The 56,524-nt window shown below is 57.7% G+C and carries 53 protein-coding genes and 3 tRNA genes (2 of these 56 cut by a window edge); 31 read left to right on the top strand and 25 right to left on the bottom strand.

The genetic code is table 11. The features are described 5' to 3' along the window. Positions 1-1,885, top strand: partial view of a DNA helicase IV gene (gene helD, locus ET34_RS0105430; protein ID WP_031520132.1) — the 3' portion only. 170 nt of this gene lie to the left of the window's left edge; the window shows 1,885 of its 2,055 coding nt (coding positions 171-2,055); the start codon falls outside the window, past its left edge; it ends in the stop codon at positions 1,883-1,885. 15 nt (positions 1,886-1,900) lie between these two features. Here helD and mgsA read toward each other — a convergent pair whose 3' ends face one another. Further along, a complete protein-coding gene (gene mgsA, locus ET34_RS0105425; RefSeq protein ID WP_031520130.1) occupies positions 1,901-2,359 on the bottom strand; it encodes a methylglyoxal synthase in 459 nt (152 codons plus the stop codon). Between the two features lie 155 nt (positions 2,360-2,514). On the opposite strand from mgsA, the gene ET34_RS0105420 reads away from it, so the two are divergent. After that, positions 2,515-2,928, top strand: coding sequence for a CoA-binding protein (locus ET34_RS0105420; RefSeq protein WP_031520128.1), 414 nt, complete (start codon positions 2,515-2,517; stop codon positions 2,926-2,928). Between the two features lie 28 nt (positions 2,929-2,956). On the opposite strand, the gene hspQ is transcribed toward ET34_RS0105420, so the two are convergent. Further along, complete coding sequence (gene hspQ / locus ET34_RS0105415; protein ID WP_031520126.1) at positions 2,957-3,274, bottom strand: heat shock protein HspQ; 318 nt, start codon at positions 3,272-3,274, stop codon at positions 2,957-2,959. 61 nt (positions 3,275-3,335) lie between these two features. Further along, a complete protein-coding gene (gene rlmI / locus ET34_RS0105410) occupies positions 3,336-4,526 on the bottom strand; it encodes a 23S rRNA (cytosine(1962)-C(5))-methyltransferase RlmI (RefSeq protein ID WP_031520123.1) in 1,191 nt (396 codons plus the stop codon). A gap of 94 nt (positions 4,527-4,620) precedes the next feature. Here rlmI and yccX point away from each other — a divergent pair, with 94 nt between their 5' ends. After that, entirely contained in the window at positions 4,621-4,902 is a 282-nt protein-coding gene (gene yccX / locus ET34_RS0105405; RefSeq protein ID WP_031520121.1) for an acylphosphatase, read from the top strand. Here the strand turns inward: yccX and tusE are convergent. Further along, positions 4,899-5,228 (bottom strand): sulfurtransferase TusE, encoded by a 330-nt coding sequence (gene tusE, locus ET34_RS0105400; RefSeq protein ID WP_031520120.1) that lies wholly within the window; start codon positions 5,226-5,228, stop codon positions 4,899-4,901. The two genes, yccX and tusE, sit on opposite strands and share 4 nt — an antisense overlap. A 137-nt stretch (positions 5,229-5,365) precedes the next feature. After that, positions 5,366-6,025: an FtsH protease modulator YccA gene (gene yccA, locus ET34_RS0105395; RefSeq protein ID WP_031520118.1), complete on the bottom strand. Its 660-nt coding sequence runs from the start codon at positions 6,023-6,025 to the stop codon at positions 5,366-5,368. Between the two features lie 306 nt (positions 6,026-6,331). Between yccA and ET34_RS0105390 the strand changes: the two genes are divergently transcribed. The 4 genes from ET34_RS0105390 (at position 6,332) to ET34_RS0105375 (ending at position 12,222) form a co-directional block, all read left to right on the top strand. After that, the gene (locus ET34_RS0105390) at positions 6,332-7,900 is read left to right on the top strand and encodes an ABC transporter substrate-binding protein (protein ID WP_413783764.1); all 1,569 of its coding nucleotides are present in this window, start codon (positions 6,332-6,334) and stop codon (positions 7,898-7,900) included. A gap of 158 nt (positions 7,901-8,058) precedes the next feature. Further along, positions 8,059-8,146, top strand: a tRNA-Ser gene (locus ET34_RS0105385). A 531-nt stretch (positions 8,147-8,677) separates the two neighbouring features. Beyond that, complete coding sequence (locus ET34_RS22910; protein WP_236633818.1) at positions 8,678-9,178, top strand: hypothetical protein; 501 nt, start codon at positions 8,678-8,680, stop codon at positions 9,176-9,178. 47 nt (positions 9,179-9,225) lie between these two features. Then, positions 9,226-12,222 (top strand): FKBP-type peptidyl-prolyl cis-trans isomerase N-terminal domain-containing protein, encoded by a 2,997-nt coding sequence (locus ET34_RS0105375; RefSeq protein ID WP_031520113.1) that lies wholly within the window; start codon positions 9,226-9,228, stop codon positions 12,220-12,222. A gap of 37 nt (positions 12,223-12,259) precedes the next feature. On the opposite strand, the gene ET34_RS0105370 is transcribed toward ET34_RS0105375, so the two are convergent. Together ET34_RS0105370 and wrbA are read right to left on the bottom strand one after the other, a co-directional pair. After that, positions 12,260-12,487 carry a YccJ family protein gene (locus tag ET34_RS0105370; RefSeq protein WP_031520111.1) on the bottom strand — a complete coding sequence of 76 codons (228 nt, stop codon included), beginning with the start codon at positions 12,485-12,487 and terminating at the stop codon, positions 12,260-12,262. 21 nt (positions 12,488-12,508) lie between these two features. Continuing rightward, positions 12,509-13,105, bottom strand: a complete 597-nt coding sequence (gene wrbA / locus ET34_RS0105365) for an NAD(P)H:quinone oxidoreductase (protein WP_031520109.1) — start codon at positions 13,103-13,105, stop codon at positions 12,509-12,511. A 391-nt stretch (positions 13,106-13,496) separates the two neighbouring features. On the opposite strand from wrbA, the gene ET34_RS0105360 reads away from it, so the two are divergent. Together ET34_RS0105360 and rutR are read left to right on the top strand one after the other, a co-directional pair. After that, complete coding sequence (locus ET34_RS0105360) at positions 13,497-13,670, top strand: con-10 family general stress protein (RefSeq protein WP_031520107.1); 174 nt, start codon at positions 13,497-13,499, stop codon at positions 13,668-13,670. A gap of 231 nt (positions 13,671-13,901) precedes the next feature. Further along, positions 13,902-14,540 (top strand): HTH-type transcriptional regulator RutR, encoded by a 639-nt coding sequence (gene rutR, locus ET34_RS0105355; RefSeq protein ID WP_031520105.1) that lies wholly within the window; start codon positions 13,902-13,904, stop codon positions 14,538-14,540. Here the strand turns inward: rutR and ET34_RS0105350 are convergent, their stop codons facing one another. Both ET34_RS0105350 and putA read right to left on the bottom strand, forming a co-directional pair. Next, positions 14,541-14,939, bottom strand: a complete 399-nt coding sequence (locus tag ET34_RS0105350; RefSeq protein WP_031520103.1) for a lysozyme inhibitor LprI family protein — start codon at positions 14,937-14,939, stop codon at positions 14,541-14,543. A gap of 57 nt (positions 14,940-14,996) precedes the next feature. After that, positions 14,997-18,962 carry a trifunctional transcriptional regulator/proline dehydrogenase/L-glutamate gamma-semialdehyde dehydrogenase gene (gene putA / locus ET34_RS0105345; RefSeq protein WP_031520101.1) on the bottom strand — a complete coding sequence of 1,322 codons (3,966 nt, stop codon included), beginning with the start codon at positions 18,960-18,962 and terminating at the stop codon, positions 14,997-14,999. A gap of 433 nt (positions 18,963-19,395) precedes the next feature. On the opposite strand from putA, the gene putP reads away from it, so the two are divergent. The 3 genes from putP to ET34_RS0105330 all read left to right on the top strand — a co-directional run bounded on the left by putP (position 19,396) and on the right by ET34_RS0105330 (position 22,792). After that, on the top strand, positions 19,396-20,904 hold the full coding sequence (gene putP, locus ET34_RS0105340) for a sodium/proline symporter PutP (RefSeq protein ID WP_031520099.1): 1,509 nt from the start codon (positions 19,396-19,398) through the stop codon (positions 20,902-20,904). Between the two features lie 142 nt (positions 20,905-21,046). Beyond that, a complete protein-coding gene (locus ET34_RS0105335) occupies positions 21,047-22,312 on the top strand; it encodes a glycosyltransferase (RefSeq protein WP_031520097.1) in 1,266 nt (421 codons plus the stop codon). A 57-nt stretch (positions 22,313-22,369) separates the two neighbouring features. Continuing rightward, positions 22,370-22,792: a DUF3574 domain-containing protein gene (locus ET34_RS0105330; protein ID WP_031520095.1), complete on the top strand. Its 423-nt coding sequence runs from the start codon at positions 22,370-22,372 to the stop codon at positions 22,790-22,792. 30 nt (positions 22,793-22,822) lie between these two features. Here ET34_RS0105330 and ET34_RS0105325 read toward each other — a convergent pair whose 3' ends face one another. Beyond that, on the bottom strand, positions 22,823-24,007 hold the full coding sequence (locus ET34_RS0105325; protein ID WP_031520093.1) for a NupC/NupG family nucleoside CNT transporter: 1,185 nt from the start codon (positions 24,005-24,007) through the stop codon (positions 22,823-22,825). Between the two features lie 241 nt (positions 24,008-24,248). Here ET34_RS0105325 and efeU point away from each other — a divergent pair, with 241 nt between their 5' ends. The 4 genes from efeU to phoH all read left to right on the top strand — a co-directional run bounded on the left by efeU (position 24,249) and on the right by phoH (position 28,878). Further along, positions 24,249-25,079, top strand: coding sequence for an iron uptake transporter permease EfeU (gene efeU, locus ET34_RS0105320; RefSeq protein WP_031520091.1), 831 nt, complete (start codon positions 24,249-24,251; stop codon positions 25,077-25,079). A gap of 55 nt (positions 25,080-25,134) precedes the next feature. Further along, positions 25,135-26,256, top strand: a complete 1,122-nt coding sequence (gene efeO, locus ET34_RS0105315; protein ID WP_031520090.1) for an iron uptake system protein EfeO — start codon at positions 25,135-25,137, stop codon at positions 26,254-26,256. 5 nt (positions 26,257-26,261) lie between these two features. Then, positions 26,262-27,548: an iron uptake transporter deferrochelatase/peroxidase subunit gene (gene efeB, locus ET34_RS0105310; RefSeq protein ID WP_031520088.1), complete on the top strand. Its 1,287-nt coding sequence runs from the start codon at positions 26,262-26,264 to the stop codon at positions 27,546-27,548. Positions 27,549-28,089: 541 nt separating this feature from the next. Next, entirely contained in the window at positions 28,090-28,878 is a 789-nt protein-coding gene (phoH, locus tag ET34_RS0105305; RefSeq protein ID WP_035890904.1) for a phosphate starvation-inducible protein PhoH, read from the top strand. 946 nt (positions 28,879-29,824) lie between these two features. On the opposite strand, the gene ET34_RS0105300 is transcribed toward phoH, so the two are convergent. Together ET34_RS0105300 and ET34_RS0105295 are read right to left on the bottom strand one after the other, a co-directional pair. Further along, a tRNA-Ser gene (locus ET34_RS0105300) sits at positions 29,825-29,912 on the bottom strand. A 495-nt stretch (positions 29,913-30,407) separates the two neighbouring features. Further along, positions 30,408-30,495 (bottom strand) — tRNA-Ser (locus ET34_RS0105295). Positions 30,496-30,696: 201 nt separating this feature from the next. On the opposite strand from ET34_RS0105295, the gene ghrA reads away from it, so the two are divergent. The 8 genes from ghrA (at position 30,697) to ET34_RS0105255 (ending at position 38,477) form a co-directional block, all read left to right on the top strand. After that, positions 30,697-31,638 (top strand): glyoxylate/hydroxypyruvate reductase GhrA, encoded by a 942-nt coding sequence (gene ghrA, locus ET34_RS0105290; RefSeq protein WP_031520084.1) that lies wholly within the window; start codon positions 30,697-30,699, stop codon positions 31,636-31,638. Between the two features lie 63 nt (positions 31,639-31,701). Continuing rightward, positions 31,702-32,439, top strand: a complete 738-nt coding sequence (locus ET34_RS0105285) for a phosphatase (RefSeq protein WP_031520082.1) — start codon at positions 31,702-31,704, stop codon at positions 32,437-32,439. A 23-nt stretch (positions 32,440-32,462) separates the two neighbouring features. Beyond that, positions 32,463-33,032 carry a TorD/DmsD family molecular chaperone gene (locus ET34_RS0105280; protein ID WP_031520080.1) on the top strand — a complete coding sequence of 190 codons (570 nt, stop codon included), beginning with the start codon at positions 32,463-32,465 and terminating at the stop codon, positions 33,030-33,032. A 97-nt stretch (positions 33,033-33,129) separates the two neighbouring features. Further along, positions 33,130-33,618 (top strand): DUF1097 domain-containing protein, encoded by a 489-nt coding sequence (locus ET34_RS0105275; protein ID WP_031520078.1) that lies wholly within the window; start codon positions 33,130-33,132, stop codon positions 33,616-33,618. 182 nt (positions 33,619-33,800) lie between these two features. Continuing rightward, positions 33,801-34,094 (top strand): hypothetical protein, encoded by a 294-nt coding sequence (locus tag ET34_RS0105270; protein WP_031520076.1) that lies wholly within the window; start codon positions 33,801-33,803, stop codon positions 34,092-34,094. Between the two features lie 140 nt (positions 34,095-34,234). Continuing rightward, positions 34,235-36,418: a TonB-dependent receptor gene (locus ET34_RS0105265; protein ID WP_051640481.1), complete on the top strand. Its 2,184-nt coding sequence runs from the start codon at positions 34,235-34,237 to the stop codon at positions 36,416-36,418. A gap of 96 nt (positions 36,419-36,514) precedes the next feature. After that, positions 36,515-37,045, top strand: coding sequence for an O-acetyl-ADP-ribose deacetylase (gene ymdB, locus ET34_RS0105260; protein WP_031520072.1), 531 nt, complete (start codon positions 36,515-36,517; stop codon positions 37,043-37,045). Next, positions 36,990-38,477 (top strand): phospholipase D family protein, encoded by a 1,488-nt coding sequence (locus tag ET34_RS0105255; RefSeq protein WP_031520070.1) that lies wholly within the window; start codon positions 36,990-36,992, stop codon positions 38,475-38,477. The genes ymdB and ET34_RS0105255 overlap by 56 nt, the downstream gene beginning before the upstream one ends. Positions 38,478-38,516: 39 nt before the next feature. Here ET34_RS0105255 and mdoC read toward each other — a convergent pair whose 3' ends face one another. Next, entirely contained in the window at positions 38,517-39,674 is a 1,158-nt protein-coding gene (gene mdoC / locus ET34_RS0105250; RefSeq protein WP_031520068.1) for a glucans biosynthesis protein MdoC, read from the bottom strand. Between the two features lie 281 nt (positions 39,675-39,955). On the opposite strand from mdoC, the gene mdoG reads away from it, so the two are divergent. The 3 genes from mdoG (at position 39,956) to ET34_RS0105235 (ending at position 44,334) form a co-directional block, all read left to right on the top strand. Continuing rightward, positions 39,956-41,491 carry a glucans biosynthesis protein MdoG gene (gene mdoG, locus ET34_RS0105245; protein WP_152548358.1) on the top strand — a complete coding sequence of 512 codons (1,536 nt, stop codon included), beginning with the start codon at positions 39,956-39,958 and terminating at the stop codon, positions 41,489-41,491. Next, the gene (mdoH, locus tag ET34_RS0105240) at positions 41,484-44,015 is read left to right on the top strand and encodes a glucans biosynthesis glucosyltransferase MdoH (RefSeq protein WP_031520064.1); all 2,532 of its coding nucleotides are present in this window, start codon (positions 41,484-41,486) and stop codon (positions 44,013-44,015) included. The genes mdoG and mdoH overlap by 8 nt, the downstream gene beginning before the upstream one ends. A gap of 91 nt (positions 44,016-44,106) precedes the next feature. Further along, positions 44,107-44,334 carry a YceK/YidQ family lipoprotein gene (locus tag ET34_RS0105235; RefSeq protein ID WP_031520063.1) on the top strand — a complete coding sequence of 76 codons (228 nt, stop codon included), beginning with the start codon at positions 44,107-44,109 and terminating at the stop codon, positions 44,332-44,334. A gap of 3 nt (positions 44,335-44,337) precedes the next feature. On the opposite strand, the gene ET34_RS0105230 is transcribed toward ET34_RS0105235, so the two are convergent. Together ET34_RS0105230 and ET34_RS0105225 are read right to left on the bottom strand one after the other, a co-directional pair. Beyond that, the gene (locus tag ET34_RS0105230) at positions 44,338-44,712 is read right to left on the bottom strand and encodes a MysB family protein (protein ID WP_031520061.1); all 375 of its coding nucleotides are present in this window, start codon (positions 44,710-44,712) and stop codon (positions 44,338-44,340) included. 164 nt (positions 44,713-44,876) lie between these two features. Next, positions 44,877-45,797: a Kdo(2)-lipid IV(A) acyltransferase gene (locus ET34_RS0105225; protein WP_031520059.1), complete on the bottom strand. Its 921-nt coding sequence runs from the start codon at positions 45,795-45,797 to the stop codon at positions 44,877-44,879. 226 nt (positions 45,798-46,023) lie between these two features. On the opposite strand from ET34_RS0105225, the gene trhO reads away from it, so the two are divergent. Further along, positions 46,024-47,073 carry an oxygen-dependent tRNA uridine(34) hydroxylase TrhO gene (gene trhO, locus ET34_RS0105220; RefSeq protein WP_031520057.1) on the top strand — a complete coding sequence of 350 codons (1,050 nt, stop codon included), beginning with the start codon at positions 46,024-46,026 and terminating at the stop codon, positions 47,071-47,073. A 63-nt stretch (positions 47,074-47,136) separates the two neighbouring features. Here the strand turns inward: trhO and ET34_RS0105215 are convergent, their stop codons facing one another. The 10 genes from ET34_RS0105215 to mdtH all read right to left on the bottom strand — a co-directional run bounded on the left by ET34_RS0105215 (position 47,137) and on the right by mdtH (position 54,935). After that, entirely contained in the window at positions 47,137-47,712 is a 576-nt protein-coding gene (locus tag ET34_RS0105215; protein WP_031520056.1) for a YceI family protein, read from the bottom strand. Between the two features lie 14 nt (positions 47,713-47,726). Beyond that, positions 47,727-48,281 carry a cytochrome b gene (locus ET34_RS0105210; RefSeq protein ID WP_031520055.1) on the bottom strand — a complete coding sequence of 185 codons (555 nt, stop codon included), beginning with the start codon at positions 48,279-48,281 and terminating at the stop codon, positions 47,727-47,729. Between the two features lie 319 nt (positions 48,282-48,600). Continuing rightward, the gene (locus ET34_RS21575) at positions 48,601-48,714 is read right to left on the bottom strand and encodes a DUF2770 family protein (protein ID WP_072001966.1); all 114 of its coding nucleotides are present in this window, start codon (positions 48,712-48,714) and stop codon (positions 48,601-48,603) included. Positions 48,715-48,792: 78 nt separating this feature from the next. Beyond that, entirely contained in the window at positions 48,793-49,908 is a 1,116-nt protein-coding gene (gene solA / locus ET34_RS0105200; RefSeq protein WP_031520054.1) for an N-methyl-L-tryptophan oxidase, read from the bottom strand. A gap of 271 nt (positions 49,909-50,179) precedes the next feature. Beyond that, positions 50,180-50,434, bottom strand: a complete 255-nt coding sequence (bssS, locus tag ET34_RS0105195) for a biofilm formation regulator BssS (RefSeq protein ID WP_029696377.1) — start codon at positions 50,432-50,434, stop codon at positions 50,180-50,182. Between the two features lie 397 nt (positions 50,435-50,831). Next, a complete protein-coding gene (gene dinI / locus ET34_RS0105190; protein WP_031520053.1) occupies positions 50,832-51,077 on the bottom strand; it encodes a DNA damage-inducible protein I in 246 nt (81 codons plus the stop codon). A gap of 81 nt (positions 51,078-51,158) precedes the next feature. Beyond that, positions 51,159-52,205 carry a dihydroorotase gene (gene pyrC / locus ET34_RS0105185; protein WP_031520051.1) on the bottom strand — a complete coding sequence of 349 codons (1,047 nt, stop codon included), beginning with the start codon at positions 52,203-52,205 and terminating at the stop codon, positions 51,159-51,161. A gap of 135 nt (positions 52,206-52,340) precedes the next feature. After that, positions 52,341-52,901, bottom strand: a complete 561-nt coding sequence (locus tag ET34_RS0105180; RefSeq protein WP_031520049.1) for a lipoprotein — start codon at positions 52,899-52,901, stop codon at positions 52,341-52,343. A 114-nt stretch (positions 52,902-53,015) separates the two neighbouring features. After that, positions 53,016-53,663 carry a glutaredoxin 2 gene (gene grxB, locus ET34_RS0105175; RefSeq protein WP_031520047.1) on the bottom strand — a complete coding sequence of 216 codons (648 nt, stop codon included), beginning with the start codon at positions 53,661-53,663 and terminating at the stop codon, positions 53,016-53,018. 63 nt (positions 53,664-53,726) lie between these two features. Further along, positions 53,727-54,935, bottom strand: coding sequence for a multidrug efflux MFS transporter MdtH (gene mdtH, locus ET34_RS0105170; protein ID WP_031520046.1), 1,209 nt, complete (start codon positions 54,933-54,935; stop codon positions 53,727-53,729). A gap of 265 nt (positions 54,936-55,200) precedes the next feature. On the opposite strand from mdtH, the gene rimJ reads away from it, so the two are divergent. The 3 genes in view from rimJ to ET34_RS0105155 are tightly spaced (at most 9 nt apart) and all read left to right on the top strand, a layout consistent with a single transcriptional unit that may run on beyond the window. Next, on the top strand, positions 55,201-55,785 hold the full coding sequence (rimJ, locus tag ET34_RS0105165) for a ribosomal protein S5-alanine N-acetyltransferase (protein ID WP_031520044.1): 585 nt from the start codon (positions 55,201-55,203) through the stop codon (positions 55,783-55,785). Between the two features lie 9 nt (positions 55,786-55,794). After that, entirely contained in the window at positions 55,795-56,442 is a 648-nt protein-coding gene (locus ET34_RS0105160; RefSeq protein ID WP_031520042.1) for a DUF480 domain-containing protein, read from the top strand. A gap of 3 nt (positions 56,443-56,445) precedes the next feature. Then, on the top strand, positions 56,446-56,524 hold the 5' end (the start) of the coding sequence (locus ET34_RS0105155; RefSeq protein ID WP_031520041.1) for a Gfo/Idh/MocA family protein. 845 nt of this gene lie beyond the right edge of the window; 79 of the gene's 924 nt are visible here — the first part of the coding sequence; its start codon is at positions 56,446-56,448; its stop codon lies off the right edge, out of view.

The following is a 56,524-nucleotide window of genomic DNA, read 5'->3' as shown; positions in this document are numbered from 1 at the left end:
GGAATTCGTGCTGCCGGATGAGAAAGTTGTGCGTTTGCATGGCACCGAGTGGACTGATACCCAGCGCTTTTATCAGCAGCTTTCTGCGTTGTGGAACAGCTGGAGCCAGGAGATGCGCGACATCGCTGCCCGGGTGCTGAACGAAGCGCTGGAGGGCATCGACCAGCTGGTCGGCAAAGAGCAGTGGCTCAGACGACGTGATATTGAGGGAATAGCCCAGCGCATTCAGGCGGCTTGCGCAGCCTTGCCGCTGCCTCAGGCGCGACTGAACGAATTCGACAACACCCGTGAACCCTGGCAGAAATGCCAGGCGTGGCTCAGCGACAGTGAGCAACGACGCGCTGCGCATAATCAGGAATATACCGCTGCGATGCTGGCGCGCTACGACGACTTTTTCACCAGCGTAGAGAGTTCCCCGCTCAATCCGGCGCAGGCCAGGGCAGTGGTGAATGGCGAAGATGCGTTGCTGGTGCTCGCGGGTGCCGGGAGCGGCAAAACGTCGGTGCTGGTGGCCCGCGCGGGCTGGCTGCTGCTGCGCCAGCACGCCAACGCTGAACAGATCCTGCTGCTGGCATTTGGCCGCAAGGCCGCTCAGGAGATGGATGAGCGCATCGCTTCACGACTGCACACCAGCGACATCACCGCGCGCACCTTCCACTCGCTGGCGCTCTATATCATCAGCCAGGGAAGCCGTAAAGCGCCGACCCTGACGGCGCTGGAAAACGACACTGCAGCCCGCCACGCGCTGCTGATCGAGGCGTGGCAGACGCAGTGTCGCGAGAAGAAGGCGCAGCTTAAGGGCTGGCGTCAGTGGCTGGAAGAGGAACTGGAATGGACGTTGCCGGAAGGCGAATTCTGGCAGGATGCGGGGGTTATCAAGCGCCTTGCTCCGCGGCTCGATCGCTGGCTTGGTCTGATGCGTACCCACGGCGGAGCGCAGGCGCAGATGATTGCCGATGCGCCGGAGGCGGTGCGCGATCTGTTTGGCAAACGGGTCAAATTAATGGCTCCGCTGCTCAAGGCCTGGAAGACTGCGCTGAAAGCTGAAAACGCGGTCGATTTTGCCGGATTGATTCATCAGGCGATCAACGTGCTGGACAAGGGGCGTTTCGTCAGTCCCTGGAAACATATTCTGGTGGATGAGTTTCAGGATATCTCGCCCCAGCGTGCCGCGCTGCTTGCCGCGCTGCGTCGCCAGAATGCGCACACCACGCTGTTCGCGGTAGGCGATGACTGGCAGGCTATCTACCGCTTCAGCGGGGCGCAGCTCTCACTGACCACGGCATTCAGCCACCATTTTGGCGAGGGGGACCAGACGGCGCTGGATACCACGTACCGTTTCAACAGCCGCATCGGCGAGATCGCCAACCGCTTCATTCAGCAAAACCCTCATCAGCTGACGAAGCCGCTCAACAGCCTGACCGCAGGAGACAAAAAAGCCGTTACGCTGCTGGGGGAAGACCAGCTTGAGCCCCTGCTCGACAAGCTGAGCGGCTATGCAAAACCCGATGAGCGGATTCTGGTGATGGCCCGTTACCACCACCTGCGCCCGGCGGCGCTGGAAAAGGCGGCCACCCGCTGGCCGAAGCTGAATATCGACTTTATGACCATCCACGCCAGCAAAGGCCAGCAGGCGGACTACGCCATTATCCTCGGGCTGAGTGAGGGCAGGGATGGTTTCCCGGCCCCGGCGCGAGAGTCAATTATGGAGCAGGCGCTGCTGCCGGAGACAGAAGATTTTCCCGATGCCGAGGAGCGGCGTTTGCTGTACGTGGCGCTGACGCGCGCCAGGCAGAAGGTGTGGTTACTGTTCGATAAAGCGCAGCCGTCGTCGTTTGTCGATATTCTCAAACGGCTTGATGTTCCCGTCGCCCGCAAACCCTGAGGGCGACGGCGGCGGCTACTTCAGACGCTCTGACAAATAGCGCTGATAGTCGGGGATGCCAATCTCAATGCTCTGGCTAAACTGCGCAGATTCGATGATCAGGTCGGCAGTGGAAACGTTGGTCGCCACGGGAATATTCCACACGGTTGCCAGGCGCAGCAGGGCTTTTACATCCGGGTCGTGCGGCACGGCGTTAAGCGGGTCCCAGAAGAAGATCAGCACATCGATTTTACCTTCGGCAATCAGCGCGCCAACCTGCTGATCGCCCCCCATCGGGCCGCTCAGCATCGCGTTGACGTTCAGATCGCAGTTGCGCTGGATCAGGTTGCCGGTGGTGCCGGTAGCATAGAGCGTGTGGCGGGAAAGTATCTCATGATGACGCTCGACCCACTTCATCAGCAGCGCTTTACAGTGATCGTGGGCGACCAGCGCAATGTGTTTACGGGGTTCCAGCGTCCGGGTTGTCAGTTCCATATTTTTTCCCTGAATGATTTGATGCAGACAGATTACTGAAAGTAATTATTGCTGCAAGCCGTAACGGGAAAAAACGCGAGGCGCAGTCAGTCACACAACGTGGTGCACCGCGAGGCTATGTCATACACTTTATGAATTATTCGCCGGAGGTCGTTATGAAAGAGACTGATATTGCAGAGATACTCAAATCGACGCGCACCATTGCGCTGGTGGGTGCCAGTGACAAGCCCGACCGCCCGAGTTACCGGGTGATGTCCTATCTGCTTGACCAGGGGTACCACGTAATCCCGGTGTCGCCAAAGGTGGCGGGTAAAACCCTGCTCGGGCAGCAGGGCTACGGCACGCTGGCTGAGGTGCCGGAGAAAGTGGACATGGTTGACGTATTCCGCAATTCAGAAGCGGCCTGGGGCGTGGCGCAGGAAGCGATTGCTATCGGGGCGAAAACCCTGTGGCTACAGCTTGGCGTGATAAACGATCAGGCGGCGGTGCTGGCGCGGGATGCGGGGCTGAAGGTGGTGATGGATAAATGCCCGGCGATTGAAATTCCACGGCTGGGCCTGAGCCGCTAATAAAAAACCCGGCGTCAGCCGGGTTTTTTTAGTTACGCAGGCGCGGAGCCTGTAACTGTTGACGTATGGTGCGAGCGAGTTCATCGAGTGAAGGCTGTTCAGGGTGTTCATCCTGAGGCTCACCGCTCAGTTGCGCTTCTGCCAGGTACGTGTGGACGGGTTCGCCGTCATCGTCTTCCATCACCACGTGATACCAGGGCGCAGCACGCAGATCGGCGTTGACTGCCAGATCGTCCTCTTCTGGCTCATCCAGGGAGTACTCGGGGTCGATATCGACCACGACGCCCAGATAACCCAACAGCGAGTGACGAACCTGTTGGCCGATACCGAATTTGCTGGCATTCATAGTCACCTCCCGGGAAAAATTGCACTGCAAAAGATATGCGGGCAATTTTTCTCATTTCAAGTTACATGACGCGACAGGCAAACCCTTTCAGATAGAGTCCTTCCGGGTAGGGCGCGATCACCGGGTGATCCGCAGCCTGACGGAACTGCTCTATAAATTGTACATCACGACCGGCATCTACAGCGGCGTCAGCGATGATTTTCTGGAATAAATCGGTGGTCATCAGGCCAGAGCAGGAGTAGGTCATCAGCACGCCGCCCGGGTTAAGCAACTGAATCGCGAGCATATTGATGTCTTTGTAACCGCGGCAGGCACCCATCAGCTGATTCTTGTTTTCGACAAATTTAGGCGGGTCCATGACGATCACATCAAAGGTTTCGCCCTGGTCGCGGTATTTGCGCAGCAGCTTAAACACGTCGTCACGCACGAAATCGGCTTTACTGAGATCCAGCTGGTTCAGCTCCACGTTTTTACGCGCGATATCCAGCGCTTCCTGAGACGTATCGACGCTCACCACCTGGCGGCAACCGCCCATCAGGGCCGAAACGGCGAAACCGCCGGTATAGGAGAAGCAGTTCAGCACGCGCTTATCCTGCACGTAGCGACGAGTCGCGAAACGGCTGTCGCGCTGATCGAGATAGTAGCCGGTTTTGTGGCCGCCCTTGATATCCACCAGCAGCTTCATGCCGTGCTCTTCAATAGGCAGCAGGTCTGGCGGCAGCTCGCCGCTTACCGGCCCCTGCGTCAGCTCCAGCCCCTCTTTTTTACGCACCGCTACGTCTGAGCGGTCATAGATGGCGCATTCAGGGTAAAGCGAACCCAGCGCACTCAGCAGCGCCGGACGCTGGTATTCAGCCCCCGCAGAGAGCAGTTGTAGCACGAGGAAGTTACCGAAGCGGTCAATGGTGATGCCCGGCAGGCCGTCGGATTCCCCGGCAATCAGACGGTAGCTGTCCAGCCCGTCTTTTTCCGCCAGCCAGTCGCGCCACTGCTGAGCCTGCTGCAGACGGCGGGTAAAGAAGGCGATATCAATGGTTTCGTTTTTGTCGAAGGTCCAGACGCGCGCCCGGATCTGTGACGACGGCGAGTATGCGCCGCGTGCCAGCCACTTGCCCTGATGGTCGACAATATCCACGGTTTCCCCGAGACCCGCTTTGCCTTCCAGACGGGCGACGGCACCAGAAAACACCCACGGGTGGCGGCGCAGTAACGACTTCTCGCGCCCTTTGGCTAACACTAAACGTACACTCATAATTTGCTATGCTGCTCTTAATCGAAAATGGGCGCCATTCTCCCGACTTCAGCCGGGAAATGCAACGCGGCCTCACCAGCAGGAGAAAAACGAGATGACTACAGTATGTACCATAGCCTGGGTTCATGGCCGCGTGCAGGGCGTGGGGTTTCGCTACAGCACACAGCATGAGGCGAAACGCCTCGGATTAACCGGTTATGCAAAAAATCTGGATGATGGCAGCGTGGAAGTGCTGATCTGCGGTGAACAGGACAAGGTTGAAGAACTTATCGCCTGGCTGAAAGCGGGCGGGCCGCGCAGCGCGCAGGTTGACCGCGTACTTACCGAGCCACGCCAGGCGTCAGAAGCCGGGCGCGACTTCGGGATCCGCTATTAAATACACTTCACCGGTTTCGGCAGGCCGGCAATTTTGGTGGCCTGTTTGGCCGGGCCTTTCGGAAACAGGCGATAGAGATAGCGGCTGTTGCCTTTTTCTTCACCAAATTTTTGCGCCATGGCCTTCACCAGCATGCGAATCGCCGGCGAGGTGTTGAACTCCTGATAGAAGTTACGCACAAAGCGCACCACCTCCCAGTGTTCCGGCGTCAGGGTAATTGCCTCATTCCCGGCGATGACCTCCGCCAGGCCTTCGCTCCACGCGTTAAAGTCCTTGAGATAGCCTTCGCCATCGGTTTCAAAGGTGTTGCCTTCAAACGTTAACATACGCACTCATCTGAATAGTAAAACTGGCGGCAGTGTAACAAAAGCGTGGGGGAGAGCCAAAAGCGGTAAAAAAACAGGCACTGGCTGACGAGCAGCGGCAGTGCCTGTTTTACTTTCGGGCGCGCAACCCGGAAGGGTTAATCGCGGCTTGCGAAGCCCAGAATGCTCAGCAGGCTGACGAAGATGTTGTAGATGGATACGTACAGGCTTACCGTGGCGCGAATGTAGTTGGTTTCCCCGCCGTGGATGATGTTGCTGGTCTCAAACAGGATTGCGCCGGTAGAGATCAGGATAAACACCGCACTGATGGCCAGATGAAGCGCCGGCAGCTGCAGGAAAATATTTGCCACCATACCGACCAGCACCACCACGATACCCGCCATCAGCATACCGCCAAGGAAGGACATGTCCTTACGGGTAGTCAGTACGTAGGCCGAGCAGGAGAAGAACACCAGCGCCGTACCGCCCAGCGCCAGGGCAATCACATCACCCATGCCAGCCGAGAGATAAGTGTTCAGCATCGGCCCGAGGATGTAACCCAGGAAACCGGTGAAAGCAAAGGCGGCGATGATACCGGTCGGTTTATTGGCCAGACGGTAAGTCAGGAACATCAGGCCGTACATACCCACCAGCGTAATAATCAGGCCAGGAGAAGGCAGCGCCAGCAGGGTGCTTGCGGTCGCCGTCAGGGCGGAAAATGCCAGCGTCAGGCTGAGCAGAAAATAGGTATTGCGCAGAACTTTATGGGTGCTCAGCAGCGATGCGCTGTCGCGTGAGGAAGTAATTAAGCGATCCATATCGTCACTCTCTCATTACAGGTGTAGTTAGTCTGTGAGGATACGGGCGGGACGGGAAGGGTAAAAGGGGGTTTACCCATCTTTACTCAGTGACTTAGTGAAAATATTCCGGGGTGAAACTGTTTATTCCTGCGGTTTTGAGTTTTTTCATCGAATATCAGATCAACATCTTATATGCCCATGAAATGCATTGCTTTTGGTTAGTTAGCGGTCTAAGAAATGAGAGACACTACAACACAACTATAAAGGCAATCTATGAAAGGAAAACGGAGTGCAGGCGTCGTGTCGGTTCTGGCGCTGGGCGTCATGGCCATCAACGTTCAGGCGGCAGAAGTGCCGGCGGGCACAAAACTTGCGCAGAAGCAGGAGCTGGTACGCAATAACGGCAGTGAACCGGCGACGCTCGACCCGCATAAAGTGGAGAGCGACGTCGAGTTCAACATCATCACTGATACCTTCGACGGGCTCATTGCCGTGCGTAAAGACGGCACCATCGAACCACGTCTCGCTGAGCGCTGGGAAAATAAAGACGGCACGGTGTGGGTGTTCCATCTGCGTCCGGGGGTTACCTGGTCTGACGGCGAACCCATCACCGCGGAAGACGTTGTGTGGAGCTGGCGTCGCCTCGTCACCCCGGACATTGCCTCACCCTACGCCAGCTATCCGGGCAGTATGCATATTGTTAACGCGGCTGACATTGCCGAAGGCAAGAAATCACCCGATACGCTGGGCGTCAAAGCGCTGGACGACAACACTGTTGAAGTGACCCTGACCCAGCCGACCGCCGCGTTTCTGAATATGCTGGCGCACCCGTCGATGGTGCCGGTGGATAAAACCGCGGTAGAACGCTTCGGCGATCGCTGGACGCGTCCGGAACATTTTGTGGGCAGCGGCGCTTATCGCGTGGTGGACTGGAAAGTGAATGAACGTGTCGTGGGTGAGCGCAACACGCGCTACTGGGACAATGCGCATACGGTGATTAATAAAGTGACCTGGCTGGCGGTCACCTCTCAGACCGCAGACGTGAATCGTTATAAAGCGGGTGAGATTGATATTACCTACAGCGTGCCGCTGAACCAGTACGCCCAGCTGAAGAAGTCTCTGGGCAGCGAAGTGCATACCGATCCGCAGCTCGCCACCTATTACTACGAGTTCAATACCACCAAAGCGCCGTTCAACGATCCCCGGGTGCGTCGCGCGCTGAATATGGGCCTTGATAAAGACATCATCGCTGAAAAAGTGCTGGGGCAGGGGCAGCGTCCGGCATGGCTGATAAGCCAGCCTGAAATTGGCGGTATCACGCTGAAAAATCCTGACTACGCCAGCTGGCCGCGGGATAAACGTCTCGCTGAGGCGAAACGCCTGCTGAACGAGGCCGGTTTTAATGAGTCACACCCGCTGAAGTTTAATCTGCTCTACAACACCATGGAATCTCATCAGCGTATCGCCATTGCTGCCAGCTCAATGTGGAAGAAGAATCTTGGCGTGGAGGCCGTGCTGCAAAATCAGGAGTGGAAAACCATGCTGGACACCATGCACACCGGTAACTTTGATGCGGTGCGCTACGCGTGGATTGCCGATTACGATGACGCCTCGACATTCCTGAACAACTTCCGCACCGGCAACAGCGAAAATACCTCGCTTTACGCTAATCCGGCTTACGACGAGACGCTGTTGAATGCGGCGAAAGCGACGGACAGCGCGACGCGCGGCAAATATTATCAGCAGGCAGAGGATATCCTCAGTACTGATGTGCCCGCGATACCGGTCTACCATTATGTGCGTTCCCAACTGGTGAAGCCGTATGTTGGCGGCTTTGCTCCGGATGCGATGGGGCGCTTTGCAACCAAAGACCTGTACATCAAAGCGCATTAACCGGATGACGGCGGGTGAAAGGCCCGCCGAATCTGTTGTTAAACTGAGCATATTGTTTCAATTTCAGCCGATTAACTGTGATTTGACTGTTTTTAAAGCGATTGAACATATTCGGGCTTTACAGGCAGGCACGGGATGTTTATAGTTCGCGTCATTCCGGAAGTGTGGCCGAGCGGTTGAAGGCACCGGTCTTGAAAACCGGCGACCCGAAAGGGTTCCAGAGTTCGAATCTCTGCGCTTCCGCCAGATGCGGAAAAGGGCCTGACATTATGTCAGGCCCTTTTTCTTTTCTGCTTTCCCTCTCCGTTTTATTGTCTGCTCATTACCCTCTGTTTCTTATAATGAAAAATTAAGTTTATTTTCATTCTGAGGAGTAGATCACAGCAAATTATTAAAAATTAATTTCTCACTCGACAGCATTGTTAATTATTACTTATCAAATAATAGATATTTAACTGTGAAGCGATGTATTCTGGCTGCCGGGAATACCAATATCCGCCTGCGCCATAATTTCCAGGCCGGAGAAAATGTAAAACAAATCTGATAGTTTACTATTTTAATAATATCGGCATTGTTTTTGCCAGGGCGCCAGGTTATCTTTTGCCTTCAGTAACTACCTGAATGTTATATGTTTGTATTAGTATAACCAGAAGCACCACATTTCAACGAGTTAGCTGGCTTTAATTAAATCTGATGTTGGTTTTCAGTCACAAATGCGCTATCGCATTTGTGACTGTTGCGTCTATTGCAAATAGGGTCGAAGGGAACATTTTAACGATGAAAATAAAAATGCTTGCGATGGTACTGGCGTTAGCTGCGACCGGGTGCGCACATACTGGCAGTTCCACGTCATCGGCATCCCGTCAGTCAACGCCGAAACCTGCGGTAACCCATGCCTCTTCCAGCACCACACCCGCCCGTACCGCTTCTGCCACGTCTTCTCCGCTTCCACAACCAGCACTGGCTGGTAGTGAAAGCACCGTAACTGCAGGAAGTGCGCAGGTCGATCCGGCGACTAAAGCCCGTCTGAGCAGCTGTCTGGTTGAAGCAAAGCAGCTGGCGAAATTGCGTAACGGCGCATATCGCGCCTCCGTTGATGAACTCTATCGTAATCTGCGGGCCACGAAGTCATACGCCAGCATCGCCGGTGAGCTCTCAACATCTACTACAGACCTGATGACGCCGCTTTATCAGTATCGCGTGAATGACAGCTGCAACACGATTTCGCAGCTGCTGTTAAAAGAGCTGAAGAAAGGCGCCATGATCAGCGCAAACTAAACACTACTTTGTAATTAAAAGGCCAGGATGGTCGGGCAGGAGCAGGGATGAAAATCTTAAGTTGGCATATCCGCATGATAATCGTGGGCGCGCTTGTCGTGCCTGCATTTCCGTTCGGCCAGGCGATTGCAGCCCAGGCGGACAACGCCTTCCTCTCGACTGTGCAGGGGCTTGATATTGAGCAAGTCAAGCCGCTGCCAGCTGTCCCCACACGCTCGTCCTCATCTACTGCGCCTGGTGCGAAGCAGGAGCTACAGCGGCTGCGTAATCAAAATAATGGGCTCAAAAAGCAAGTCGCCGGGCTGGAAAATCAGGTCGCCGAATTAAGCCAGCGTGATGGTGCCGATGCAGCGGCTGAACGCGAGGCGCTACAACATGAGATCGATACGCTGCAGCGAAAAATCAAACAACGCGAGCAGTCCGCCGTCCCGCCGCAAAAAGCCGGTGCTGATAAGGCGTTGCAGCAGCTACAGATTGAGAACCGAACGCTGCAGGCCCGTCTGGATGCGTTAATGCTGCAGCGTACCGATGCTGCTGGCTTACAGCAAAAACTGAGCGCGCTACAAAAAGAGAATCAGCAGATGGCCGCAGATCTGGCGTCCGCGAAACGCGGTGGCGCAACGGTCAAATCGCAGGAAACTACTCTGCGGGCATCTTTAGCTGCTGCAAAGGCTGATAACGAGGCGCTGCGCAAAAAAATCGCCGAGTTTGAATCGAACGCAACCACAGGAAAACGGCAGGATGACGCGCGCCGCCGCGAGCTGGAAAAGGCGCTGGCAACTGAGCAGGCAAATAACAAAGCGCTTAGTGCTCAGTTAATCCAGGCACAGAAAACATCAGGTTCACGGGCGGATGCTGTTGAGCGTATGGAAGCCCGGCACAGTGAGCTTGAGGAGTCGTTGAGGGAAGCACAGGAGGAAAACTACTCCCTCAATGATAAATTGACAGCGCTTCAGGCAAAACTTCAGAGCGAGCACACCGGGGCACAACAGTTAAACGGCCGCCGCGACGAGCTCGAGAAATCTCTGGCCGCAGCGCAAAACACTATCAAAACCCTGACCGCAAAACTGAAAGAGAGCGAGGCCCAGCTCAGCGCCGGGAGCAGCAGCGCGCAGCAGCTGGCGAAGCAGCGCGACGAGATGGAGCAGGCGCTCGCTGCGGCGCAGCAGGACATCAAAACCCTGACCGCAAAACTCAAAGAGAGCGATGCGCAGCTCAGCGCCGGGAGCAGCAGCGCGCAGCAGCTGGCTAAGCAGCGCGATGAGATGGAACAGCAGCTCGCTGCGGCGCAGCAGGACATCAAAACCCTGACCGCAAAACTCAAAGAGAGCGAATCCCAGCTCAGTGCCGGGAACAGCAGCGCGCAGCAGCTGATTAAGCAGCGCGACGAGATGGAACAGCAGCTCGCTGCGGCGCAGCAGGACATCAAAACCCTGACCGCAAAACTTAAAGAGAGCGATGCCCAGCTCAGCGCCGGGAGCAGCAGCGCGCAGCAGCTGGCTAAGCAGCGCGACGAGATGGAGCAGCAGCTCGCCGCGGCGCAGCAGGACATCAAAACCCTGACCGCAAAACTCAAAGAGAGCGAATCCCAGCTCAGCGCCGGGAGCAGCAGTGCGCAGCAGCTGGCGAAGCAGCGCGACGAGATGGAGCAGCAGCTCGCTGCAGCGCAAAACACTATCAAAACCCTGACCGCGAAGCTGAAAGAGAGCGAATCCCAGCTCAGCACCGGAAGCAGCAGCGCGCAGCAGCTGGCTAAGCAGCGCGACGAGATGGAACAGCAGCTCGCTGCGGCGCAGCAGGACATCAAAACCCTGACCGCAAAACTCAAAGAGAGCGAATCCCAGCTCAGCGCCGGGAGCAGCAGCGCGCAGCAGCTGGCGAAGCAGCGCGACGAGATGGAGCAGGCGCTCGCTGCGGCGCAGCAGGACATCAAAACCCTGACCGCAAAACTCAAAGAGAGCGAATCCCAGCTCAGCGCCGGAAGCAGCAGCGCGCAGCAGCTGGCTAAGCAGCGCGACGAGATGGAACAGCAGCTCGCTGCGGCGCAGCAGGACATCAAAACCCTGACCGCGAAGCTGAAAGAGAGCGAATCGCAGCTCAGCGCCGGGAGCAGCAGTGCGCAGCAGCTGGCGAAACAGCGCGACGAGATGGAACAGCAGCTCGCTGCGGCGCAGCAGGACATCAAAACCCTGACCGCAAAACTCAAAGAGAGCGAATCGCAGCTCAGCGCCGGGAGCAGCAGTGCGCAGCAGCTGGCGGCGCTGCAGCAACAGTTGGATGAGCGTACTAAACAGAACGCAGATCTGCAGGCACAAGCTGTTGCAAAGGATAACGAACGTGCGGCCAGCCTGAAAGCCAGTCAGGACGAAGCAACGGCGCTGAAGGCCGAGCTGGCTGCGTTGAAAACAAAACCAGAAGAGGTCAACCAGCCACAAAAAGCTGCGCCGGCCAGCATTAACACACCACTGCAGCGTCATTCGTATGCGGCGGGGATCATTCTCTCAGAAGGCATTGAAAAGTCGCTTAAGCTACAAAAAGCCCTTGGACTTGAAGTAGATAAAACCGCACTACTGGCCGGGGTGAATGACAGCATCACTGGCACCAGCCAGATGAACGCAAAGCAGCTGGATGAAAACTACGAGGCGCTGGCAGAAAAAATGTCGGCAAAAGAGAAAGCGGCTTACGATCGCGGCTACGCTACGCTGCAGTCCACGCTGGCGGGAAAAAACGTGCTCAAACAAAACCGCACTATGTTCTTTGTGGAGAAGAAAAAGGGCGGAAGGGCAGTTAAACAGGATGACAAACTAAAAGTAACGCTTACCCAGGCCTGGCTTGATGGCCGAACCGTGGCACCGCAGAAAACTTTCCCGGTGGTGTTCAACGATTCAGTACCTTACATGCTCAAACAGGCAATCGAGATGGCAAAAAAAGGCGGAATAATCGAGGTCTACAGTTTTGCCTCGGACATGTATCCGGCAGATATGCTGCCTGACAGCCTGGTCGGCTTTGACCTGCTGAAATATACCATCAGCGTCGCAAAATAAAAAAAGCGGGGATTAGCCCCGCTTTTTTTTCACACCGTCAAACGTTTTTACGTTCGATGGTCTGCTCGCCCCAGAACAGCGAGTCCTTATCGGTTTTCTTAAAGGCTTCGATCAGCACTTCATCGCTGCCTTCTTCCCAGATTTTCTCCGCCAGGACTTCATCGTAATCCGCCAGCTCGAAAATCGCTTCTGCGATCTCAGGGGATGTATTGCGAAGCGTCGCCCATTCACCGACGCGATGTGCTTTCGACTCTTGTGTTGGCATAGTTATCTCCTGTGATTTCAGTTAGCCCTTAAGTTTTACCGTCAGATCCGCAACGTACTCACCCTGATAGCGGGCAATGGCCAGCTCTTCCTGGCTCGGCTGACGAGAACCGTCCCCGCCAGCGATAGTGGTGGCACCGTAGGGGGTGCCACCGCGGACCTGTGAAATATCAAACAGCTCTTTAGTGCCGTATCCGATCGGCACAATTACCATCCCGTGATGTGCAAGGGTAGTCCATGTTGACGTGATGGTGAGTTCTTCCCCGCCGCCGGTGCCGGTAGAGCTGAAGACGCTGGCAATTTTTCCATGCAGCGCACCGGACGCCCACAGGCCACCGGTCTGGTCGAGGAAGGTACGCATCTGGCCCGACATATTGCCGAAACGGGTTGGCGTGCCGAAGATGATGGCATCGTAATCAGCCAGCTCCTGCGGCGTTGCTACCGGAATGTTTTGGGCTTTGCCGCCGGATTTAGTGAACAGGTCTTCCGGCATGGTTTCCGGAACGCGCTTGATGGTCACTTCCGCACCCGTAACCTTTTCCGCGCCTTCTGCTACCGCACGCGCCATCGTCTCGACGTGTCCGTACATGGAATAATAAAGCACCAGAATCTTCGCCATCAGCTCTCTCCTGCGTTGCATTAAGGGGGCAGCAGTGCGCTGCGCTCATTTAAAGATATGACGTTCCGCCAGGAGTGCCAAAAAAATGGCTGAATAATTGAAATAATTAGGGTTTATCTGGCTACCGTCTGGTTGTTGCACTCAGAAACATTTTCCTGACGCCGTAATTTAATAATGATAAGAATCGCTTATGAATCGTGACGCGGAAAAATCAACGAATCGGGCAATTTGATGTTGCAGAATATTAACGCCGACTGGCGGATTACGTGGGTTGCGCCAGGATTAGTTCACGTGGCGGCGATAATGCATCACCTGCCGTCATGAGGTGAAAGAATCCTCTTTTACTGAATGCAATATGATGACTAATGTTTCACACAACCGGAGGTACGAAATGGCAAACCATCGTGGTGGTTCAGGTAATTTCGCTGAAGATCGTGACAGAGCATCAGAAGCAGGCCGTAAAGGTGGCCAGCAGAGCGGCGGTAACTTTAAAAATGACCCGCAACGCGCCTCAGAAGCTGGGAAAAAAGGGGGCAAAAGTAGCCACGGCGGGCGCAGCAGCTAGCGTGCGTTGACCAGGTGAAATCAGGCATCGTGGAGCAATACTGATACGATGCCACGTCCCAGCCGCCGGGTTATCCCGGCGGTTTTTGTTTGTCTCCCGCTTAATTGTTTTTCTTTTCTGATTATCCCCCTGATGATTCGCTCAACTTCCGCCACGTTTAATAATGGATAAGCCGTCGTCTCACCGTCTGGCTTTTGCTATGCTTTTCGAAACACATCAGGGAGTCAGCGCATGTCATCAGGCGCAAAAAAAGCAGGCAGTAAGCGCGGCGCGGCGACGGCTGCAAAAAAAGGGGCTATTCTCGACGCAGCGCTGGCGCTGTTTTCCCAGTTTGGCCTGCACGGCACCAGCCTTGAACGGGTCGCAGAAGGCGCGGGCATTTCGAAAACCAATCTCCTCTACTACTACCCCTCAAAAGAGGCGCTGTACGTCGCCGTCCTCAAACAAATTCTTGATATCTGGCTGGCACCGCTAAAAGCGTTTCGCAGCGATCTGCAGCCGCTGGCGGCTATCGGGGAATACATCCGGCTGAAGCTGGAGGTATCTCGCGATTACCCGCAGGCGTCACGGCTGTTCTGCCTTGAGATGCTGCAGGGTGCGCCGCTGCTGATGGCTGAGCTGACCGGCGATCTGAAAGCGCTGATAGATGAGAAAACCGCGATCATCGACGGCTGGGTAACGCGCGGCCAACTGGGGCCGGTGGACGCCCACGCGCTGATCTTCATGATCTGGGCGACGACGCAGCACTACGCTGATTTCGCCACCCAGGTGGAGGCCGTGAGCGGGGTAACGTTGCAGGATGAGGCGTTTTTCAGCCGGACGGTTGCCAACGTCCAGCGCATGATCATCGAAGGGATCCGCGTGCGCTGATCACCCCTGCGGCGGCAGCGGGCAGCTTAAATCGCCTTCTTCGCACTGCATCAGCGAGTCAAGAAACGCGTTCCGCTCGTTGGTTTTGTCCGCCAGACACTGGCTGTGGATCATCGGCTGTACGCTGCCGCCTTCCACGCCCGAGCTGATAAAGGTGCAGTCCGCGTCGCGCACTTTCAGCCAGGCGTTTTGCGCCTGCTTCAGCATCTCGCGCTGCTCTTCGCTGGCGCGCGCCATCACTTTCTTGTACGTCGCGTTCAGGGTTTTATCCGCCTGCTGATACTCGCCAGCAGCGCACTGGTTCAGCTCCAGTTGAGTGGATGCATTTTCGCAGTCATCAGCCAGCGCCGTACCGCTGATTAACAGACCCGTCAGCAAAAGAGGGGCGATCGTTTTCATTGTGCATCTCCATAAAAAAAGGCTCCGTTGCAGGAGCCTTGTCAGAGTAGCGAAGCCTTACCCGATTGTCATCAGGCTCGCGTTACCGCCGGCGGCGGCGGTGTTCACGCTCAGGGAACGCTCCAGGTAGAGGCGCTCCAGCAGCAGGTTGGTTTCGCCGCGGGCGAAGCCCTGTACCGAGACGATTGCCCCCTCGCGGGCCGCGACCTGCTCGCACAGGGTGCGCAGCTGATCGGAATCGCCGTGATAGATGACAGCGTCAAACGGCATATTCAGCAGGCTATCCGGACGGGCATGACTGATGCGCGCGCTGACCGCAGGCGGCAGCTGCTTCGCCAGCTGGCGATGCAGATCGTCCTCCGGCCACAGCACCATGCTGCCGACTGCACAGCAGGCGGCGAGCTGAACCAGCGCATCCTCTTCGTTGTCAGCAAGGCAAAGTACGCGCTCGCGCGGCAGCAGAATAAAGGTGTTGCGCTCCCCGGTGGGGCCGGGCAGTACGCGCTGGGTACCGGCCTGCGCCAGTTCGCCAAAGCGTGTGCACAGGGCCTTCAGCGCCGGGCGATCCGCCGCCCAGTTCACCAGCGCCTCCAGCGGCTGCTGGAGCGCGGCTTTCACCTGCGCGTCAACGCTGCGCTGGCTGTCGTGACGGCTCAGCGTGGTTTGCAGCGCATCGTCCGGGCGGCTGGCCAGCAGGCGATAGAGATAGAGCGGCCCGCCGGCTTTGGGTCCGGTACCGGATAGCCCTTCGCCGCCGAACGGCTGCACGCCCACCACGGCACCGACCATGTTGCGGTTCACGTAGAGGTTGCCGACGTGTGCAGACCCGGTCACCTGAGCGATGGTTTCGTCGATGCGGGTATGCACCCCCAGCGTCAGGCCATAGCCCGCCGCGTTGATCTGCTTCATCAGGCTCTCAAGCTGGTTACGGGAGTAGCGCACCACGTGCAGCACCGGCCCGAACACCTCTTTTTTCAGCTCGTCAAAGCTTTCCAGCTCAATCAGGGTTGGCGGCACAAAAGTGCCGGTCTGCCACTCTTTGGCATCCGCGCTGTTTTCGCGTACCGCCTGGAACACGGTACGGCCTTTGGCGCGCATCGCCTGAATATGACGCTCAATGTTGGTTTTGGCCTCGGCATCGATCACCGGCCCGATATCGGTGGTGATGCGGCCCGGATTGCCCATGCGGCACTCCGCCATTGCCCCGCGCAGCATCGTCAGGGTGTGGTCGGCGATCTCCTCCTGCAGGCAGAGCACGCGTAGTGCCGAGCAGCGCTGACCGGCGCTGTCGAACGCCGAGGACACAACATCCACCACCACCTGTTCGGTGAGCGCCGAGGAGTCAACGATCATGGCGTTCATCCCGCCGGTTTCGGCGATAAGCGGTGTCGGACGCCCCTGCGGATCGAGACGGGTCGCGATGTTGCGCTGCAGCAGGGTGGCTACATCGGTGGAGCCGGTGAACATTACCGCCCGCACGCGCTCATCTCCGGTCAACGCTGCGCCAACGGTCTCGCCGCGGCCCGGCAGCAGCTGAACTACCCCCGGCGGCACACCGGCTTCCAGCAGGATCGCTACGCCCTGCGCGGCAATGAGCGGCGTCTGCTCTGCGGGCTTCGCCAGTACGCTGTTACCTGCCGCCAGTGCGGCGGCAATCTGGCCGGTGAAGATAGCCAGCGGGAAGTTCCACGGGCTGATACAGACTACCGGGCCGAGCGGACGGTGGGTCTCGTTATCAAAATCTTCACGCACCTGGGCGGCGTAGTAGTGCAGGAAGTCCACCGCTTCGCGTACTTCGGCGATGGCGTTGCTGAAGGTTTTTCCGGCTTCGCGTACCAGAATGCCGATCAGCGTCTGCAGCTGGTCTTCCATCAGCACCGCGGCGCGCTCCAGGATGGCAGCACGCTCCTGCGGCGGCGTCGCAAACCAGATTGGCGCGCTGTTCACGGCGTTATCCAGCGCCAGGCTCACTTCTTCCGCGCTGGTTTCACGGGTGTAACCCACAATGTCGCCCGGCTCTGCCGGGTTAATCACCGGGGTCATCTCCGCGTCTGCCACCGGCGCTTCCAGCATCGGTTTCGCTTCCCATTTCTGCGCCGCGCTGCTCAGCAGGGCAGAGGAGAGCGAGGCCAGACGGTGTTCGTTCGCCAGATCCAGCCCGGCGGAGTTGACGCGCTCGCTGCCGTACAGGTCACGCGGCAGCGGAATTTTCGGATGGGGAACTCCGGCCTGGCCCTCCTGGGCCGCCAGTTTTTCCACCGCCTGCACCGGGTCAGCCACCAGCTCATCCAGCGGCAGGGTGGCGTCGGCGATGCGGTTCACAAACGAGGTGTTGGCCCCGTTCTCCAGCAGACGGCGTACCAGGTAGGCCAGCAGCGTCTCGTGGGTGCCCACCGGGGCATAGATGCGGCACGGACGGTTAAGCTTGCCTTCAGCCACTTTACCTACCACCTGCTCGTACAGCGGTTCGCCCATGCCGTGCAGGCACTGGAACTCATACTGACCCGGATAGTAGTTCTGCCCGGCGAGGTTATAGATAGCGGACAGGGTGTGGGCATTGTGGGTCGCGAACTGCGGATAGATAAGGTTCGGCACCGCCAGCAGTTTTTTCGCACAGGCCAGATAGGAGATATCGGTGTAGACCTTGCGGGTGTAGACCGGATAGCCCTCAAGGCCTTCCATCTGGGCGCGTTTGATCTCGCTGTCCCAGTAGGCGCCTTTCACCAGACGGATCATCAGGCGGCGACGGCTGCGGGTCGCGAGATCGATCAGGTAATCAATCACGAACGGGCAGCGCTTCATGTAGGCCTGGATAACGAACCCGATGCCATTCCAGCCCGCCAGCTCCGGCTCGAAGCAGAGTTTCTCCAGCAGATCGAGAGAGATCTCCAGCCGGTCGGCCTCTTCGGCGTCGATGTTGATACCGATATCATACTGGCGCGCCAGCAGGGTCAGGGATTTCAGGCGCGGGTACAGCTCCTCCATCACGCGATCGTACTGGGCGCGGCTGTAGCGCGGGTGCAGCGCCGACAGCTTGATGGAGATGCCAGGCCCTTCATAGATGCCGCGTCCGTTGGAGGCTTTGCCGATGGCGTGGATCGCCTGCTGATACGATACCAGATAGGCCTGGGCATCGGCTGCGGTGAGCGCCGCTTCGCCCAGCATATCGTAAGAGTAGCGGAAACCTTTGTCTTCCAGCTTGCGGGCGTTAGCCAGCGCTTCGGCGATGGTCTCCCCGGTAACGAACTGCTCGCCCATCAGACGCATCGCCATATCCACGCCTTTGCGGATCAGCGGTTCGCCGCTCTTGCCGATGATGCGGTTCAGGGAGCGCGACAGGCTGGCTTCGTTGTGGGTAGACACCAGGCGCCCGGTAAACAGCAGCCCCCAGGTGGCAGCGTTAACGAACAGCGAGGCGCTGCGCCCGATATGGGACTGCCAGTTGCCGGTGCTGATTTTGTCGCGGATCAGGGCGTCGCGGGTGGCCTTATCAGGAATACGCAGCAGGGCTTCCGCCAGACACATCAGCGCCACGCCTTCCTGGGAAGAGAGCGAGAACTCCTGCAGCAGGCTCTGCACCATCCCGGCACGGCCAGTGGCGGTTTTCTGGCTGCGCAGCTTATCGGCAAGATTCCAGGCGAGCTTATGGGTTTTTTCCGCTACGTCCTGCGGCAGGCGGGCCTGCTCCAGCAGCATGGAGACGGCATCGGTTTCCGGACGACGCCAGGCGGCGGTAATGGCAGCGCGGGTTACCGACTGCGGCAGAATTTGCTCGGCAAAATCGAGGAACGGTTGGTGCGGCTCGTCGGGCAGCGCGGACTGCGCATCTTCCGCTTCTGCGCCTGCGCCTGCCTGCAGGGCAGGCAGTTCCGGCACGCCGTCGTTACTTTCAAGTCGTTCAAGATAATTGAAAATCGCCTGCTTGATCAGCCAGTGCGGCGTGCGATCGATTTTTGATGCCGCCGCTTTAATACGTTCGCGCGTCGCGTCATCCAGCTTAACACCCATTGTCGTGGTGCCCATGCCTGTAGCTCCTGTTTCTTATGCTCTTCAACCCCGAAGAGACTGGGATAGCAGGCAATATCTATCATGTTGCAACTTTGTGCAACCTGCGGAAGTGTGATGTCGCCAGCAAGCTGAAAAATGAATGGATTGTTAACGGATTAACTGATTTTTTACCCATGTGAAAATCGAGCTCATGTCAGATTTCACGGGCTGCTTAACACTTTCCGTCGGTGCAACCGGAAAAATTGTGAGCGGGTACAACCTATATGAAAGTTGTATAGGGTAGGGGATGTAATTGTTGTAAACGTTGTGTTAAATCGATTGTGATTGAAAAACGCATCCGGCAGGATACTGCCCCCACAGATTACAACGACAACGACACCACTCTGTTCCGCAGAGGGAAAACCGGTTCCGGCAGCGGGATCGGATAATAAAAACCTGGAGAACGTCCATGACCGCAAGCACACCGATGATGGTGACTTTTCTTGTTTATATCTTTGGCATGATCCTGATTGGCTTTATCGCATGGCGATCAACCAAAAACTTTGATGATTATATTTTAGGCGGTCGTAGCCTGGGACCATTCGTTACGGCGCTCTCTGCTGGCGCGTCTGATATGAGCGGCTGGCTGTTGATGGGCCTGCCGGGTGCCATTTTTATCTCCGGGATCTCCGAAAGCTGGATTGCCATCGGCCTGACTCTCGGGGCGTGGATCAACTGGAAGCTGGTGGCCGGGCGTCTGCGCGTGCACACCGAAGCCAACAATAACGCCCTGACGCTGCCGGACTACTTCACCGGCCGCTTTGAGGACAAAAGCCGCCTGCTGCGTATTATCTCGGCGCTGGTGATCCTGTTGTTCTTCACCATCTACTGTGCCTCCGGCATTGTGGCGGGTGCGCGCCTGTTCGAAAGCACCTTTGGCATGAGCTACGAAACCGCGCTGTGGGCCGGGGCGGCAGCCACCATTATCTATACTTTCATCGGCGGCTTCCTTGCGGTGAGCTGGACCGACACCGTGCAGGCCAGCCTGATGATTTTCGCGCTGATCCTGACGCCGGTGATCGTAGTATTAACCGTCGGCGGTTTCGGCGATTCGCTGGAAGTGATCAAGCAGAAGAGCATTGAAAACGTCGATATGCTCAAAGGGCTTAACTTCGTGGCTATCGTCTCGCTGCTGGGCTGGGGGCTGGGCTACTTCGGTCAGCCGCATATCCTTGCACGCTTTATGGCGGCCGACTCGCATCACACTATCGTCAGCGCGCGCCGCATCAGCATGGCCTGGATGATCCTCTGCCTCGCCGGCGCGGTCGCAGTGGGCTTCTTCGGTATTGCGTACTTCTCCACCCATCCTGAGCTGGCCGGTGCGGTGAACCAGAACAGCGAGCGTGTGTTTATCGAGCTGGCGCAGATCCTGTTCAACCCGTGGATCGCCGGTATCCTGCTGTCGGCAATTCTGGCGGCGGTGATGTCCACCCTGAGCTGTCAGCTGCTGGTGTGCTCCAGCGCTATCACGGAAGACCTGTATAAAGCCTTCCTGCGTAAGGGTGCCAGCCAGCGCGAGCTGGTCTGGGTGGGTCGTATCATGGTGCTGGTGGTGGCGCTGGTGGCAATTGCCCTGGCGGCGAACCCGGAAAACCGCGTGCTGGGTCTGGTGAGCTACGCCTGGGCCGGTTTCGGCGCGGCCTTTGGTCCGGTAGTGCTGTTCTCGGTGATGTGGTCGCGCATGACGCGCAACGGCGCGCTGGCCGGCATGGTAATCGGTGCCGTCACGGTGATCGTCTGGAAACACTTCGAGCTGCTTGGCCTGTATGAAATCATTCCGGGCTTCCTGTTTGCCAGCATCGGTATCGTGGTGGTGAGCCTGATGGGTAAAGCCCCGTCAACTTCCATGACCGCACGCTTCGCGGAAGCCGACGCGCACTACCACAGCGCACCGGTCTCTAAGACGCTGACGCGCTAAGCGTTTCTGTTTCACTAAAGGCCCGGCGATCCTCGTCGGGCCTTTTTACCTTCCGCACCCCGAAAAGCCAGATCGCGACTATCCTGCTTAATAGAGAACGCGCCCGGACGCTACCGGTGACCGCGACAGTGTTAAGGATGATATGAGTCACTACGCCATCGTTGTTCCCCCTCTGTTCAGCCATATCCGCACCCTGGAAGTGCTGGCCGCAGCCTTAAGCCAGCGCGGGCATCGCCTGACGTTTATCCTGCCGGAAGACGCCGTCACGCCGGGCCTGCACAACATTCACGCCTGCCCGTCGCTGCCCGCGGCGATCCTTGCGGCGCAGCGCCATATGCAAAACCCGGCCAGGCGCGCCATCTGGCGCATTGCCCGTACAATGGCGGCGCTCACGGAGGCGCTGTGTCGCGAGCTGCCCGCGCTGCTGCGGACCCTGAAAGTAGACGGCGTGATTGTCGATCAGATGGAGCCGGCGGGCAGCCTGGTGAGTGAGAGCCTCGGCCTGCCGTTTGTCTCCGTGGCCTGCGCGCTACCCATCAACCGCGAGCCGCATCTCCCGCTGTCGGTGATGCCGTTTGCCTACGCCGAAGATGAGCGGGCGCAGCGGCTGTATCGCGGCAGCGAGCGGGTCTACGACCTGATTATGCGCCCGCTCTACAGGGCTATTCGCGCCCAGAGCCTGCGCCTTGGCCTCACGCCGCGCGATCGTCCCGACCAGTGCCTTTCGCCGCTGGCGCAGATCGCCCAGTGGTCGCGCAGCCTGGATTTTCCGCGCCATGCGCTGCCGGAGTGCTTCCATTACATCGGTGCCATGAAGCAACCGGAAAAACCCGGCGCGCCAGCACGCGCCGTACGGGAGCAGGGCGATGCCCCGCTGGGTTACGCGTCACTCGGTACCCTGCAGGAGCACCCTTACAGGCTGCTGCGCAAGATGGCCGCCGCCTGCCGCCGCGCCGGGGTGCAGGTGATGGTTACCCACTGCGATCGCCTGTCTGAGGACGAAGTGGCGTCGCTGTATCACCACGGCGCAACCTGGGTGGAGTCGTTTATCGACCAGCCGAAATTTATTCGCCGTGCCGATGTGGTGGTCAGCCACGCCGGGCTCAATACCGTGCTGGAAACCGTGGCGGCGGCACGCCCGCTGCTCCTGCTGCCGGTGGCGTTCGATCAGCCGGCTATCGCGGCGCGTATCGTGCATCACGGGCTGGGCCTGCGGGTATCGCGCTTTGCCTCATCCCGTACCCTTGCCAGGCACATCACCGCTCTGCTGAACGATGGCCGCTTTCGCTGTCGGCTTGAGGTCGCCTGCCAGCAGGTCTCAGAGGGCGGCGGCGCGACGCGTGGAGCGGCTATCATTGAGCAGGCGCTGGCGAGCAAGCGCCCGGTATTGCGCGACACAGACTATTGAAAAACTGAGCAATTCAGTGTGTTATCGTTGGACAAACAACAACGAGGATAACCGCAGATGATACGCAACACCGGAATGGCCCTTGCGCTGGCGATGCTGCTGGCCGGATGTGCCACCGTCACCCCTGAGAAAAATGGGCCGCTGCGCTGTGCGGCGGATAATGAGAGGGTGCAGACCACGCTCTATTTTGGCCTGAATCGTCCGGCAGGGGCGGGTATTACGGCGCAGGAGTGGCAGCAGTTTGTCGATGGCGAGGTCACACCGCGTTTTCGTGATGGCCTGACGGTATTTGATGCTCGTGGGCAGTGGCTGGGGAACGATGGCAAGGTGGCGCGCGAACCGAGTAAGGCGCTGATGTTGATCCACGGGGATGATGCGCAGAGTGAAGCCGGGATTGAGGCGCTGCGGGGGATCTATAAGTCGCGCTTCGCGCAGGAGTCGGTGATGCGCGTTGACCAGCCGGTGTGCGTACAATTCTGATGAAAACGGCGGGTTTCCCCGCCGTGTTATTTACAGCACCAGTCCGGCAAACGCAGCTGAAAGCAGGCTTACCAGCGTCGCGCCATACACCAGGCGCAGACCGAAGCGGGAGACCACGTTGCCCTGTTGCTCGCTAAGACCTTTGATTGCCCCGGCCACAATGCCAATTGAGGCGAAGTTGGCGAACGATACCAGGAACACCGAGAGAATGCCCAGCCCGCGCGACGTCATCTCGCCGGCGATCTTCTGCAGTTCAATCATGGCGACAAACTCGTTGGCAACCAGCTTGGTGGCCATGATGCTGCCTGCCTGAAGCGCATCGTCCAGCGGAATGCCGATAAGCCACGCCAGCGGATAGAAGACGTAACCGAGGATCGCCTGGAAGCTGATACCAAATACCGCAGAGAACAGCGCATTCACCGCGCTGATTAAAGCAATAAAGCCAATCAGCATCGCCAGAATAATCATCGCCACTTTAAAGCCGGCAAGAATATACTCACCCAGCATCTCGAAGAAACTTTGGGATTCGTGCAGTTTTTCCAGCTTAATCTCCGGCTCGGCATCCGGGCGCGTCGGGTTGATAATCGACAAAATAATAAAGGTGCTGAACATATTCAGTACCAGCGCCGCGACCACATATTTCGCATCCAGCATCGTCATATACGCGCCGACAATGGAGAGCGATACCGTGGACATCGCCGTCGCCGCCATGGTAAACAGGCGACGCGAGGAGAGGTCGGCCAGTACCCCTTTGTAAGCTATGAAGTTTTCCGACTGACCGAGGATCAGCGAGCTGACGGCATTGAACGACTCCAGCTTGCCCATGCCATTCACTTTCGACAGCGCCGAGCCGATAAGACGAATGAAAATCGGCAGAATGCGCCAATGCTGCAGAATACCAATCAGCGCGGAAATAAAGATAATCGGGCACAGAACGCCCAGGAAAATAAACGCCAGGCCTTTCTCACTCATGCCGCCAAACACGAATCCGGTGCCTTCTGCCGCATATTTCAGCAGCGCTTCGAAGAAGCCGGAGATGTATTTGATAACAAACAGGCCGCTTTCGGCGTGCAGGAAGAAATACGCCAGCGCGGCCTCAATCACAATCAGCTGCAGAATAAAGCGCACGCGAATTTTGCGGCGGTCAAAACTGGCAAGCCAGGCAAGGGCAAGGATCGCCGCCAGCGCCAGCAGGAAATGAAGAAAAGTCATCATGTTAAGCATATCGCAGAGAAACGGGGGCGCTATTTAGCCATAACTGTGCCGCTGCGTAAACGATTGCTTATGCATAAGTTGGTTCGCCACATAATGATTAGCCTGATAACGCCTTACATCTTGTCATCATTCAGCGTGAAATTCGCTTGTCTTTCTTCTGGCCGTAATGATAATCACTATCAGTTGATCTTTACCTAACTTTGCAGCAATTGACCTTGCTTCACATTTAAGGATGCGCGGAATGTTTGTTCCTTTTCTCATTATGTTGCGTGAAGGGCTGGAAGCGGCGCTGATCGTCAGCCTGATTGCCAGCTATCTCAAGCGCACCCAGCGCGGGCAGTGGATGGGCGCAATCTGGGTTGGGGTGCTGCTTGCCGCCGGATTGTGCCTCGGCCTCGGGATCCTCATCAATGAAACCACCGGCGAGTTCCCGCAAAAAGAGCAGGAGCTGTTTGAAGGCCTGGTCGCGCTGGTGGCGGTAGTGATGCTGACCTGGATGGTGTTCTGGATGCGTAAGGTGGCGCGTAACGTTAAGGGCGAGCTGGAGCAGGCGGTGGATAACGCGCTGGCACGCCGGGGGAATCATGGCTGGGCGCTGGTGCTGATGGTGTTTTTCGCCGTAGCGCGCGAGGGGCTGGAGTCGGTGTTTTTCCTGCTGGCGGCGTTTCAGCAGGACGTCGGGATCTGGCCGCCAGTGGGCGCGCTGTTGGGCCTGGCCTGCGCTGCGATACTCGGCTTCCTGATTTACTGGGGCGGCATCCGGCTCAACCTCGGCCAGTTCTTCAGGTGGACCAGTCTGTTTATCCTGCTGGTGGCCGCCGGACTTGCCGCCGGGGCCGTCCGGGCCTTCCATGAAGCGGGATTATGGAACCACTTCCAGACTATCGCCTTTGATATGAGCGGCGTGCTCTCCACCCATACGCTGTTCGGCACGCTGCTTGAAGGCATTTTCGGCTATCAGGAGAGCCCGACGGTCAGCGAAGTGGCGGTCTGGTTTATCTATCTGATTCCGACGCTAACGCTGTTCCTGCTGCCCGCAGGGAAACCGGCATACCGGCAGAACGCGCGTTGATACCTGGCGCCGTTTTGCTCATATAGTTACAACATACTTATGAATGGGAAGGATTATGATCGACAACTTTACCCTTCGCGCCCTGACGCTGGCGCTGTTGTTGCCAGGCAGCCTGGCAGTGCAGGCTGCAGAAACCCCGAAGGTCAGTGTGACCGTGACCGATAAACAGTGTGAGCCGATGTCGCTGACCGTCAACGCCGGTAAAACCCAGTTCATCATTAAAAACCAGAGCCAGAAAGCGCTGGAGTGGGAGATCCTCAAGGGCGTAATGGTGGTGGAAGAGCGCGAAAACATCGCGCCCGGCTTCACCCAGAAGATGACCGCCAACCTGCAGCCGGGTGAATACGAGATGACCTGCGGGCTGCTCAGCAATCCGAAAGGGAAACTGGTGGTGAAAGCGGCGGGCGCTGACGCCACGGCGGGGCAGAGCGATCTGCTGGCGCTTACCCAGCCAATCACCGACTACAAAACCTGGGTCAGCAGCGAAACGGCAGCGCTGGTAACCGGAACCAAAGCTTTCACCGAAGCGATCAAAGCGGGCGAGCTGGAAAAAGCTAAAGCGCTGTATGCCCCGACCCGCCAGCACTATGAGCGTATCGAACCCATCGCGGAGCTGTTCTCCGACCTCGATGGCAGCATTGACGCCCGCGAAGATGACTACGAGCAAAAGGCCGCCGACCCGAAATTCACCGGCTTCCACCGCCTGGAAAAAGCCCTGTTCGGGGATAACACCACCCAGGGCATGACCGATTACGCCGGCAGGCTTTATACCGATGTTGTCGATCTGCGAAAACGCATCAACGAACTGGCGTTTCCGCCGTCAAAAGTGGTGGGCGGTGCAGCCGGCCTGATTGAAGAAGTTGCGGCCAGCAAAATCAGCGGCGAAGAGGATCGTTACAGCCACACCGACCTGTGGGATTTCCAGGCCAACGTTGACGGCGCACAGAAAATTGTCAGCCTGCTGCGTCCGCAGTTGCAGAAAGCCGACCCGGCGCTACTGGCGAAAGTGGAGGGCAATTTCGTCAAAGTGGACGCGATCCTGAAAAAATACCGTACCGCGGACGGCTTCGAAACCTACGACAAGCTGACCGATGCGGACCGTAACGCGCTGAAAGGGCCGATTACCGCACTGGCGGAAGATCTCTCTCTGCTGCGCGGCGTGCTGGGTCTGGATTAACAGTAATGCAGGGGAAGAAACATAACCCGGGCGTGAGCGAACCCTCGCGCCGTCAACTGCTGAAAGGGCTGGGTGCGCTGGGCGGCGCTTTTGCCGTCACGGGGGGATGCCCGGCCGCCCACGGCACGGTGCCTGCCACCTCGCCCGGCACGCTTGCGCCGGATGCGCGTCAGCAGCGCCAGCCATTTTATGGTCCGCATCAGGCCGGGATCCTGACCCCGCAGCAGGCGGCGATGATGCTGGTGGCCTTTGATGTGCTGGCCACCAGCCGGGAGGATCTCGAACGGCTGTTGCGCTTGCTGACCCGGCGCATCGCCTTCCTTACCGAAGGCGGCCCGGCACCGGCAACGCCCAATCCACGACTGCCGCCGGCGGATTCCGGTATTCTTGGGGCAACGATCGCCCCGGACAACCTCACCGTTACGGTATCGTTCGGGGCGTCGCTGTTTGATGCGCGCTTTGGTCTTGCGGCACATAAGCCGGTGAAGCTGCAAAAAATGACGCGTTTTCCCAACGATTCGCTGGATGCGGCGCTGTGTCATGGCGATCTGCTGCTGCAGATCTGCGCCAACACCCAGGATACGGTAATTCATGCCCTGCGCGACATTATCAAGCAGACCCCGGATCTGCTCAGCGTACGCTGGAGGCGGGAAGGATTTATCCCGGATCACGCCGCGCGCAGCCGTGGCAAAGAGACCCCGATCAATCTGCTTGGCTTTAAGGATGGCACTGCCAACCCGGACAGCAAAGACAGCGCGCTGATGAAGCAGATCGTCTGGGTCAGCCCTGACCAGCCCGAACCGGCCTGGACCCGGGGCGGAAGCTATCAGGCGGTGCGTATCATTCAGTTCCACGTCGAATTCTGGGACCGAACGCCGCTCAAAGAGCAGCAGACGATTTTTGGTCGCGACAAGCTGACCGGTGCGCCGCTCGGGATGGCGCGCGAGCACGACGAGCCGGACTATGCTGCCGATCCTGACGGCGAGGTGATTGCCCTGGATGCGCACATCCGGCTGGCTAATCCGCGCACCCCGCAGACGCGCGCCAGTCTGATGATGCGCCGCGGCTACAGTTACTCGCTGGGCGTCACCGCCTCCGGGCAGCTCGATATGGGGCTGTTGTTTGTCTGCTATCAGCACGATCTGGAGAAGGGATTTCTGGCGGTGCAGCAGCGGCTCAACGGCGAGGCGCTGGAGGAGTACATCAAACCCATCGGCGGCGGCTATTTCTTTGCCCTGCCGGGCGTCGCGACGGCAGACGGCTGGCTGGGTGAAGCGCTGCTCAATGCCTGATGACTCGCCCGTAAGGGCGGGTCATTTCCCGGCATAAATCATTCACTGACAATATTGATGCTTTTTGAGGCATCAATATTTTCTATGCCAGTGCCTTGATATATTTCTGTAATATTTCTCTGTCATAACGAGAAGCACCTGGCGGAACCGGCGCTCGTTATCATTTAGTAAAAATGATGTTGTAATTTTGATAACGTTTGCTGTAATTACTCCATAAGACGCTGTTTCCCCGACTGTGGCTGTATCACGATGGAGATTGCGAATGGTAGCGTCCTCATACGGACAACGTAGTAACCGAAACCGCACCATCCGGCATGGAGGAGCACCCTCCGGCAGCGCTATCTTCGCCCCTCAATATTCGCATCACACCGCAAAAACCCTTTTAACCGACATGGCGGATGCCGCGTCCGGCGGCATTGTCATGTCTTATCAACCGGCAGTAACTGGCTTACAAGGAAGCCAAACCTCAAATGTTCGTGCGCATAAGCGCGTCGCGCAGGGCGACGCGTACGATGTAAACCAACTTATCAAGGTGCCATCCATGGGAAGACAGAAAGCAGTGATCAAAGCTCGCCGTGAAGCCAAACGTGTGCTGAGACGGGATTCACGCAGTCACAAACAGCGTGAAGAGGAATCGGTCACATCGCTTGTGCAGATGAGCGGAGTTGAATCAATTGGCATGGCGCGTGACAGTCGTGATAGCTCACCGATTGTCGCGCGTACCGACGCTCAGGCGCACTATCTCAAGGCAATAGAGACCAAACAGCTGATTTTTGCTACCGGCGAAGCAGGGTGCGGTAAGACCTGGATCGCTGCGGCAAAAGCCGCTGAGGCCCTGATACATAAGGACGTTGACAGGATTATCGTTACCCGTCCGGTCCTGCAAGCTGACGAAGATCTCGGCTTCTTGCCCGGTGACATTTCGGAGAAGTTCGCGCCCTATTTCCGCCCGGTCTATGACGTACTGGTGCGACGACTGGGTGCCTCCTTCATGCAGTACTGCCTGCGTCCGGAGATTGGTAAGGTAGAAATTGCGCCGTTCGCCTATATGCGCGGACGTACATTTGAAAATGCCGTGGTGATTCTGGACGAGGCCCAGAACGTGACGGCTGCGCAGATGAAGATGTTCCTGACACGCCTCGGGGAGAACGTGACCGTTATCGTCAACGGTGATATCACCCAGTGCGATCTGCCGTCGGGCGTGAAGTCCGGTCTGAGCGACGCCATGGCACGTTTTGAAGAGGATGACCTGATAAGCGTTGTGACCTTCAGCAAAGAAGACTGCGTGCGCTCGGCGCTCTGCCAGCGGACCTTAAGCGCTTATAGTTGATTTACCTGCGTTCTGTGAAACCCGGTGCGCTTATCCGCATCGGGTTTTTTTATGGGTACGGACAGGGATATTCGTGAGGGGGGTAAGCGCAGCGCACCCACCAGAGTTAAACAGTGCGGCAGGAACTCGTAGGGTGGGTAAGCAACGCGCACCCACCATGCGGGCAGCACGGATGTTGAATGCAAAAAAAAGCCTGAACGTGAGTTCAGGCTTTCTCTTCAAATATGGCGGTGAGGGGGGGATTGACTCGCTGCGCTCGCCCTGCGGGCGACATGACCGCAAGCGGTCCTGTCGTCCAGGCGGCAAACCGCCTGTCGAACCCCGTCGGGGCTTCTCATCCGCCCCCTCGCGGTGCACCATGCAAAAAAAAGCCTGAACGTCAGTTCAGGCTTTCTCTTCAAATATGGCGGTGAGGGGGGGATTGACTCGCTGCGCTCGCCCTGCGGGCGACATGACCGCAAGCGGTCCTGTCGTCCAGGCGGTAAACCGCCTGTCGAACCCCGTCGGGGCTTCTCATCCGCCCCCTCACGGTGCTACATGTAAAAAAAAGCCCGCATATAAATGCGAGCTCTTCTTTAAATATGGCGGTGAGGGGGGGATTGACTCGCTGCGCTCGCCCTGAGGGCAATCCATCTCGCAGGCTCGATGGCTTGTCCAACTGGCTGCGCCAGTTGTCGAACCCCGTCGGGGGTTCTCATCCGCCCCCTCACGGTGCACCATGCAAAAAAAAGCCTGAACGTGAGTTCAGGCTTTCTCTTCAAATATGGCGGTGAGGGGGGGATTGACTCGCTGCGCTCGCCCTGAGGGCAATCCATCTCGCAGGCTCGATGGCTTGTCCAACTGGCTGCGCCAGTTGTCGAACCCCGTCGGGGGTTCTTATCCGCCCCCTCACGGTGCACCATGCAAAAAAAAGCCTGAACGTGAGTTCAGGCTTTCTCTTCAAATATGGCGGTGAGGGGGGGATTCGAACCCCCGATACGTTGCCGTATACACACTTTCCAGGCGTGCTCCTTCAGCCACTCGGACACCTCACCATATTGTCTTGCTGCCCGATACCTCAGGGGGCAACGGGGCGCTACTATAGGGAGTCGACCGAAAAGGGTCAAGCAGATTTTTTCCTTTCCTTATCGTTCGGTTAAGGGTTGTACGTTTCGCTACGCAATTTGTGATTGGATGCAATCCGGAACCCGCTGCGGCGGGTGCGCGTCGCTTACCCGCCCTACGAAGCTAAGGGCGAATGGGAATTTTGTAGGGTGGGTAAGCACAGCGCACCCGCCATAAGCGGTGGTTCAGATGGGAATTTGTAGGGTGGGTAAGCGCAGCGCACCCACCATGCAGGCACCACGGATGTTGACAGGATCGGGGGGATTGACTCGCTGCGCTCGCCCTGCGGGCGACATGACCGCAAGCGGTCCTGTCGTCCAGGCGGTAAACCGCCTGTCGAACCCCGTCGGGGGTTCTCATCCACCCCTCACGGTGCACCATGCAAAAAAAAGCCTGAACGTCAGTTCAGGCTTTCTCTTCAAATATGGCGGTGAGGGGGGGATTCGAACCCCCGATACGTTGCCGTATACACACTTTCCAGGCGTGCTCCTTCAGCCACTCGGACACCTCACCATATTGTCATCCCGCTGACGGGACGGGCGCTAATGTAGGGAAAAGCACGCGGGGCGTCAACGTTCTTTTAACGCCTGCTGGCGCGTTTAGCTAAACTTCACGCAACTTGCTTTATAAATCAGCAAATCGCCGCTTTTTCTTTCTGATGAAAGGCTTGCATCAGGTGACAATTCGCGTAACGCTGGCGAAAAAGGAGACGCAATGAATATCATTTTCTATCACCCGACATTTGATAACGCATACTGGCTGTCCCACTTGCAACACCACCTTCCCGAGGCAAACATCCGAATCTGGCACCCCGGCGATAGCGATCCGGCGGATTACGCGCTGGTGTGGCACCCGCCGGTCGAGATGCTCGCCGGACGTGAGTCGCTGAAGGCCATCTTTGCCCTCGGGGCCGGCGTGGATTCCATCCTCAGCCGCCTGAAAACGCATCCCGACCTGCTGCCGCGTAACGTGCCGCTCTACCGCCTCGAAGATACCGGTATGGCGCGCCAGATGCAGGAGTACGCCGTAAGCCAGGTGCTGCACTGGTTCCGCCGCTTTGACGATTACCATCTGCAAAAGCAGCAGGCGCAGTGGCAGCCGCTGGATGATTATCAGCCTGAGCAGTTCACCATTGGCATCATGGGGGCCGGCGTGCTCGGCAATAACGTGGCGCAAAGCCTGCAGGCGTGGGGCTTCCCGGTGCGCTGCTGGAGCCGCAGCCGCAAATCCTGGCCGGGCATTGAGAGCTTCGCCGGGCCGGACGAGCTGGGCGCTTTCCTGCACGGCACGCGCGTGCTGATAAACCTGCTGCCGAGCACCCCGGAAACTGAAAATATTATTAACCGTACCCTGCTGGAGCAGCTGGCGGATGACGCTTATCTGCTGAACCTGGCGCGCGGCGTGCACGTCGTGGATGAGGATCTGCTGGCGGCGCTGGAATCAGGTAAGCTGAAAGGCGCCATGCTCGATGTATTCCGCCGCGAGCCGCTGCCGCCGGAGAGTGACCTGTGGCGGCATCCGCGCGTGGCTATCACACCCCATATCGCCGCGGTAACGCGTCCGCTTGAAGCCATTGCCTGTATTGCAAAAACTATCGGCGCGCTGGAGCGGGGTGAGGCCACCACCGGGCAGGTGGATCTGACGCGCGGCTACTGACCGCCGCTAAAAATGCAGGTCAATACCTGTTATTCTTGCGGTAAATCACAGAAGGAGCGTCTTATGTATCCTGTTGACCTGCATATGCACACCGTTGCCAGCACCCACGCCTACAGCAATCTGCACGACTATATTGCTGCCGCGAAGCAAAAAGGCATCCGGCTGTTCGCCATTACCGATCACGGCCCGGATATGGCGGATGCCCCGCACCACTGGCACTTCATTAATATGCGAATCTGGCCGCGCGTAGTGGATGGCGTCGGTATCCTGCGCGGTATCGAAGCCAATATCAAAAATACCGCCGGGGAGATCGACTGCACCGGGCCGATGCTCGACTCGCTCGATCTGATCGTGGCGGGTTTTCACGAGCCGGTATTCCCGCCGCAGGATCAGGCCACTCATACCGAAGCGATGATCGCGACGATGGCCAGCGGGAACGTGCATATCATCAGCCACCCGGGTAACCCGAAGTTCCCGGTGGATATTCCCGCCATCGCCGCGGCGGCAGCCAAATACGACGTGGCGCTGGAGATCAACAACTCCTCCTTTATTCATTCGCGTAAAGGCAGCGGACCAAACTGCCGCGCCATTGCCGCTGCGGTACGCGACGCCGGAGGCCGTGTCGCGCTTGGCTCTGATTCCCACACTGCCTTTACCCTCGGCGATTTTGACGAGGCGCTGAAGGTGCTGCGCGAAGTGGATTTCCCGGAAGATCGTATTCTTAACGTCTCGCCGCGCCGCCTGCTGGGCTTCCTGGAGTCTCGCGGCATGACGCCGATTCCCGAACTGAACGATATTTAACGTCACACCTTACTGGAACATTTATGAACGAGTTTTCGATGATTTGCCGCGTGCTTGGCTCCCTCTACTATCGCCAGCCGCAGGATCCGCTGCTGGCTCCACTGCTGGCGGCGATCCGCGAAGGCAAGCTGGCCCAGAGCTGGCCGCTGGAGCAGGACGCGCTGCTGGAACGTCTGCAAAACAGCGTGGACGACAGCAACGTGGCGGCGGATTATGCGGCGCTGTTCGTCGGCGATGACTGCCGCGTGTCACCGTTCCGCTCTGCGTGGCTGGACGACGCCCCGGAAAGCGAGGTGAAAGCCTTCCTTACCGAGCGCGGCATGCCAATGGGCAGCACCCCGGCCGACCACTTTGGTTTTCTGCTGCTGGCCGCGTCCTGGCTGGAAGATAACGCCGGTGAAGACGAAAGCGAGGTGCTGGAAACCCTGTTTGCTGAATTCCTGCTGCCCTGGTGCGGCACGTTTCTCGGCAAGGTTGAAGCCCATGCCACCACGCCATACTGGCGTACGCTGGCGCTGCTCACCCGCGAAGCGCTGGGCGCAATGTGGGACGAGCTGGAAGAAGAAGGCGAGCAGCCTGAGTCACAGGAGTGACATTAATCACGTTTATTATGTAACGCACTGTGCGTTATTAAAAATTATGTGACGCCAATCACATTTCATTGCGCGGCGATCGCTATGATACGCCGCTATGAAAACGCCTCTCTCCCTTGCTTTCACCACCGGCCTGCTCTCTGCCCTCTGGGCGTGGCTCGCCGTGGCGCTCAGCCTGCCATCCTGGGCGGGCTTCCTCGGCTGCACCGCTTTTTTCGCCTGTCCGCATCCGGGGCGAAAAGGGCTGCTTATCGCCTTCGCCACCGTCACCAGCGGCGTGGTATGGGCGCAGGTTATTATCCATGCGGGTGCGCTGGTGACAGCGCAGTGGTCAGGTTATGCCCTTACCGGCGTTATCGCGTTCGTGATGTGTATACAGGCCCAGCGCAGGCTGCTGGCCTTTATTCCCGGTACCTTTATCGGTGCCTGCGCGACCTTTGCCGGGCAGGGCGACTGGCACAGCGTGCTGCCGGCGCTGTGGCTGGGTGTGGCGTTTGGCGCGGCGATGAATTTCAGCGGACGCTGGCTGGCGCGGCCGCGCAAGGCAGCCGATGTAAAGCCCGATGCCAAAAGCCTGGCGGACTAGCGCCAGCGAGGCCTTCAACAAAACATTTACCACATAAATGAATGACCGGCCCGGAGTGTGAGCCACGCAGGGTTCTGAGAAATTATCCTGATCTGACACAGCAAAACCCAGCGGCTGTGCCAGAGTAAAATGACCGGACCCGTTATCGCTTTCATGGATGAGCTAACTCGCTGGAGTCATTCATGAAATCTATAATTTCAGCCCTGATTTTTTCTTTTATTACGACCGCTGCCCATGCCGGAAGTGGCACCATCCATTTTCGCGGCAGTATCGTTGAACCCCCGTGCGACGTCCGACCGGTTGACAATAGGCGACTGAACGTCAGCTGCTTTCATCGTGGGAAAGTGGTTACTCGCCAGGTAGCCCTGAACCGGCTTAATGACTACGCAGCGGCCAGCGATGCCAGCGTCGCCTTCAATGTGCGCTGGCTTAATCCCCAGCGCACGCGCGCTATTGTGGACATTAACTACAACTGATCCTCAGGATTGTCTGAGCCCTGAAAAGGTGGTTCAGTTTTTTTTCTGAATACGATTAATCCTTGCAAAATATTACTGGCTAATGATAATCACGATCAAAATGATAATCGTTCTTGTTAATTACTTTTGCAGGGAAATGTATGATTTCACTACCTCTCAACCGGCCCGGCGCACGTCCGCGCCTGCTGGCGCTGGCTGTCAGCCTCGCCGTCGCCCCCGCCTGGGCGGCGGAAACCAAACCTGACGACACCATTACCGTTACCGCTTCACCTGACGCCGCGTTTCGCGCCGGGGGGGATGAGCTGGTTCCGGCGTATCTCGACGGGCAGGTGGCTAACGGGGGGCGTTTAGGCGGCCTCGGTGAACAGGACGCGAAAAACGTGCCGTTCAACGTCATCGGGTATACCGCGAAAATGATCGAAGATACCCAGGCCAACACCCTGAGCGACGTTCTGCGTTACGATGCCGGGGTACAGCCGGTGCGCAGCTACGGTAACTTTGGCGAGTCGTACCGCATCCGTGGGTTCCTGCTGGATGGCGATGATATCTCCTTTGGTGGGCTGTACGGCGTGCTACCGCGTCAGATTGTCAGCTCGCAGCTCGCAGAGCGCATAGAAGTTATCAAAGGGTCTAACGCCTTCCTGAATGGCGTCACCCCGGGCGGTTCAGGGGTGGGTGGTGCAATCAATATCGAACCAAAGCGGGCTGGCAGCGTACCGCTTAACCGCGTGACGGTGGATTACGCCCAGCGTGGGCAGGTGGGGGGAGCGATTGATTCTGGTCGTCGCTTCGGCGAGAACGATCGATTCGGCGTGCGTGTGAATTTGCTTCATCGTGAAGGTGAAAGCATGGTGCACGAGCAAAAGGAACGCATCAGCCTGGCAAGTATCGGGTTGGATTACAAAGGCGACAGCTTCCGTTCTTCTCTGGATGTCGGATGGCAGAAAATAACCAGTAGCTACGGTCGTATCAGCGTCGGTCTGGGTCAGGCGACGCAGGCACCCGAGGTGCCGGAAAACCGCACCAACTACAGCCAGCCGTGGGTGAATACCAATATGTCCAGCCGTTTTGCGGCGCTGCGCGGCGAGTATGACTTTGCACCAGACTGGACGTGGTATGCGGGGCTGGGCGGTGCAAACACTGATGAACGTGGGATCTCGGGTTCCGCCACTCTGCTCAATAATGAGGGAGATTCCCAGATCCGCCGCATGGATAGCCACTATATCGCGGACAGCGTCTCAGGCATGACCGGGGTGCGGGGCAAATTCGAGACCGGTTTTGTTGGTCACAGCATCAACCTCGGTTATTCCGGGGTATACCGTAAAGCTGGCTCCTCCTACACCATGTCGGCTTTTGTTCCGGGTTCTAATATCTATAACCCGAGCGTGCTTGCCTATCCGTCGGAGGATGCATTCAGCGGCGGGAATATGGGCGACCCGCACTACACCAGTCGTACCCGATCAACGGGCACCTCCCTTTCAGATACGCTCTCAATGTTTGACGATCGCCTGTTGATCACCGCCGGGCTACGCCGCCAGAAGGTGGAGATCCACAACTACGACTATCAGGGTGTTGAGAAGCCAGCTGATACCTTCAGCGCGACGAAAGTCACGCCGGTATACGGTGTAGTGGTGAAGCCGTGGGATAACATTTCGCTCTACGCGAACCATATCGAAGCGCTGCAACCGGGGCCGACCGCGTCCAGCAAAGCGACCAACGCCGGACAGGTAATGGGTGCGATTCGCACTAAGCAAAATGAAGTCGGCGTGAAGCTGGATTACGGCCGTATCGGCGGCAGCCTGGCGCTGTTTGAGATTGAAAAGCCGGTCGGCATGATGGACAGCAATAACTACTACGGTATCTACGGTGAACAGCGAAACCGCGGTATGGAGCTGAACGTCTTCGGCGAGCCGGTGTATGGCGTGCGCCTGATGGGTAGCGCGCAGTGGCTGGCTCCGGAATTAACGAAAACTCAGGGCGGCGCAAACGACGGCAATGATGCGCCCGGCGTACCGCGCTATCAGCTGCGGCTGGGCGGCGAATGGGACGTCCCGGCGCTGGAAAATCTGACGCTTAACGCTGCGGTGCTGCGTAACGGCTCTCAGTACGCTAATGCCAGCAACAGCGTCAAGCTGGATGCCTGGACCCGGCTGGATCTCGGGGCGCGCTACAGCATGAAGGTTAATGAGCAGACCCTGACCTGGCGCGCCACGGTGGAGAACGTTACCGATGAGAAATACTGGGCCTCGGTGGACGATTCAGGGACCTATCTCACCCAGGGCGATCCGCGTACCCTCAAACTCTCCATGTCGGTTGATTTCTGACCCTTCACGCGCCCGGTTAACGCCGGGCGCGTTGTTTCCACCGCTTCCCTTGCCGGTAATCTACACTCAATAGCAGACCCTATTGAGGACGTTGTTATGCAATCGCGAATTGAGATTTTGCAGGGAGATATCACGACGGTGGAAGTGGACGTGATTGTTAACGCCGCTAACCCGTCTTTACTGGGCGGCGGCGGTGTCGATGGGGCTATCCATCGCGCAGCCGGACCGGCACTGCTGGCCGCCTGCAAGAAAGTGCGTCAGGAACAGGGCGAGTGCGCGCCCGGCCATGCGGTGATCACCGAGGCGGGAGAGCTACCCGCGAAAGCGGTGATCCATACCGTCGGCCCGGTGTGGCGCGGCGGCGAGATGCAGGAGGAACAGCTGCTGCAGGATGCTTACCGCAATAGTCTGCAACTGGTCAGCGATAACAACTATCGCAGCGTGGCCTTTCCCGCCATCAGCACCGGCATTTACGGCTATCCCCGTGCCGCGGCGGCGCTGATTGCCTTCAACACGGTTTCAGACTATCTGACAACGCATCCGCTACCGGAGCAGGTATACTTTGTCTGCTATGACGACGAAAACACCAGCCTTTACCAGCGCTTACTTGCCCAGCTTGCCCTCTGACACCGCGCACAATACGCGTCTCGGGCGGGCCATCGCCCCTACGCGACGTGCGCACCCTGATCTGTGCGGCCTGCACCCGCTGGCCGACAGCCTCGATGCGTTTGCGTCGCGCTATCTGCTGGCCGGCATGGCGGAGCAGACCCTGGATGTGCAGTATTACATCTGGGAGGACGATATGTCCGGGCGGCTGCTGTTTCAGGCGCTGCTGGAGGCGGCGCAGCGCGGCGTTCGCGTCCGGTTGCTGCTGGATGACAACAACACCATCGGCATGGATGACGCTCTGCGCGCGCTGAACGCGCATCCCAATATCGACGTGCGGTTGTTCAATCCGTTCTCGTTTCGCACCCTGCGTGCGCTGGGCTATCTCACCGACTTTGCCCGCCTTAACCGGCGTATGCACAATAAGAGCTTTACCGTGGATGGCGAAGTGACGATAGTCGGCGGGCGCAATGTGGGGGATGCCTACTTTGGCGCCGGCGAGCAGCCGTTGTTTTCCGATCTCGACGTGCTGGCCATTGGTCCGGTGGTGGAAGACGTGTCGAAAGATTTTGAGCGCTACTGGAACAGCCGCTGCGTCTCAACGCTGCAGGATGTACTGCAGCTTGACGAGGCGGATATCGACCGACGCGTCAAATTGCCGGAAGCCTGGGAAGCTGACCCGGTTACCCAACGCTACCTTGAGCGGCTTGAAACCTCCACCTTCGCAACGCATCTCGAAGCCGGCACCCTGAGCCTGGTGTGGGCGCCGACGCGGCTGCTAAGCGACGATCCGCGTAAGGGCATGGGTAAAGCGCGCAGCCATACGCTGCTGCCCCAGCGTATGCTGACCAGCATCGGCCAGCCGCAGGAGGAGATCGATATTATCTCGTCCTATTTTGTGCCGACCCGGGCCGGAGTAGCCTGGCTGCTGGGACTGGTGCGCAAAGGCGTGCGGGTCGCTATCCTCACCAATTCGCTGGCGGCGAACGATGTGGCGGTGGTGCACGCCGGATATGCGCGCTGGCGCAAAAAGCTGTTGCGCCACGGCGTGGAGCTTTACGAGCTGAAGCCGCAGCATCCGCCCGGCGCGCTGCCGCACGATCGTGGGCTGACCGGTAACTCCGGCTCCAGCCTGCATGCCAAAACCTTCAGCGTCGATCGCCATAAGGTGTTTATCGGCTCGTTCAATTTCGATCCGCGCTCGGCGATGCTCAATACCGAGATGGGCTTTGTGATTGAGAGCGAAGAGCTGGCCGGAAAAATCCACACCCGTTTTACCCGCAGCCAGCGCGAAGCGGCCTGGGCGCTGCGTCTCGATAAGTGGGGACGTATCAACTGGGTCGAAGATCGGGACGGGCAGGAGGTGGTGTGGAAAAAGGAGCCGAAGACCCGACTCTGGCAGCGCATTCTGGTGCGTCTCGCCCACCGGCTGCCGGTGGAGTGGCTGCTGTGAGACTACGCTCTCCTTTATAAGCAAGGAGAGCGTAGACGGTTACCCGGCGGACGGCGCGGGGGCAGGGCGCTTCTGCGGCTTGCCCGAAAACAGAAAGCGCAGCAGCGGAACCCGCAAATGCAGTTCATACAGCACGATCGCCAGCCCGACCACAAACACCAGCCCGCACAGGAAACCAAGCGTATTCGACGCAATATGCGGCGTGATGTACGCCCCGAAGAACAGCGTCAGCGGGTGGTGCACCAGATAGATAAACAGTGAGGCGTTAACGAAATAAGTCACGCGCGGCGAGTGTGAGTTGAGCAGGCGATAGCCCAGGGCAAACACCACGTTGACCATGCAGATGCCCATCACCATAGTAATGACGCTCTCGGTTTCATACATCCAGGCATCGCCGCTGCCGTAGCGCTGGTTGAGCAGATAGGCGATAAACGCCAGCAGCGCACCCACCGCGTATGTCGGCGAAAGCGTCAGGAACTTCGCTTTCAGCGCCGGATACTTAAACACCAGCGCGCCCAGCAGGAAGAATGGCAGATAGAACAGGGTCTGCATCACGGTGAAGTTAAACAGCCCGTCGCGCAGAACCGGTTCCCAGCCGAGCAGCAGGGCGCGGCGAAACGCACCGTACAGCACGCCTGCCAGCGCAAACAACGCGATAAATTTCAGCGGCGTCAGCGAGGCGTAAAAACCGGCGCGCGGCGAGCGCACGCTATTGCGCATTTTCTGGAAGATAAACAGGCTGACGGTGGTCAGGATCACCAGCACCAGCAGGAACCAGAGGTGCGAGGTGAGTTCCCATACCAGGGTGTTGTATTTGTCATACAGCGAGAGCGCCTGCCAGTCCGCGGTTTTACCTTTTACGTACTGCAGCATAATAAACTGCGGCAGCGTCAGTAGCGGGATGGCGGTGAGCATGGGTATGCCGACGCGCTCAACGCGCACCTTCCACCATTTCTTACGCGTATAGCGCAGAAACAGCATGTAAGAGAAATAACCCGAAATAACGAAAAACACCTGCATCCTGAAGGCGTGAATAAAATCGTTAAATAAGGTAAGCCACCAGGTTGGCGTGGCGCTGTTCACATGCCAGACGTGGCTCGAATAGATGAGAGAAATGTGAAACGGAATCCCCAGCAGCATTAACCATGCGCGAATCGAGTCGAGGAAATATTCGCGCTGGGCGGGTGTGTCAGTCATATAACTCCGGATATTCTCGGACTAATCGTCTTATCCCTTAGACAGTTTCTGTCTACATTCGGTGGCAACCCTACACAAACGAGCGCACACTGTCTCCAGGACAAAGTCGTAAAGTGAAATTCATTCGCTTTCATTTGCTTAATCTGCTTATTCCCTGAGCCAGTGCGGTGAACAAAGCGGGGATTGTGTTGTCGGAAAGCGGAAGTTTCCATTAAAATGGATTGGATTGATTTAAGCACACAAAGGGGGAAGTGCTTAGTTATATGAAACATAAAACACAGATGTTGAAAATGCGCTGGCTGGGCGCCGCAGTGATGATGTCCCTTTATACCACTTCGGTTTGGGCCTTCACTATCGATGATGTCGCAAAACAGGCAAAATCTCTGGCAGATAAGGGCTATGAAGCGCCGAAAAGCAACCTGCCTGCCGTATTCCGCGACATGAAATATGCGGACTACCAGCAGATCCAGTTTAATCACGATAAAGCGTACTGGAACGCCCTCAAAACCCCATTCAAGCTTGAATTCTACCATCAGGGCATGTACTTCGACACGCCGGTCAAAATCAATGAAGTGACCAGCACCACGGTTAACCGTATCAAATACAGCCCGGACTACTTCAATTTTGGTAACGTCCAGCATGATAAAGACACCGTAAAAGATCTCGGCTTCGCCGGCTTTAAGGTGCTTTATCCCATCAACAGCAAAGATAAGAACGACGAAATTCTGAGCATGCTCGGCGCGAGCTATTTCCGCGTTATCGGCGGCGGCCAGGTGTATGGCCTCTCGGCGCGTGGGCTGGCTATCGATACCGCTCTGCCGTCTGGCGAAGAGTTCCCCCGTTTCCGCGAGTACTGGATTGAGCGTCCGAAACCTGCTGATAAACGTCTGACTATCTATGCGCTGCTTGATTCGCCGCGCGCTACCGGTGCCTATCGCTTCGTGATCACCCCGGGACGTGATACCACCGTTGACGTGCAGTCAAAAGTCTATCTGCGCGATAAAGTCGGCAAACTGGGCGTGGCGCCGCTGACGAGTATGTTCCTGTTCGGGCCAAACCAGCCGTCGCCGACCACCAATTTCCGCCCGGAGCTACATGACTCCAACGGGCTGTCGATTCACGCCGGTAACGGCGAGTGGATCTGGCGTCCGCTGAACAACCCGAAACACCTGGCGGTGAGCACCTTCGCGACCGAAAACCCGCAGGGCTTTGGCCTGCTGCAGCGCGGCCGTGAGTTTGCGCGCTTTGAAGATCTGGATGACCGCTACGACAAACGTCCGAGCGCGTGGATCACGCCGCAGGGTCAGTGGGGCAAAGGGAAAGTCGAGCTGGTGGAAATTCCGACCAACGACGAAACCAACGATAACATCGTGGCCTACTGGACACCGGATCAGCTGCCTGAAGCCGGCAAGGAGATGAACTTCAAGTACACCATCACCTTTAGCCGCGATGAAGATAAACTCCACGCTGCCGATAATGCGTATGTGACGCAGACCCGCCGCTCTACCGGTGATATCAAGCAGTCGAACCTGATCCGTCAGCCGGACGGCACCATCGCCTTTGTGGTGGACTTCGCCGGCGCGGCCATGAAAAAGCTGCCGGAAAACACCCCGGTTACCGCCCAGACCAGCATTGGCGACAATGGCGAAATCGTTGAAAACAGCGTGCGCTATAACCCGGTCACCAAAGGCTGGCGTCTGATGCTGCGCGTAAAACTGAAAGATCCGAAGCAGACCACCGAAATGCGTGCTGCTCTGGTGAACGGCGAGCAGCCACTGAGTGAAACCTGGAGCTACCAGCTACCTGCCAATGAATAAGAAAACTGAGTATATCGAGGCGCTGTCGCTTCCGGCTGAGCAGAAGGTGATTGTAGCGGCTGCGGACGATCTCCGCGCCGTTCATCAGGCGCTCAGCAGCGAAGGGCAGACATTTTCTCGTGAAGATGATTCTCCACTCGGGTCGGTAAAGACCCGCCTTGAGCATAACTGGCCCGACGCCACCCGCGGCGAGCAGCTCATCGTTGATGAGGAGGGGCGCACGCAGATTCAGGCGATGCCGAAGGCGACGCGTTCGTCGATGTTCCCGGACCCGTGGCGCACCAACCCGGTGGGCCGTTTCTGGGATCGTCTGCGCGGTCGCGATGTACCGCCGCGCTATCTGCGTCTCTCCAAAGAGGAGCAAAAAGCGGAGCAGAAATGGCGTATCGTCGGCACCATCCGTCGCTACATCCTGCTGCTGCTGACGCTCTCTCAGACCGTGGTCGCGACCTGGTACATGAAAACCATTCTGCCGTACCAGGGCTGGGCGCTGATTAACCCGTCCGACATGCTGGACCAGGATCTGCTGGTCTCCTTCATGCAGCTGCTGCCGTATATCCTGCAAAGCGGCATCCTGATCCTGTTCGCCATCCTGTTCTGCTGGGTGTCGGCGGGCTTCTGGACCGCACTGATGGGTTTCCTGCAGCTGCTCATCGGTAAGGATAAGTACAGTATCTCTGCCTCGACGGTGGGCGATGAGCCGATCGATCCGGCGCACCGTACTGCGCTTATCATGCCGATCTGTAATGAAGATGTGGATCGCGTGTTTGCCGGTCTGCGCGCCACCTGGGAGTCGGTAAAAGCCACTGGCCAGCAGGCGCATTTCGACGTCTACATTCTCAGCGACAGCTATAACCCGGACATCTGCGTTGCCGAGCAGAAAGCCTGGATGGAGCTTATCGCTGAAGTGCAGGGTGAAGGGCAGATCTTCTACCGTCGCCGCCGCCGTCGCGTGAAGCGTAAAAGCGGTAACATCGATGACTTCTGCCGTCGCTGGGGCAATCAGTACAGCTACATGGTAGTGCTGGACGCCGACTCGGTGATGACCGGTGACTGCCTGACCGGGCTGGTGCGTCTGATGGAAGCGAACCCGAACGCCGGGATCATCCAGTCGTCGCCGAAAGCCTCTGGTATGGATACGCTCTATGCGCGCTGCCAGCAGTTCGCCACCCGCGTCTACGGCCCGCTGTTTACCGCCGGCCTGCACTTCTGGCAGTTGGGTGAGTCGCACTACTGGGGCCATAACGCCATTATCCGCGTGAAGCCGTTTATCGAGCACTGCGCGCTGGCACCGCTGCCGGGTGAAGGGTCATTTGCTGGCTCTATTCTGTCGCACGACTTCGTGGAAGCGGCGCTGATGCGTCGCGCTGGCTGGGGCGTGTGGATCGCCTACGATCTGCCGGGTTCCTATGAGGAGCTGCCGCCGAACCTGCTGGACGAGCTGAAGCGCGACCGCCGCTGGTGTCATGGCAACCTGATGAACTTCCGCCTGTTCCTGGTAAAAGGTATGCACCCGGTGCACCGCGCGGTGTTCCTGACCGGTGTGATGTCCTACCTCTCAGCACCGCTGTGGTTCCTGTTCCTGGCGCTCTCTACGGCCTTGCAGGTGGTGCATGCCCTGACCGAGCCGCAGTACTTCCTGCAGCCACGGCAGCTGTTCCCGGTATGGCCGCAGTGGCGTCCGGAGCTGGCCATTGCGCTGTTCGCCTCAACGATGGTGCTGCTGTTCCTGCCGAAGCTGCTGAGCGTGGTACTGATCTGGTTCAAAGGCTCGAAAGAGTACGGCGGTTTCCTGCGCGTTACGCTCTCGCTGCTGCTTGAGGTGCTGTTCTCAGTGCTGCTGGCACCGGTGCGTATGCTGTTCCACACCGTGTTCGTGGTCAGCGCGTTCCTCGGCTGGGAAGTGGTCTGGAACTCGCCGCAGCGTGATGACGACTCCACGCCGTGGATCGAAGCCTTCAAACGCCACGGTTCGCAGATGCTGCTGGGTCTGGTCTGGGCGGTCGGTATGGCATGGCTCGACCTGCGCTTCCTGTTCTGGCTGGCACCGATCGTGTTCTCGCTAATCCTCTCCCCGTTCGTGTCGGTGATTTCCAGCCGCGCTACTGTTGGCCTGCGCACGAAACGCTGGAAGCTGTTCCTGATCCCGGAAGAGTACAACCCGCCGCAGGTGCTGGTGGATACTGACCGTTATCTGGAGATGAATCGCGCTCGCGCCCTGGAAGACGGCTTTATGCATGCGGTGTTTAACCCGGCATTCAACGCTCTGGCAATCGGTATGGCGACCGCACGTCACCGCGCCAGCCAGGTGCTGGAAATTGCCCGCGATCGTCACGTTGAGCAGGCGCTGAACGAGACGCCGGAAAAGCTGAATCGCGACCGTCGCCTGGTGCTGCTGAGCGACCCGGTAACCCTGGCGCGTCTGCACTATCGCGTCTGGTCTGCGCCGGAGCGCTACTCCTCGTGGGTCAGCCACTACGATACGCTGCAGATGAATCCGCACGCGCTGCGCCACACGCGCTAGCCGCGGTACACAACACCATACCGGCCTTCGGGCCGGTATTTTTTTGGTTTTTTAACGCGTGGTTATACTCAGAAGAAAGGGGAGGTGCGGTATGAAAGCAGTGGCGATGGTGTTAATTGCCTGCCTGCTCTCGGGATGCGGCAGCATTATCAGCCGGACCATTCCCGGGCAGGGCAAGGGCAACCAGTATTACCCGGGCGTGCAGTGGGACGTGCGCGATTCCGCCTGGCGCTATGTAACGATCCTCGATCTGCCGTTTTCACTGGTGTTCGATACGCTACTGTTGCCGGTGGATATCGCGCACGGCCCTTACGAGTAGCCCTTAGCGCTCGTCCCACTCGTCAGCGGCGGCCTTGCCCTCTTCGGTATCAAGGGGAGGCTCAAGCTGAAATTCGCCTTCATCCCACTCGTGCAGCGTGTTCTCTTCCAGCCACTCCTGACGCAGCTCAATCTCGTCAAAGTCGCCGTCAAAGACGCTCTGCGCCGCTTCACCGCTCAGCAGCGACAGACACTCACCGTCATCCCCCTCTTCGGCGAAAAACTCGGCCTGCCACATGATGTCGCCATCCTGTAATACATACTTCTGGACGTTGAACTGTTCAATACTGGCATCCTCTTCTTCAATGCCAGGATTGTTAGCGAGAAACTCTTCGCGCGCCGCGTCGATAGCTTCTTCTAAGGTGGCATACATGGTCATAGGTTTCTCCCTGATTACAGACGTGTGTTTTCAGGAAAGGATAGCTGAAGATTCGAAACAGCAAGGAGCGGGGATAAAAAATCTTACGATGTTTGTCGCGGCCCGCAGTCGGACGGGGGAATGAGCATAATAAAACGCCCCCTGAGCAGGCAGGGGGCGGGCGATCAGTAGCGGGAGGGCACGCCTTCCGGACGCGTTTTGAAGCGGCGATGCAGCCACATGTACTGGTCCGGGGCCATCATCACGCAGCGCTCCACCACCTTGTTCATCCAGGCGGCGGTGGTTTCGGCATCGTCCAGCGGCGGATCGAACTCTGGCTCCATGAGGATCATTTCATAGCCGGTGCCATCCGCCTTACGCCGCGGCACAAACGGCAGGATCGCCGCCCCGGAGGTTTTCGCCAGCATCCAGGTGCCGGTGGTGGTGGCCGCCTGCTCGACGCCGAAGAACGGCACGAACACGCTGGCGCGCGGGCCGTAGTCGTGGTCCGGTGCATACCAGATCACTTCGCCTTTCTTCAGCGCCTTGATCATGCCTTTGAGATCTTTGCGGTCGATCATGCTCTTGTTGGAGCGCATCCGGCCCCAGGTCTGCAGCCAGTCCAGCAGCGGGTTGTCGTTCGGACGATAGACGCCAATCCCCGGCTCGTTGATACCAAAGATGCGCGCCCCCAGTTCCAGAGTCAGGAAGTGCACGCCGAGCAGCAGAATGCCGCGCTTCTGCGCCTGGATGGCTTTGATGTTCTCCAGCCCGCGCACGCTGAACCAGCGCTGAATACGCCAGTCCGGCCAGAACCAGGCCATGCCGGTTTCAATGAGACCCATACCGACGGATTCAAAGTTTTTTACCACCAGCTCGTGACGGGCTTTTTCATCCATTTCCGGGAAGCAAAGTTCCAGATTGCGATACGCAATGCGCGCCCGGCGCTTCATCACCCGCATGGCTATGCGGCCAAGCAGACGGCCCAGACGACGCAGCAGCGGGTAGGGCAGCAGCACGATCAGCCAGAGCAGGCCGATGCCAAGCCAGGTCAGCCAGTAGCGCGGATGGAGCAGTGCCCGGGAAAATTGAGGTAAATGCGTCATGAAAGTCCTGTTATATGAGCGAATTCAGTGCTACCGGGTATTGTGACACTTTTTTGCCGCTTGCCAAAACCGCTGCCAGGCAAGTGCGCAAAGAACCGGCAATCTGTGATGCTTTATCGTTAAAGTGATGCAAATGTAGCGCAAAATGCAGGGATGTAAATTATGGATAATTGCTATATCATGCCGGCCGATTCATTTCACTCACGAATGCAGGACCACGTACACCATGCCAGTGTTACACAACCGCATCTCGAATGAGGCGCTCAGAGAACGTATGCTCGCCGAAACCGAGCCGCGTACTACCATCTCATTCTATAAGTACTTCACCATTGCCGATCCGAAAGCCACGCGCGATGCGCTCTGGCAGGCGTTTACCGCGCTGGACGTGTTTGGCCGCATCTATCTTGCCCACGAAGGCATTAACGCCCAGATAAGCGTGCCGCAAAGTAAAGTCGACGCGTTCCGCGACGTGCTGTACGGCTTCGACCCGGCGCTGGACGGCCTGCGTCTCAACATCGCGCTGGATGACGACGGCAAATCCTTCTGGGTGCTGCGCATGAAAGTGCGCGAACGCATCGTAGCCGACGGCATTGACGACCCGGATTTTGATGCCAGTGACGTCGGCGACTATCTCAAAGCGGCGGAAGTGAACGCCATGCTCGACGATCCGGACGCGGTGTTTATCGATATGCGCAACCACTACGAGTACGAAGTGGGCCATTTCGAGAACGCGCTGGAGATCCCGGCGGATACCTTCCGCGAGCAGCTGCCGAAAGCGGTTGAGATGATGCAGGAACATAAAGACAAGAAAATCGTCATGTACTGCACCGGCGGCATTCGCTGCGAGAAAGCCAGCGCCTGGATGCGGCACAACGGCTTCAGCAAAGTGTGGCACATCGAAGGCGGGATCATTGAGTACGCCCGCCGCGCCCGCGAACAGGGGTTGCCGGTACGCTTCGTCGGTAAAAACTTCGTGTTTGACGAGCGCATGGGCGAGCGTATCTCCGATGACGTGATTGCGCACTGCCACCAGTGCGGTACGCCCTGCGACAGTCATACCAATTGCAAGAACGACGGCTGTCATCTGCTGTTTATCCAGTGTCCGTCGTGCGCGGCGAAGTTCAACGGCTGCTGCAGCGAACTGTGCGCTGAAGAGTCGGTGCTGCCGGAGGAAGAGCAGCGTCGCCGCCGCGCGGGCCGTGAAAACGGCAATAAGATCTTCAATAAATCCCGCGGGCGTCTGAATACCCGGTTGGGTATTCCCGATCCGGAATAAGCGCCAGCGATAAAAAAAGGGCAGCGAGGGTTTACCCCGCTGCCCTTTGTTGTTTCTGGCGTCTTACTTCTGACGCACACCTTCCACAGAGATAATCAGCTCAACGTCCTGAGACGCCGGGCCGAGATCGGTGGTGATGTTGAAGTCTTTCAGGTGGATCTTACCTTCCGCTTCAAAACCAGCGCGCACGCCGCCCCACGGATCGTCGCCCTGACCCATCAGCTTCGCTTCAAGGGTTACCGGTTTGGTAACGCCGTTCAGCGTCAGGTTACCGGTGATGTCCAGCTCGTCGCCATCTTTTTTCACGGCGGTAGAGACGAAGGTCGCCTGCGGGAATTTCGCCACGTTCAGGAAGTCAGCGCTGCGCAGGTGCTTGTCACGCTCGGCGTGGTTGGTATCCACGCTGGAAGTGTTGATGGTCACGTTGACCTTATCGGCCGCCGGATTTTTTTCATCGAAGGTAAAGGTACCGTCGAAATCATTGAAGGTTCCGTACAGCCAGCTGTAACCCAGGTGCTGAATGCGGAAGTTAACGAAGGCGTGCTGGCCCTCTTTATCAATTTTGTAATCAGCAGCTACGGCAGAGCCGGTAGTGAACAGCAGGGCACCTAAAGTAACCCCCAGCAGGCTTTTTTTCATGTTTCGCTCCATGGTTAACGTGACGTTTTCCCCAGCATGCGCTTGAGGGTGACATCTTTATCGATGAAATGGTGTTTAAGGGCGGCGAGGCCGTGCAGCACGGAGAGGATCACCACGCTCCAGGCCAGCCAGAGATGAATTTGTCCTGCCAGATCGGCCTGCACCCCGGCATCGGTGATGGTCGCAGGCACTTCAAACAGACCGAAAACGGAAATTGGTTTACCGTCAGCGGTCGAGATCAGATAGCCGCTGATAAGAATTGAGAACAGGATAACGTACAGCAGAATATGGGCCGCCACCGCGCTGAGGTGGGTGAGGCGGGAGTAGCTGGCCAGCGCTTTGGGCGGACGGGAGATGAAGCGCCAGATAACGCGCACTACCATCACCATCATCAGCAGGATGCCGATGCTTTTATGCAGCTCCGGTGCCGGATGATACCAGCTGTCGTAATAGCCGAGGGTGACCATCCATAAACCCAGGCCAAACATGCCGTATACCGTTGCCGCAACCAGCCAGTGGATTGCCACCGAGACCACACCGTAACGCGCAGGAGAATTACGCCACTGCATAGCACTTCTTCCGTTAATAAAAAGTAATGGAAATAACAATGGCGTGTGAAAATAAGAAAAGCAATAAAAAAATAAATATTGGAAAGGGAATATTATCTGGTTCGAAATTTTTGCTGATGTAATGGGTGTCATCGACAAAAGCGTCGATTGATTTATGGCTGTTTGACCACACCACACTGATAAATGGCGTTTTTTGGCGATTTAGTCACGCGCGTGATTTGTTCTAATAATCTGTTGGAATATAGATGAATTTTCAGTTATTTGTCAGCTTACTGTAAATATAAGTCATCTGGCGTCAATGTGAACGCAGCGGGAAATATTACAGCGTGGCGATAAGAAATATATCCAGAATAGCCAGCACTACCCACAGCACGATATACAGCATCAGGTGTTGACGCACATTATTGATTAAAAATTGAATAACTCGACGCATCAGGCGTTACCGCAGATTAAGGATGAACGCCGCGCCCGGCGGCGGGGGTGTTCCCCGGCATGATACCGGGGAAAGTTGCTAGCGGAAACGCGCCAGGGAAAACGGGGCCAGATCAAGCGCCGGAGCTTCACCGGCGGCGAACTGCGCGGCGATTTCACCCAGCACCGGGGCGAACTTAAAGCCGTGGCCGCTGAGGCCGGTGATCACCATGATGGCTGGCTGGTCGGGCAGGGTGTCAATGATGAAATCTTCGTCCGGGGAGTTGTCATAGGTGCAGGCTGCGCCGTACAGACACCCGCCGATGCCCGGCAGGAACTGGCGCAGAAACGCAAACGCCTCGGAGCCGTCACCCGCATAGCCGCCAAACGGCTTGCGCTCTTCAGCGCTGGAGATGGGCTGCCCGCCATTATGCTTGCCGATTTTCAGGGCGTCGTTCTCCGCCGGGAAGCCGTAGAACTGGTCGCCGTTGTCCATCTCGCCGGTAAAGGCCGGGAAGTTATTCTTCACGCTGTAGCGCCCGTCAGCCTGGAACCAGCCGAACACCTTGCGTACCGGCGTAATCGGCAGGTCGGGCAGCAGCTTGCCGACCCAGGTTCCGGCGCTGACCAGCACTTTCGCCGCGCTGTAGACCCCGTCGGCGGTAGTCACGTTTACGCCGTCGGCGGTGGACGCAATGGCGCTGACCGGGCAGTTAAACAGCTGCGCGCACCCGGCTTCCCGCGCCAGGCGGATCCACTCCCGGACAGCGTTTTCACTGTGCAGCACGCCAGAGTCGGGTTCAAACAGGGCGATGTAGTGGTCCGGAACCGCTATCTCCGGCCAGCGGGCGGCAATTTCCGCTGCAGTGAGGGTTTCCAGCGGTAGGTGGAACTCGCGCGCGCTTTGCGCGACGTTGGTAAGGAAATCAGACTCAGCCGGGCCAAGGTTAACCACGCCGCTGCGCTCGAAGATCACCTCTTCAGTTTGCGCCTGCATTTCATCCCACAGCGCCTGAGCGCGCAGCACCAGCGGTACGTAACGCTCGCCTTCACCATAGGCGTGGCGGATTAGCCGGGTATCGCCGTGGTGGCTGCCTTCCTGATGCGGCGGGTGGAAGCTGTCTACCATCAAAACTTTTAATCCGGCGCGGGTGGCGTAGTAGCCCGCCGCTGCGCCCGTTGAACCGCTGCCGACAATAATTAAGTCATAGTGCATGGGATTTTCTCTGTGCAATAACTGATGGTTAGCAGAGTAATTAAGGCGATCGCGATACTCAAGAATTACGTCAAATTATTCGCGGCCGTCGGGATTTTTTATCAGGAATATAGCGGGCAATTAGCAGAGAAAATATCTCCCTGCAAATCATAAGCGTATTCAGCGATCGCAGCCGGTTATTTACCCGGTGCGCGATGATAATTAAGCGGCGCCAGAAATAAGTCAGGCACCCGATGGGGTGCCTGTGAGGTGGGAAGAGAGCACGGTTAACTCAGTGCTTACGATAATCATTTTCCTGGTATTCACCGGACTCAATCTTTGCAATACCGGCTTCAAGAATGGAGATAAATTGTCGTGCCACATCTGTGGTAAGCCACAGGGTGCTGCCTACTTCCGTTTCATCATGATCGTCCTGCGGGGCTGCCAGATAGTGCAGGCGCAGCATCAGCGCATCGTAACTGTCTACGGTGCTGATGTCCCATCCAACAAGGGGATGAGTCTGGATTACTTCATTATTCTTAACCATTATAACCCCCTTAATGCGTGTTAAAAGACAACGACTTTTGAGGTTCAATGCGTGTTTTCAGTTTTATTGAAGCTTGTTAAGTATATCAACGTTTATACGAAAAACAGCAGCAATTAAATACCTTGCAACATAAATTTGCTGATTTCTGATTTAATTGCACATTTAAGCGGCAAAACGGCGGAAATAATTTGCGAAAGGGAACGATCAATAAGAATAGTGCTTAAAATACCAGCAAAGAAAAATTAAAAAAAACCGGGTGGCGTACCCGGCGAACATCACGAGGGGGTTACCCTGCACCAGATGATGCTGTTGCGAAACGGCGCTGCCGGCAGGATTATTCATCCGCCCGCGGGGAAGGCGCAGTTATCGCATCAGCATTACATGGCTTACGGGCAAGTCAACTGGCATTAAACCAGTCGTCGGCGCTTTCCCAGGTTTCCTGAAGGATTTCACTGACGCGCTCTTTGTCTTCTTTCGCACCGCCAAATACGGAGAGGTTATTGGCGGAGGCATAACGTACCGTGACCTGATTGGGCAGGTCCGGATAATGCTGGTCAATACGACGGGTGAGTTCACAGGCCAGCGCGTCAGCCGCACCGGGTGGAAGTTGGGTCAGTTTTGAAATGGTGACTTCTACACGCATAATTGCCCCCTGCTAAATTTACTGTATATATATACAGTTAGCCGCAGCGACATGCAACAGGGGGCGGTAAATATTTTTTGCTTAGCCTTTTACGCGCCAGCGCACGGTTTCCCCGGCGAGGAACGGAATGATGCTGTCATCGCCCAGCGCAATGCTCTCCGCCACCTGGCTCTCTTCGCGCACCAGCTCAATAGTCTCCTCGTTGACCGGCAGGCCGTAGAAGCGCGGGCCGTTCAGCGAACAGAAGGCTTCCAGATGATGCAGAGCGTTCATCTCTTCAAACACCGTGGCGTACGCGCCCAGCGCCGTCGGGGCGTTGAAGCAGCCCGCACAGCCGCAGCTGGCCTCTTTGCGCAGGCGGGAGTGCGGGGCAGAGTCAGTCCCGAGGAACGCCCGCTCGAAGCCGCTGGCCACCAGCTCACGCAGCGCCTGCTGATGCACGTTGCGCTTGAGAATCGGCAAACAGTACAGATGCGGACGCACGCCGCCCACCAGCATATGGTTACGGTTGAACATCAGATGCTGCGGGGTGATGGTCGCAGCCAGCAGCGAGTTGCCGTCGCGCACGTAGTCGGCGGCATCTTTGGTGGTGATGTGCTCAAACACCACTTTCAGCCCCGGCAGGCGCTGACGCAGCGGCTCCATGACCGTCTCAATAAAGCGCGCTTCGCGATCGAAAATATCGATCTCCGCATGCGTCACTTCACCGTGCACCAGCAGCGGCATCCCCAGTTTTTCCATGCGCTCCAGCACCGGCATGATGCTGTCGATGCTGGTGACCCCGTGGCTGGAGTTGGTGGTGGCATGGGCCGGATAGAGCTTGGCGGCGGTAAACACCTTCTCGCGGAAACCGCGCTCCACTTCGTCGGGGTCGAGGGAGTCGGTGAGATAGCAGGTCATCAGCGGTTCGAAGCGCTGCCCGGCAGGCACGGCATCAAGGATACGCTGACGATAAGCACGCGCAGCCTCGACGGTGGTCACCGGCGGCACCAGGTTCGGCATCACAATCGCGCGGGCGTAATGTTCACTGGTATAAGGAACAACGGTGCGCAGCATATCGCCGTCGCGCAGATGAACGTGCCAGTCGTCAGGACGGCGAAGGGTGATAACCTGGGGTTGTGCAGTCATTGGGATGTGCTCCGGCTAGGGGAATCAGTCAGTCATGGCTGGATTTATGCCGGGCACTAAGGATAGAGGGAAACGTTTTCGTTTGCACTCTTTTCCTGAAATTAACGGGGGCAGCGCCCCCGTCGGCAGATGCGATTACAGCGAGAAGGGGATAATGATTTCGCCAGGCTTAACGTCAATACCGGTGGCGTGTTTTTTCGCCAGCGCTTCACCTTCGCTGCGGTCCTCGCTCAGCACATAAGCCGGATGGGCGTTGAAGTAGTCACGCAGGCTCTGGTTGAGATAGGGTAGAAGGGTTTTGATCACGCCCTGCATCTTCTCCGGCTTCACGGTGGCATCCACGATATCCATATCCTGCAGGAAGATAGCCCCTTTCTCTTTGTTGAACACCGGCTGCGCTTTCAGCTTCAGAGTGACATCGGCCTTCTGGTTGCCGAACAGGGATTTCATGTCCAGCGCCGCGTCGCCCGATAACACCACTTTATTCGGCTCTTCGCGACCAATCTGGCTGGTCAGGTTAGTCAGTACGATATGCGCGTCGGCGATACCCGGCAGCCCAATATCTTTTGAGAAGTTATTGCGCTTTTCCAGCGCCTGGTTAATTTCCTGCTCGCTTACGGTGTACTGGGTCAGCTGATTGCAGCCAACAACAAGGCCGCTCAACACCAGCGCGGCGGCAATAATAATTTTTTTCATGGGTTCCTCGATGCACGTCGGTGTCAACGTATGACGGGGCATATCATCGGGTAACAGGAGGGGGATTACTAGCGGAATTGGCTTAAAAGGCCGGTGCGGACACCGGCCTGAGAGTCAGATGGCCACCGACGACAGCAGATTAACCTGGGTCTGTTTCGCCATATTGTCGCGGTAATCCGCCACGCGGGTCGGGAAATCGACGCCCGCCACCAGCGTCAGGTTGCGCAGGATCGGGAACAGGTGAATGTCATCCTCGGACAGCTCGCCGTTTACCGCGTTCGGCTGCTGGATAAGCTTATCGAGGCTTCTGAGATCGTCGCTGATGTTTTTGATAAGCCCGGCGGAGTGCGCCAGATGATCTTCAAACGAGCCGATCGCCGCTTCCTTCTTGTTAACGAAGTACGCCCGGGCTTCCGGGGTAGAAAACTCATCGAAGGGAGCCTGAGCGATACGCGGCAGCAGCAGACGATTCACGTAGCCGTTGACCTTGCGCAGCCACTCTTCAATCGCCGGGTTGCGCTTGCCGGTGAGCAGCGGCTGGTGGTCGAGATTATCCACGTAGTGGACGATGTCCATGCTTTCCGGCAGATAGCGGCTGTCATCTTTTTGCAGGATGGGTGCCATCTTCTGGCCAATCATTCTGGTCGGGGTCGCCTCGTCGTCGTTAAGCAGAACCACCAGCTCGACCGGGATATTTTTCAGGCCGAAAATCATACGGGCCTTCACGCAGAAAGGGCAGTGCTCGTAAATATAAAGCTTCACGTTTCTCCTCCAGTTGATTGCCTTCGGACTTTCAGTATGGGAGAGAAAAAACCAGGCAGCAAATCAGGTGCCTGGCTCGAACATGGTTGGCGCCGGGCGTTTCTGGCTAAACTGCCACCACAGCGCAAGGAAGGTCATGCCGCCGATGATACCGAGCATCAGCCACGGCAGCTCGGGCTGGCCGCTGGCTTTACCGGCATCAAAGAACCAGCCGCCGCCCGCATAACCCAGCGCGCCGCCAAAGGCCAGCCCCAGACGGCTGAAGCCCATATAGCTGCCGCGCGCCCGGTAATCCGCCAGCGACGCGCTCAGGGTTTCCCGCGCCGGCTCGGCAATAATCGACCCAAGATAGAACAGGCAGATAAGGGTAAACAGCTGCTGCAGTGAACTGGTCAGCCCCACCGGCAGCAGGCTCAGCGTCATTAACAGCAGACCCGCCATCAGCCGGTGCTCCAGCCGGAAATATTTTTCCGTCACGCGCGCGATCGGGTAGAGCAGGGTCAGTGAGAGCGTGGCCTCAATGGCGTACATCCACTTCACCGCCGCCGGGGTACCGGCCAGATCGTTCACCATGATTGGCAGCATCAGCATCACCTGAACCGCCAGCATGTAGTAGCCGGTGAGGGTCAGCACGTAAGTCACGAAACGTCGATCGCGCAGCACCCGACCCAGCCCCTCGCGCACCGGGATCTTCACCGTCGACAGCTTCCAGGCCGGCAGCCAGATGGCGTTAAACAGCGCGCAGAGCACAAACACCAGCGCCCCGGCGGCGCACACCAGCCGGAAATCGTACTGCAGCAGCCAGCTGCCGAATAGCGCACCGATCACCGCCCCGGCGCTGTCCTGCATCATCAGCAGCGAGAAAAAGCGTCCGCGCTGGGCAGGCGGCACCAGCTTCACCACCAGCGCCGAACGCGGCGGATCGAACAGCGTGCCGCCGAGCGCCGACAGCACGCAGGAGAACCACAGCATCCAGGGCTCTACCGCCACCGCCATAGTGGCAAAGCCCGCTGCGCGCAGCAGCATCCCGGTAACGATCATCGGTTTTGCGCCAAAGCGGTCGGCGATGGCCCCGCCAAAGATCCCCAGCCCCTGTTGAATAAACTGGCGCAGGCCGAGCGCAATCCCCACCATCAGCGCCGCCCACCCCAGTTGATCGACGAAGCGAATGGAGATAAGCGGGAAGACGACGAAGAAGCCGAGCACGACCAACATATTATCGATAAGCAGGAAATATTTACCCAGGCTCCTTGCCTGTGAAACGCTGGCCATTTCCCCTCCGGGAAAGTGACAGGAAAAGAGCTCTATTCTGCGGTGCCGCTGGTTATTTTCCCACCCGCGCGGCGACAATATTTTTTCATCAAACCCGTGCTTTGATTGACGACATTCATCGACACCGGCCCCGCCCGCAAAAAAATGACGCGTAACGGTTTTCCCTGTTCTCTTTTCGGCAGGTATAGTAATTGAATGAAGAGGATACGCGCCCGGTGCCCGGCGAGGTAAAGGGAGGTTCCGGTGAATGAAGGAGCAGCACACGATGTTTGGCTACCGCAGTAATGCGCCGAAAGTAAGACTGACAACTGACCGCCTGGTGGTGCGTCTGGTGTACGACCGCGACGCATGGCGTCTGGCAGACTACTACGCCGAGAACCGGCAGTTTCTCAAGCCCTGGGAGCCGGTGCGCGATGACAGCCACTGCTATCCCTCCGGCTGGCAGGCGCGGCTCAGCATGATCAATGAACTGCACAAGCAGGGTAATGCATTTTACTTTGCGCTGCTCGACCCGGACGAAACCGAGATCCGCGGCGTAGCGAATTTTTCCAACGTGGTGCGCGGCTCGTTTCACGCCTGCTACCTCGGCTATTCGCTGGGGGAGAAGTGGCAGGGGCAGGGGATGATGTTCGAAGCCCTGACCAGCGCCATTCGCTATATGCAGCGCACCCAGCATATTCACCGCATCATGGCGAACTACATGCCCCACAACCAGCGCAGCGGCGATTTGCTGGCGCGTCTTGGCTTTGAGAAAGAGGGCTACGCCAAAGACTATCTGTTGATTGACGGCGAGTGGCGCGATCACGTGTTGACCGCGCTGACTACTCGCCAGTGGACCCCGGGCCGTTAAGGAGACTCAATGAAATATCAGCTATCGCCTGAAGAGGCGCGGGTAACTGGCGTGCTACTTGAAAAGCAGGTCACGACCCCCGAGCAGTATCCGCTGTCGCTCAACGCCGTGGTGACCGGCTGCAACCAGAAAACCAACCGCGAGCCGGTGCTGAACTTTGAGGACGCGGAGGTCCAGGATCTGCTCGACGCGCTGGTGAAGCGCCACTTCCTGCGCACCGTCAGCGGCTTTGGTAACCGGGTCACCAAATATGAGCAGCGTTTCTGCAATTCCGAATTCGGCAACCTGAAGTTCACGCCGGCCGAGGTGGCGCTGATTACCACGCTGCTGCTGCGCGGCCCGCAGACTGCCGGCGAGCTGCGTTTCCGCGCCGCCCGCATGCATGAATTCGCCGATATTACCGAGGTGGAAAACGCGCTTGAGGCGCTGGCGAACCGTGAGGATGGCCCGTTTGTGGCGCGTCTGGCGCGCGAGCCGGGAAAACGTGAAAGCCGCTATATGCATCTGTTCAGCGGCGATGCCGCACCGGATACAGTTGCCGCCACGGTAACCGCTGCCCCTGCCGGGGCGCTGGAGGCGCGCGTCGAGGCGCTGGAAGCTGAAGTCGCGGAGCTGAAAACGCGGCTGCAGCATGTGCTGGCACACCTGGGAGAATAAGCGATGGCGACATTACGTATTGGGGTAGTAGGACTGGGCGGCATCGCGCAGAAAGCCTGGTTGCCGGTGCTGTCACACGCGA

This window comes from Siccibacter colletis (genome assembly GCF_000696575.1).
Classification (GTDB): Bacteria; Pseudomonadota; Gammaproteobacteria; order Enterobacterales; family Enterobacteriaceae; genus Siccibacter; species Siccibacter colletis.
The sequence above is the reverse complement of the archived record's forward strand: the minus strand, read 5'-3'. Positions and strand labels throughout refer to the sequence as shown.

Coding starts and splice junctions, on each gene's coding strand:
- mgsA (WP_031520130.1), bottom strand. CDS start 2,359: ATGGAACTGACAACCCGGACGCTGGAACCCCGTAAACACATTGCGCTG.
- ET34_RS0105420 (WP_031520128.1), top strand. CDS start 2,515: ATGAAAGAGACTGATATTGCAGAGATACTCAAATCGACGCGCACCATT.
- hspQ (WP_031520126.1), bottom strand. CDS start 3,274: ATGAATGCCAGCAAATTCGGTATCGGCCAACAGGTTCGTCACTCGCTG.
- rlmI (WP_031520123.1), bottom strand. CDS start 4,526: ATGAGTGTACGTTTAGTGTTAGCCAAAGGGCGCGAGAAGTCGTTACTG.
- yccX (WP_031520121.1), top strand. CDS start 4,621: ATGACTACAGTATGTACCATAGCCTGGGTTCATGGCCGCGTGCAGGGC.
- tusE (WP_031520120.1), bottom strand. CDS start 5,228: ATGTTAACGTTTGAAGGCAACACCTTTGAAACCGATGGCGAAGGCTAT.
- yccA (WP_031520118.1), bottom strand. CDS start 6,025: ATGGATCGCTTAATTACTTCCTCACGCGACAGCGCATCGCTGCTGAGC.
- ET34_RS0105390 (WP_413783764.1), top strand. CDS start 6,332: ATGGCCATCAACGTTCAGGCGGCAGAAGTGCCGGCGGGCACAAAACTT.
- ET34_RS22910 (WP_236633818.1), top strand. CDS start 8,678: ATGAAAATAAAAATGCTTGCGATGGTACTGGCGTTAGCTGCGACCGGG.
- ET34_RS0105375 (WP_031520113.1), top strand. CDS start 9,226: ATGAAAATCTTAAGTTGGCATATCCGCATGATAATCGTGGGCGCGCTT.
- ET34_RS0105370 (WP_031520111.1), bottom strand. CDS start 12,487: ATGCCAACACAAGAGTCGAAAGCACATCGCGTCGGTGAATGGGCGACG.
- wrbA (WP_031520109.1), bottom strand. CDS start 13,105: ATGGCGAAGATTCTGGTGCTTTATTATTCCATGTACGGACACGTCGAG.
- ET34_RS0105360 (WP_031520107.1), top strand. CDS start 13,497: ATGGCAAACCATCGTGGTGGTTCAGGTAATTTCGCTGAAGATCGTGAC.
- rutR (WP_031520105.1), top strand. CDS start 13,902: ATGTCATCAGGCGCAAAAAAAGCAGGCAGTAAGCGCGGCGCGGCGACG.
- ET34_RS0105350 (WP_031520103.1), bottom strand. CDS start 14,939: ATGAAAACGATCGCCCCTCTTTTGCTGACGGGTCTGTTAATCAGCGGT.
- putA (WP_031520101.1), bottom strand. CDS start 18,962: ATGGGCACCACGACAATGGGTGTTAAGCTGGATGACGCGACGCGCGAA.
- putP (WP_031520099.1), top strand. CDS start 19,396: ATGACCGCAAGCACACCGATGATGGTGACTTTTCTTGTTTATATCTTT.
- ET34_RS0105335 (WP_031520097.1), top strand. CDS start 21,047: ATGAGTCACTACGCCATCGTTGTTCCCCCTCTGTTCAGCCATATCCGC.
- ET34_RS0105330 (WP_031520095.1), top strand. CDS start 22,370: ATGATACGCAACACCGGAATGGCCCTTGCGCTGGCGATGCTGCTGGCC.
- ET34_RS0105325 (WP_031520093.1), bottom strand. CDS start 24,007: ATGATGACTTTTCTTCATTTCCTGCTGGCGCTGGCGGCGATCCTTGCC.
- efeU (WP_031520091.1), top strand. CDS start 24,249: ATGTTTGTTCCTTTTCTCATTATGTTGCGTGAAGGGCTGGAAGCGGCG.
- efeO (WP_031520090.1), top strand. CDS start 25,135: ATGATCGACAACTTTACCCTTCGCGCCCTGACGCTGGCGCTGTTGTTG.
- efeB (WP_031520088.1), top strand. CDS start 26,262: ATGCAGGGGAAGAAACATAACCCGGGCGTGAGCGAACCCTCGCGCCGT.
- phoH (WP_035890904.1), top strand. CDS start 28,090: ATGGGAAGACAGAAAGCAGTGATCAAAGCTCGCCGTGAAGCCAAACGT.
- ghrA (WP_031520084.1), top strand. CDS start 30,697: ATGAATATCATTTTCTATCACCCGACATTTGATAACGCATACTGGCTG.
- ET34_RS0105285 (WP_031520082.1), top strand. CDS start 31,702: ATGTATCCTGTTGACCTGCATATGCACACCGTTGCCAGCACCCACGCC.
- ET34_RS0105280 (WP_031520080.1), top strand. CDS start 32,463: ATGAACGAGTTTTCGATGATTTGCCGCGTGCTTGGCTCCCTCTACTAT.
- ET34_RS0105275 (WP_031520078.1), top strand. CDS start 33,130: ATGAAAACGCCTCTCTCCCTTGCTTTCACCACCGGCCTGCTCTCTGCC.
- ET34_RS0105270 (WP_031520076.1), top strand. CDS start 33,801: ATGAAATCTATAATTTCAGCCCTGATTTTTTCTTTTATTACGACCGCT.
- ET34_RS0105265 (WP_051640481.1), top strand. CDS start 34,235: ATGATTTCACTACCTCTCAACCGGCCCGGCGCACGTCCGCGCCTGCTG.
- ymdB (WP_031520072.1), top strand. CDS start 36,515: ATGCAATCGCGAATTGAGATTTTGCAGGGAGATATCACGACGGTGGAA.
- ET34_RS0105255 (WP_031520070.1), top strand. CDS start 36,990: ATGACGACGAAAACACCAGCCTTTACCAGCGCTTACTTGCCCAGCTTG.
- mdoC (WP_031520068.1), bottom strand. CDS start 39,674: ATGACTGACACACCCGCCCAGCGCGAATATTTCCTCGACTCGATTCGC.
- mdoG (WP_152548358.1), top strand. CDS start 39,956: ATGTTGAAAATGCGCTGGCTGGGCGCCGCAGTGATGATGTCCCTTTAT.
- mdoH (WP_031520064.1), top strand. CDS start 41,484: ATGAATAAGAAAACTGAGTATATCGAGGCGCTGTCGCTTCCGGCTGAG.
- ET34_RS0105235 (WP_031520063.1), top strand. CDS start 44,107: ATGAAAGCAGTGGCGATGGTGTTAATTGCCTGCCTGCTCTCGGGATGC.
- ET34_RS0105230 (WP_031520061.1), bottom strand. CDS start 44,712: ATGACCATGTATGCCACCTTAGAAGAAGCTATCGACGCGGCGCGCGAA.
- ET34_RS0105225 (WP_031520059.1), bottom strand. CDS start 45,797: ATGACGCATTTACCTCAATTTTCCCGGGCACTGCTCCATCCGCGCTAC.
- trhO (WP_031520057.1), top strand. CDS start 46,024: ATGCCAGTGTTACACAACCGCATCTCGAATGAGGCGCTCAGAGAACGT.
- ET34_RS0105215 (WP_031520056.1), bottom strand. CDS start 47,712: ATGAAAAAAAGCCTGCTGGGGGTTACTTTAGGTGCCCTGCTGTTCACT.
- ET34_RS0105210 (WP_031520055.1), bottom strand. CDS start 48,281: ATGCAGTGGCGTAATTCTCCTGCGCGTTACGGTGTGGTCTCGGTGGCA.
- ET34_RS21575 (WP_072001966.1), bottom strand. CDS start 48,714: ATGCGTCGAGTTATTCAATTTTTAATCAATAATGTGCGTCAACACCTG.
- solA (WP_031520054.1), bottom strand. CDS start 49,908: ATGCACTATGACTTAATTATTGTCGGCAGCGGTTCAACGGGCGCAGCG.
- bssS (WP_029696377.1), bottom strand. CDS start 50,434: ATGGTTAAGAATAATGAAGTAATCCAGACTCATCCCCTTGTTGGATGG.
- dinI (WP_031520053.1), bottom strand. CDS start 51,077: ATGCGTGTAGAAGTCACCATTTCAAAACTGACCCAACTTCCACCCGGT.
- pyrC (WP_031520051.1), bottom strand. CDS start 52,205: ATGACTGCACAACCCCAGGTTATCACCCTTCGCCGTCCTGACGACTGG.
- ET34_RS0105180 (WP_031520049.1), bottom strand. CDS start 52,901: ATGAAAAAAATTATTATTGCCGCCGCGCTGGTGTTGAGCGGCCTTGTT.
- mdtH (WP_031520046.1), bottom strand. CDS start 54,935: ATGGCCAGCGTTTCACAGGCAAGGAGCCTGGGTAAATATTTCCTGCTT.
- rimJ (WP_031520044.1), top strand. CDS start 55,201: ATGTTTGGCTACCGCAGTAATGCGCCGAAAGTAAGACTGACAACTGAC.
- ET34_RS0105160 (WP_031520042.1), top strand. CDS start 55,795: ATGAAATATCAGCTATCGCCTGAAGAGGCGCGGGTAACTGGCGTGCTA.